The 57,671-nt window shown below is 35.8% G+C and carries 50 protein-coding genes and 1 riboswitch (2 of these 51 only partly in view); of the genes, 3 read left to right on the forward strand and 47 right to left on the reverse strand.

Annotated elements, in window-relative coordinates:
* The 18 genes from A9Q68_RS03640 to dnaG all read right to left on the reverse strand — a co-directional run.
* Nucleotides 1–988, reverse strand: the 5' portion of a protein-coding gene (locus A9Q68_RS03640) for an N-acetylmuramoyl-L-alanine amidase (RefSeq protein WP_071793326.1). It extends 881 nt beyond the left edge of the window; only the first 988 of its 1,869 coding nucleotides appear in the window; it begins with the start codon at nt 986–988; its stop codon lies off the left edge, out of view.
* A 21-nt stretch (nt 989–1,009) separates the two neighbouring features.
* A complete protein-coding gene (locus A9Q68_RS03645; protein WP_071793327.1) occupies nt 1,010–2,146 on the reverse strand; it encodes a glycosyltransferase family 4 protein in 1,137 nt (378 codons plus the stop codon).
* 40 nt (nt 2,147–2,186) lie between these two features.
* Nucleotides 2,187–3,590: an oligosaccharide flippase family protein gene (locus A9Q68_RS03650; protein ID WP_071793328.1), complete on the reverse strand. Its 1,404-nt coding sequence runs from the start codon at nt 3,588–3,590 to the stop codon at nt 2,187–2,189.
* A gap of 62 nt (nt 3,591–3,652) precedes the next feature.
* The gene (locus A9Q68_RS03655; protein ID WP_071793329.1) at nt 3,653–4,993 is read right to left on the reverse strand and encodes a DUF2142 domain-containing protein; all 1,341 of its coding nucleotides are present in this window, start codon (nt 4,991–4,993) and stop codon (nt 3,653–3,655) included.
* A gap of 51 nt (nt 4,994–5,044) precedes the next feature.
* Entirely contained in the window at nt 5,045–6,061 is a 1,017-nt protein-coding gene (locus A9Q68_RS03660; protein ID WP_071793330.1) for an NAD-dependent epimerase/dehydratase family protein, read from the reverse strand.
* Nucleotides 6,058–6,768, reverse strand: a complete 711-nt coding sequence (locus tag A9Q68_RS03665; RefSeq protein WP_071793331.1) for an IspD/TarI family cytidylyltransferase — start codon at nt 6,766–6,768, stop codon at nt 6,058–6,060. The genes A9Q68_RS03660 and A9Q68_RS03665 overlap by 4 nt, the downstream gene beginning before the upstream one ends.
* A 13-nt stretch (nt 6,769–6,781) precedes the next feature.
* Complete coding sequence (locus A9Q68_RS03670; RefSeq protein WP_071793332.1) at nt 6,782–7,723, reverse strand: glycosyltransferase; 942 nt, start codon at nt 7,721–7,723, stop codon at nt 6,782–6,784.
* Between the two features lie 20 nt (nt 7,724–7,743).
* The gene (locus A9Q68_RS03675; protein WP_071793333.1) at nt 7,744–8,562 is read right to left on the reverse strand and encodes a LicD family protein; all 819 of its coding nucleotides are present in this window, start codon (nt 8,560–8,562) and stop codon (nt 7,744–7,746) included.
* Nucleotides 8,563–8,567: 5 nt separating this feature from the next.
* Nucleotides 8,568–10,358 carry a hypothetical protein gene (locus tag A9Q68_RS03680; protein WP_071793334.1) on the reverse strand — a complete coding sequence of 597 codons (1,791 nt, stop codon included), beginning with the start codon at nt 10,356–10,358 and terminating at the stop codon, nt 8,568–8,570.
* A complete protein-coding gene (locus A9Q68_RS03685; protein WP_071793335.1) occupies nt 10,358–10,702 on the reverse strand; it encodes a DUF2304 domain-containing protein in 345 nt (114 codons plus the stop codon). Before A9Q68_RS03685 ends, A9Q68_RS03680 begins: the two co-directional genes overlap by 1 nt.
* Nucleotides 10,702–11,427 (reverse strand): glycosyltransferase family 2 protein, encoded by a 726-nt coding sequence (locus A9Q68_RS03690; RefSeq protein WP_071793336.1) that lies wholly within the window; start codon nt 11,425–11,427, stop codon nt 10,702–10,704. Before A9Q68_RS03690 ends, A9Q68_RS03685 begins: the two co-directional genes overlap by 1 nt.
* A gap of 2 nt (nt 11,428–11,429) precedes the next feature.
* Complete coding sequence (locus A9Q68_RS03695; RefSeq protein WP_071793337.1) at nt 11,430–12,371, reverse strand: glycosyltransferase family 2 protein; 942 nt, start codon at nt 12,369–12,371, stop codon at nt 11,430–11,432.
* Nucleotides 12,361–13,515: a beta 1-4 rhamnosyltransferase Cps2T gene (gene cps2T, locus A9Q68_RS03700; RefSeq protein ID WP_071793338.1), complete on the reverse strand. Its 1,155-nt coding sequence runs from the start codon at nt 13,513–13,515 to the stop codon at nt 12,361–12,363. The genes A9Q68_RS03695 and cps2T overlap by 11 nt, the downstream gene beginning before the upstream one ends.
* Nucleotides 13,516–13,621: 106 nt before the next feature.
* A complete protein-coding gene (rfbD, locus tag A9Q68_RS03705; RefSeq protein ID WP_071793339.1) occupies nt 13,622–14,488 on the reverse strand; it encodes a dTDP-4-dehydrorhamnose reductase in 867 nt (288 codons plus the stop codon).
* The gene (locus A9Q68_RS03710) at nt 14,485–15,426 is read right to left on the reverse strand and encodes a glycosyltransferase family 2 protein (protein ID WP_071793340.1); all 942 of its coding nucleotides are present in this window, start codon (nt 15,424–15,426) and stop codon (nt 14,485–14,487) included. Before A9Q68_RS03710 ends, rfbD begins: the two co-directional genes overlap by 4 nt.
* A 70-nt stretch (nt 15,427–15,496) precedes the next feature.
* Nucleotides 15,497–15,835, reverse strand: a complete 339-nt coding sequence (locus A9Q68_RS03715; RefSeq protein WP_071793341.1) for a metal-sulfur cluster assembly factor — start codon at nt 15,833–15,835, stop codon at nt 15,497–15,499.
* Between the two features lie 332 nt (nt 15,836–16,167).
* On the reverse strand, nt 16,168–17,277 hold the full coding sequence (gene rpoD / locus A9Q68_RS03720; protein WP_071793342.1) for an RNA polymerase sigma factor RpoD: 1,110 nt from the start codon (nt 17,275–17,277) through the stop codon (nt 16,168–16,170).
* A gap of 8 nt (nt 17,278–17,285) precedes the next feature.
* A complete protein-coding gene (gene dnaG, locus A9Q68_RS03725) occupies nt 17,286–19,097 on the reverse strand; it encodes a DNA primase (RefSeq protein WP_071793343.1) in 1,812 nt (603 codons plus the stop codon).
* 160 nt (nt 19,098–19,257) lie between these two features.
* Between dnaG and mscL the strand changes: the two genes are divergently transcribed.
* Nucleotides 19,258–19,632, forward strand: a complete 375-nt coding sequence (gene mscL / locus A9Q68_RS03730; RefSeq protein ID WP_071793344.1) for a large conductance mechanosensitive channel protein MscL — start codon at nt 19,258–19,260, stop codon at nt 19,630–19,632.
* A 116-nt stretch (nt 19,633–19,748) separates the two neighbouring features.
* Here the strand turns inward: mscL and rpsU are convergent, their stop codons facing one another.
* The 3 genes from rpsU to rexB all read right to left on the reverse strand — a co-directional run bounded on the left by rpsU (nt 19,749) and on the right by rexB (nt 27,038).
* Nucleotides 19,749–19,925 (reverse strand): 30S ribosomal protein S21, encoded by a 177-nt coding sequence (gene rpsU, locus A9Q68_RS03735; RefSeq protein WP_000048058.1) that lies wholly within the window; start codon nt 19,923–19,925, stop codon nt 19,749–19,751.
* 197 nt (nt 19,926–20,122) lie between these two features.
* The gene (gene addA, locus A9Q68_RS03740) at nt 20,123–23,779 is read right to left on the reverse strand and encodes a helicase-exonuclease AddAB subunit AddA (RefSeq protein WP_071793345.1); all 3,657 of its coding nucleotides are present in this window, start codon (nt 23,777–23,779) and stop codon (nt 20,123–20,125) included.
* A 1-nt stretch (nt 23,780) separates the two neighbouring features.
* A complete protein-coding gene (gene rexB / locus A9Q68_RS03745) occupies nt 23,781–27,038 on the reverse strand; it encodes an ATP-dependent nuclease subunit B (RefSeq protein WP_071793346.1) in 3,258 nt (1,085 codons plus the stop codon).
* 169 nt (nt 27,039–27,207) lie between these two features.
* On the opposite strand from rexB, the gene ypfJ reads away from it, so the two are divergent.
* Nucleotides 27,208–28,131, forward strand: coding sequence for a KPN_02809 family neutral zinc metallopeptidase (ypfJ, locus tag A9Q68_RS03750; protein ID WP_071793347.1), 924 nt, complete (start codon nt 27,208–27,210; stop codon nt 28,129–28,131).
* A gap of 29 nt (nt 28,132–28,160) precedes the next feature.
* Here the strand turns inward: ypfJ and A9Q68_RS03755 are convergent, their stop codons facing one another.
* The 25 genes from A9Q68_RS03755 to A9Q68_RS03875 all read right to left on the reverse strand — a co-directional run bounded on the left by A9Q68_RS03755 (nt 28,161) and on the right by A9Q68_RS03875 (nt 56,457).
* Entirely contained in the window at nt 28,161–28,529 is a 369-nt protein-coding gene (locus tag A9Q68_RS03755) for an OsmC family protein (RefSeq protein WP_071793348.1), read from the reverse strand.
* A gap of 93 nt (nt 28,530–28,622) precedes the next feature.
* Nucleotides 28,623–31,028 (reverse strand): phenylalanine--tRNA ligase subunit beta, encoded by a 2,406-nt coding sequence (gene pheT, locus A9Q68_RS03760; protein WP_071793349.1) that lies wholly within the window; start codon nt 31,026–31,028, stop codon nt 28,623–28,625.
* A 14-nt stretch (nt 31,029–31,042) separates the two neighbouring features.
* A complete protein-coding gene (locus A9Q68_RS03765) occupies nt 31,043–31,567 on the reverse strand; it encodes a GNAT family N-acetyltransferase (RefSeq protein ID WP_071793350.1) in 525 nt (174 codons plus the stop codon).
* Nucleotides 31,568–31,613: 46 nt separating this feature from the next.
* Nucleotides 31,614–32,657 (reverse strand): phenylalanine--tRNA ligase subunit alpha, encoded by a 1,044-nt coding sequence (gene pheS, locus A9Q68_RS03770; protein WP_071793351.1) that lies wholly within the window; start codon nt 32,655–32,657, stop codon nt 31,614–31,616.
* A gap of 287 nt (nt 32,658–32,944) precedes the next feature.
* Complete coding sequence (locus A9Q68_RS03775; RefSeq protein WP_071793352.1) at nt 32,945–33,829, reverse strand: DNA/RNA non-specific endonuclease; 885 nt, start codon at nt 33,827–33,829, stop codon at nt 32,945–32,947.
* 30 nt (nt 33,830–33,859) lie between these two features.
* A complete protein-coding gene (locus A9Q68_RS03780; protein WP_071793353.1) occupies nt 33,860–34,048 on the reverse strand; it encodes a DNA-directed RNA polymerase subunit beta in 189 nt (62 codons plus the stop codon).
* A 2-nt stretch (nt 34,049–34,050) separates the two neighbouring features.
* A complete protein-coding gene (murA, locus tag A9Q68_RS03785) occupies nt 34,051–35,322 on the reverse strand; it encodes a UDP-N-acetylglucosamine 1-carboxyvinyltransferase (RefSeq protein ID WP_071793354.1) in 1,272 nt (423 codons plus the stop codon).
* A 74-nt stretch (nt 35,323–35,396) separates the two neighbouring features.
* The gene (locus A9Q68_RS03790) at nt 35,397–35,621 is read right to left on the reverse strand and encodes a DUF1146 family protein (RefSeq protein ID WP_206281791.1); all 225 of its coding nucleotides are present in this window, start codon (nt 35,619–35,621) and stop codon (nt 35,397–35,399) included.
* A 134-nt stretch (nt 35,622–35,755) separates the two neighbouring features.
* The gene (locus A9Q68_RS03795; RefSeq protein WP_071793355.1) at nt 35,756–36,172 is read right to left on the reverse strand and encodes a F0F1 ATP synthase subunit epsilon; all 417 of its coding nucleotides are present in this window, start codon (nt 36,170–36,172) and stop codon (nt 35,756–35,758) included.
* A gap of 12 nt (nt 36,173–36,184) precedes the next feature.
* On the reverse strand, nt 36,185–37,591 hold the full coding sequence (gene atpD, locus A9Q68_RS03800; protein ID WP_071793356.1) for a F0F1 ATP synthase subunit beta: 1,407 nt from the start codon (nt 37,589–37,591) through the stop codon (nt 36,185–36,187).
* 110 nt (nt 37,592–37,701) lie between these two features.
* Complete coding sequence (locus A9Q68_RS03805) at nt 37,702–38,580, reverse strand: F0F1 ATP synthase subunit gamma (protein ID WP_071793357.1); 879 nt, start codon at nt 38,578–38,580, stop codon at nt 37,702–37,704.
* 18 nt (nt 38,581–38,598) lie between these two features.
* Nucleotides 38,599–40,104, reverse strand: a complete 1,506-nt coding sequence (atpA, locus tag A9Q68_RS03810; protein ID WP_071793358.1) for a F0F1 ATP synthase subunit alpha — start codon at nt 40,102–40,104, stop codon at nt 38,599–38,601.
* Between the two features lie 15 nt (nt 40,105–40,119).
* Nucleotides 40,120–40,656: a F0F1 ATP synthase subunit delta gene (locus A9Q68_RS03815; protein ID WP_071793359.1), complete on the reverse strand. Its 537-nt coding sequence runs from the start codon at nt 40,654–40,656 to the stop codon at nt 40,120–40,122.
* Nucleotides 40,656–41,150 (reverse strand): F0F1 ATP synthase subunit B, encoded by a 495-nt coding sequence (gene atpF, locus A9Q68_RS03820; protein ID WP_071793360.1) that lies wholly within the window; start codon nt 41,148–41,150, stop codon nt 40,656–40,658. The genes A9Q68_RS03815 and atpF overlap by 1 nt, the downstream gene beginning before the upstream one ends.
* Nucleotides 41,151–41,164: 14 nt before the next feature.
* Nucleotides 41,165–41,878 (reverse strand): F0F1 ATP synthase subunit A, encoded by a 714-nt coding sequence (gene atpB / locus A9Q68_RS03825; RefSeq protein ID WP_071793361.1) that lies wholly within the window; start codon nt 41,876–41,878, stop codon nt 41,165–41,167.
* Nucleotides 41,879–41,956: 78 nt separating this feature from the next.
* Entirely contained in the window at nt 41,957–42,154 is a 198-nt protein-coding gene (locus A9Q68_RS03830) for a F0F1 ATP synthase subunit C (RefSeq protein WP_071793362.1), read from the reverse strand.
* Nucleotides 42,155–42,419: 265 nt separating this feature from the next.
* Nucleotides 42,420–44,816 carry a glycogen/starch/alpha-glucan phosphorylase gene (locus tag A9Q68_RS03835; RefSeq protein WP_071793363.1) on the reverse strand — a complete coding sequence of 799 codons (2,397 nt, stop codon included), beginning with the start codon at nt 44,814–44,816 and terminating at the stop codon, nt 42,420–42,422.
* A 9-nt stretch (nt 44,817–44,825) separates the two neighbouring features.
* The gene (gene glgA, locus A9Q68_RS03840; RefSeq protein ID WP_071793364.1) at nt 44,826–46,265 is read right to left on the reverse strand and encodes a glycogen synthase GlgA; all 1,440 of its coding nucleotides are present in this window, start codon (nt 46,263–46,265) and stop codon (nt 44,826–44,828) included.
* Nucleotides 46,262–47,395 carry a glucose-1-phosphate adenylyltransferase subunit GlgD gene (gene glgD / locus A9Q68_RS03845; RefSeq protein ID WP_071793365.1) on the reverse strand — a complete coding sequence of 378 codons (1,134 nt, stop codon included), beginning with the start codon at nt 47,393–47,395 and terminating at the stop codon, nt 46,262–46,264. The genes glgA and glgD overlap by 4 nt, the downstream gene beginning before the upstream one ends.
* Nucleotides 47,385–48,524, reverse strand: coding sequence for a glucose-1-phosphate adenylyltransferase (locus A9Q68_RS03850; RefSeq protein ID WP_071793366.1), 1,140 nt, complete (start codon nt 48,522–48,524; stop codon nt 47,385–47,387). The genes glgD and A9Q68_RS03850 overlap by 11 nt, the downstream gene beginning before the upstream one ends.
* A 59-nt stretch (nt 48,525–48,583) precedes the next feature.
* A complete protein-coding gene (gene glgB / locus A9Q68_RS03855) occupies nt 48,584–50,461 on the reverse strand; it encodes a 1,4-alpha-glucan branching protein GlgB (RefSeq protein ID WP_071793367.1) in 1,878 nt (625 codons plus the stop codon).
* A 74-nt stretch (nt 50,462–50,535) separates the two neighbouring features.
* Complete coding sequence (pulA, locus tag A9Q68_RS03860; protein WP_071793368.1) at nt 50,536–52,836, reverse strand: type I pullulanase; 2,301 nt, start codon at nt 52,834–52,836, stop codon at nt 50,536–50,538.
* On the reverse strand, nt 52,836–53,867 hold the full coding sequence (locus tag A9Q68_RS03865) for a diacylglycerol kinase family lipid kinase (RefSeq protein WP_071793369.1): 1,032 nt from the start codon (nt 53,865–53,867) through the stop codon (nt 52,836–52,838). Before A9Q68_RS03865 ends, pulA begins: the two co-directional genes overlap by 1 nt.
* A 14-nt stretch (nt 53,868–53,881) precedes the next feature.
* Nucleotides 53,882–55,840 (reverse strand): NAD-dependent DNA ligase LigA, encoded by a 1,959-nt coding sequence (ligA, locus tag A9Q68_RS03870; protein WP_071793370.1) that lies wholly within the window; start codon nt 55,838–55,840, stop codon nt 53,882–53,884.
* A 107-nt stretch (nt 55,841–55,947) separates the two neighbouring features.
* Nucleotides 55,948–56,457 carry a QueT transporter family protein gene (locus A9Q68_RS03875; RefSeq protein WP_071793371.1) on the reverse strand — a complete coding sequence of 170 codons (510 nt, stop codon included), beginning with the start codon at nt 56,455–56,457 and terminating at the stop codon, nt 55,948–55,950.
* Nucleotides 56,455–56,566, reverse strand: a riboswitch (PreQ1 riboswitch). (Overlaps the previous gene by 3 nt.)
* 121 nt (nt 56,567–56,687) lie before the next feature.
* Here A9Q68_RS03875 and A9Q68_RS03880 point away from each other — a divergent pair.
* Nucleotides 56,688–57,266 (forward strand): TMEM175 family protein, encoded by a 579-nt coding sequence (locus A9Q68_RS03880; protein WP_071793372.1) that lies wholly within the window; start codon nt 56,688–56,690, stop codon nt 57,264–57,266.
* A gap of 179 nt (nt 57,267–57,445) precedes the next feature.
* Here A9Q68_RS03880 and eno read toward each other — a convergent pair whose 3' ends face one another.
* Nucleotides 57,446–57,671: the end of a surface-displayed alpha-enolase gene (gene eno / locus A9Q68_RS03885; RefSeq protein ID WP_071793373.1), read on the reverse strand. It continues 1,082 nt past the right edge of the window; the window shows 226 of its 1,308 coding nt (coding positions 1,083–1,308); the start codon falls outside the window, past its right edge; it ends in the stop codon at nt 57,446–57,448.

The raw sequence follows: 57,671 nt of genomic DNA on the forward strand, positions 1-57,671 counted from the left end.
CAATACCTTGAACATGACTTCGATATTGGAGATTACCAAATTCTTTAGATGATAAATTTACAACCAAACCTTCAATTCTCTTTGATTGACCAGTTGTTCCTGCTAACTGGCCTTCAGAAACCAAGGGTTGCCAACCAATATCTTGAACATGAGTTTTATAAGTTAAGCTAGGTTTCACAACTTGAATAAATGACTTACTAAGATCAAAGTTAACTGCCGCACCTTTAGCTATTAAAAAGACTTCATAGGCTTCCATTTGTTTGGATAAACCTATACTACCTGCAAAAGCACCATTCTTAGCCCAGCCAAGCCAACCATATGATGCAATATGCGTGCGGTAATAGATGTCATATTTAAGTGCTAAATCACCAGTCAGATTAATTTGAATCGCTTCTATTGCCTTAGCTTTACCAGTCGTCCCACTAATTTGCCCATTAGATACAGCTGTTTGCCAACCGATATTGATAACTGAACTGTTATAGGTTATTGAACCTGTGTAGGGAGTTGATATATTAATCTTGATAGCTTCGAGCCGTTTTGATTGACCAGTTGTACCACTGACTAAACCATCAGTTACTGGCACCTGCCAGCCAATATCCTGCACATGTCCTGAATAGGATAATACACTGTCTTGCACTACTGAAGTTTTTACCGCTGTCTGATGAACTTCCTTAACTAGAGTTATCGAATCTGCAGACGAAGCAGGCTCCGCTCCTTGATTAACAACTGATTCTTCTTGAAGTTCTTGAGTAGACACAATAACATTTGGATTCGTAGTCTGTGATTCTGTAACTGGAGTTGTTGATACTACTTGTTCACTAATAGCAGTTTGCATATTAGGCTGATTGATCGTAACCGAACTAACTACACTATCAGTGGCTATTGGTCTGCTAATATCGTTCGCATGGATTATTCCAGCATTCAAGAGATTAACTAAAGTAATGCCCGCTAGTAAATAAAACTTTTTTGAGCTATAGTTTTTTTTCATTTTCTATCTCCACTACTCCTTTTAATGACCAAATAAGACCGATTCAAGTTTTTTTGCAGTAACCGACCAAACAAAGGATGATTGAATTTGTTCTTGAATGTTTTTTTGTAGGTTAGCTCTTCTAGAATGATCTTCAACAAGCGATACCAAAGCAGTTCTTAAGGACTCTTCATTTTCTTCAATGATGATACCTAATCGGTCATTGGTAATGACTTCTGTCGTACCACCACGATCCGTTGCAATGACTGCCGTACCTAATAATCCTGCTTCTAAAATTGAAGTCGGCAAGCCTTCTGGGTACATAGATGGATAAACAAAAATATCAGACTGTGCCATCAATGACATGGTTTCTTGAAAATTCAACTTACCTAAAAAATGGATATTGGCATTTTGATTATTCGACATTAATTCCTCAAGCAAGGGGCCATCACCTGCAATTTGCAAGTGAATATTTGCCGGAAAATCTGCTTTCTCAAAAGCTTGAACCAGCATAGCGACACCCTTCTCCTTGAGAATTCGACCAGCATATGTTATATATAATTCTTGCTCTTTTTTAGGTAAATAGCTTGCGCCCTGAAACTGCTGAGCTAAATCATCCGGAACAGAATTATAGATAACCCCACTAGATTTAATGGAAAAATGCTTAAGCCAATTCGAACTCCGTTCGGACACTGCAAAAAATTGAGGATGATAAGATTTAACACGACCAGTCAAGAGATGCTCATAGATAGCACCAAAAACATCTAATATCTTGTTATTTACTGTAAAATGACTACTACCATGGTCAAGGACAATACTTGGAAGTCCTTTACTTTTAGCATACTTTAAACCCATTAAAGTTGTCAATTGAAAACGGGTATTACAGATGACATAGTCAGCTTGCTCAGATAAAAGTTTTTGATATAAATCCTCATACTCTTGGTTCTTATCTAAGAACGGATAACGCTGTTTAAATTGTTTTTTCGACGGGAAACGATAAATTTTACGACCATTATCTATCTCAAAATTTGGCAATTGATCATGATTGGTGGTTACAATAATAATATTGTAACCCAATTTAAGGAGTTCATTGGTTAATTTATCCGTGTAACGCTCAATTCCACCTAAGAAGGGGAGAAAATAACCAGAGAAAAATAATATTGTTTTTTTATCTGCCATTGCTATCAACTTTCATATTTTATTTCATTAATTCAAAATATTAACGCTTAATTATTTTTACAACTGGCGCTTTCAACACAACTAGAATTAGAATATAAGTAGATGAACCGATAATAGTTAAAATTCCATAATTAATAATATTATCAGCTAATTTCAAGTCTAAAAAATACATTAATGGAGTAGAAATCAATGCCGCAAGAAAATATTTTAGAATTCCTCCAAAAATTTCCGAAGGTGAAAATACATCTCTTAAAGAATACACTTGGTAAAATGAAACCATAAATTCTGTGAGCACTGAAGATAAAATAGCCCCCATCGCCCCCATTCCTGGAATTAATACAATATTTGCAATAATATTAACAATAAGGCCAAAAACAGCTGATAAAGTATATGATCTAGTCCTATGTGAAGCTAATAAATATTGACCTCCAAAAGCATTTCCATATGAAATAAGTAACACCATAATTGATTGAACCGCCATTAAAGGACCCACAGCACTAAAATCTTTGCCAAAAAAGAAAATAGCAAATGAGGAAGATACTGCTACAGTTCCAGAAATCATTAAAAATGAGATTGCATTGCTTATTTCTAATAGTTTCAATGTTAAAATTTTTGCCTCTTCAAATTTTTTTTCAGCGAACAGACTAGATAACCTTGGTAAAAATACTCCTCCAATAGCAGTTACTATAGTAAATAAAACTCTAATTAATTTATCTGACTGATCAAAATATCCAGCAGAATGAACAGAATCCATAAGACCTAACATACTTTTATTAAGAGATAAGTAAATTTGCATAGTAATTTGTGGTAGGAATAAATATAATGCTGGTTTCAAATGTCTAAAAACATTTAATTCTTTTATTGAAAGGTAGTTGATTTCATTTTTTAAGAATGGCCAAACTGTTAAATTACCAAGAAACATTGAAAATGCAATTAAAAAAATATATAATCCTAAGTCTGATTTATCTTTTATCAAAATAAATGTAAGGGCAACTGTAGTTAATTTAACAACTGCATTTCTTACAACAATTTTTTTGAAATCTTCGACACCAATAAAGTACCATGATATATCAATCATGGTAGCTATCAAATTAATTCCTTGTAATAAATATAATATTTGCCATTCCTTTACGAAGGAAATAAAAATCAGGTATACAAGCAAAGAAATTGTTGCTGAAAAGAATTTAAGATATACTAGCTCCCAAAATACTTTACTTCTTTTTTCCTTGTCTTTTTGAAATGATGCAATTTCCCTATTACCATACAAATTAATACCTAAAGCCCCTGCCAAAGTAAAGTAATTTGCAATAGATAAAGTAAAAGCATTAATACCCACTCCTTCAGGGGTAAGGACTCTGGAAATATATGGTATTGTTATTAAAGGCAATATTAATGATAATAATTGGAATGAAGTATTATAAATCATATTTTTGACTAATTTCAAAATTTCACCTCGTATTTTATAAAATACATTATTTTATCAAACTTCATTTAAACTCCTCTAAATTATCTTTTTAAATCAATAATAGTGTTGAAAATTACCATCAAGTTAGTAAGAATAGAAGAGATTACAACACTAAAAGTCAAATAGTAACTTTTTTTCAAAATAAGCTTGTTACCAATTCCAGCAACAAAAATTAACAATAGTAAAAGTGTTGGAGTGAAATATCTCCCTTGAACACCTTTAATATATGAAGTACCATCAGCCCCATAACTTAATTGAATGTAGTATACACCTAGCATTCCAATTATAAATAAAAACAAGGCGAAAATACTTAGTGATAAATTTATAACAAATTTTTCTTCACTAAGTAAAACAATTACTAATAATACTATCCATAAAGCTGTAACCCATGAAGGCATATTACTATACCCTGGGTATGGTTCTGCAAGCCATGAATTCAAAGTGAAACTATTTTTATAGTCAAAAACTATTGTCATAAAATACCTTTGTAACACAATTTTTATTCCTCCTTGTGGAATGCAAATTACGTAAAGAAATACTAAAAACAAGCTTAAACCACTTAATAAAAAAAATAGTTTACGACTTTTTATAAAATACAGAATATCAAGTATTATTTTTCTATACTTCAACGTGTATGTATTTTTCGATTCAAATAATGTGAAAAATAGAATTAAAATTATTATCCAATAATTTTGTTTAGATGCAATTATTAAGAAAATTATGGATGATATTAATGATTTAATAGGTAGTTCTTTATTTGGTTCTGCAAGAATATTAATGTTTAACATTAAAAAAACTGAAACTGCTAAAATACTAGCCGCATCATAAGATAAACTTGCAATTAAATTCATCACTACTGGACTTAAAAATATAGTTGCAAAGACTAATTTCCCGTATTTCAACTTCTTAATTACAAGAAACAAAGCTATTACATAAATGAATGAAGAAAAAATTCGCCCACAGGTTATCATAATACCTAATGAAGGATAGATTAGTCGTCCAATAAATATTCCTATAGCTGGCACAACATGTCCAAAAAAAACATAATTATGATATGAAAACCTAATATTTCTAGGAACAATGGATGAATTAATAATTTTAGCTTTATTCAAGTAATATTTTTCAAAATGTGTTCCATTTTGATAAGATTCTTTCTGATCACTCATACCCGTCACTACATGATCCACGCCGTATCTCGAAGTATCTACAGATGAATTTACTATTCTACTTGAAACTGCAAAATGATACTGTCCATCTGGCTCATTAAATAATGGCATAGATAAGCTTAAAGTAATTGTAATTAGTAACCCGAATATTAAAAAAAGATTTTCAATTTTATATTTATCAAATTCTATTTTTACTTTTTCAATTAATTGAAACATGAATTCTCCATTTTAAAAATTTCTTTTGTAAGTTAATTTGATAATACATTATCAAATTAAGATACTAAATAAATTATCAATCGCATTTTCCATATTAAATGATTCCGTCCATCCCAATTTTTTTAATTTTGAATTAGATAATAAAGAATTTACAATTTGTGAACCACCTTTGGTATCTGAAATATCAAATTGTAAATTCACACCAGCTTTATCTGCTAATATTTGTGCAAACTCTCTCAATTGTACATTTCCAAAGTCCGATGAAATATTATATGCTTCACCATTTTTTCCGTCAAGCATAACCTCAAGCATTGCAGTAACACAATCGAAAACATAGGTATAAGAGCGTTTTTGAACTCCTTCAGACCGTAATATTATATTTTCTTTTGATAAACAAGACTTAATGAATTCAACATCGGCTCTTGTATTTGATTCTGAAAACCTTGGACCAAAAATATAAGCCGGACGTACTATTACCGCATTTACTTTAAACTCTTTAATATATGAACATATTAAAGTTTCAGCTAATCTTTTACTTTCTGAATAACATGATCTAGGGGAGAGTATATCAATTTTTCCATAGTTCTCTTCTAAATGAGAATCAAAATTTCGGTCCAATTCTCCATATACTTCTGAACTAGAGACAAATAATAATCTAGCTCCAGTTTCATGAGATAATTTCAACACATTTTCAGTTCCTCTAACTGTAATCATTATTGTTTCAACAGGAAATTGATCATAAGCTTTAGGATGAGCATTGCTTGCAATATGGAAAATATAATCTAGGTCGCTATCAATACTTATTAAATCCTCAACGCTTTGATTTAATACAATTACATTAGAATTTGAAAAAAATTTTTGAGAAATAAACTTTGACCTGACTAAGGCATAAATTAAAATATTAGCGTTATATTTATCATTTAAAAATTGAAAAAAATCTAATAAAGTACCACCAATTAGTCCGTTTGCTCCTGTAATCAAAATCTTTTTATTGTAAAATTTATTGTATTGATTTTTATTAATTTTTTCTAAAGTATTAATATAATTTTTTTCATCAAAATCTCTCACCGGATAAAATCGTCCTTTCTAGTTGTAAGAAGTGCTTTAAAAATTAATAAATCATCAACAGTTGTAATTTTCAAATTTGTTTCAGCACCTTTAGAAAAATATACTTTTTTTCCAAGTTCATGCATTAAGGCACAAGTTGCTGCAGTATTACTGATACCTTTTTTTGAAGCTTCGAGATGTGCAGAAATAACATCTTTAACAGGATAAATATGAGGTGTTTGAGTTCGATATAAAATCTCTCTTGGCACAGAATCTTCTGCAATTAAGGCATCATGACTTGTAAATACTGCTTCTACGGTAGGTATTGCTGCTACAGCAGAACCATATTGATTAAAAGTTGCAACTGCACTTGAAATTATTTCTGATGTAACGAGTGGTCGGTTTCCATCATGAATCAAAACTGTAGAATCTTCAGAAGCAAACTTTACAATTGATTTGATCCCATTTGCTATTGATTCTTGACCAGTGCTTCCACCAACAACAATATCTTTCAGTTTGGTGATGTTAAATTGTTTAGCATATGCTCTAACAACTTCGACCCAAGATTCTAGTGTAACAATAACTATTCCATCAATATTTGGATCTTTCTCAAAAACTTCCATTGTGTAAATAATTATAGGTTTATTATTTACATGAAGAAATTGTTTAGGTATGTCTTGACCCATTCTAGTACCAGTACCGGCTGCTGTTAGTAGTGCTGTAATCATTTTTTTCTCCTTTTTATTTTTTAAATATGAAAATAATGTCTTTAAAATAATTTCCTACTCCATTATAAAGTTTAAAATTGAAAATCATCTGTATAACAGTTTTAACAATATTTCTATCTTCAGCATTTTTAATTCTCTCTTTATAGAAAGAAACAAACTTAGAAATCTTTTGTGTATCTGGATGATTTAATTCATTTAAGACATTGAAAATAACATCATAGTAAATGTACATATTATTAAGTACAGAAATATGTTCTGAATTAGAACTTTTTATGTTTAATAAATTTCCACTTGCATTGTTATCATGTCTAACATGCAATACAACTGGGACATTAAAATTATAGCCATTACCGATAATACCAGATAAACCTGAAAATAGATTATCATGTGTAGTTCCAATATTTTGTTTATAGTTTCTTGCAACTAAATCTAAGAAAGGCTTTCTGATGCACATAACAAGTCCTGGTCTATAACTAACATAGTTTAGTGAATATGGATATTTTGAAAGTTTATTTTTATCACTATCACTAAATTTAAAAACATTTGGCATAAACGCTTCATTAGAAATACTTTTCACTTCAATATCAGACGATAAAACATCAATATTTTCATTTTTTTCCATTATATCAGTTTGTATCTCATTTTTATTCAAAAACCACTCATCATCTTGATCTGAAATAAATACATAATCTACATCATAAGATGAAACGTCTAGCATTAGCTGTCTAAAGTTTAATCTCCAACCTAAATTTTTTTCATTTTTTTTAATAGTCCAACCTATTAACTGATATTTCTCAATATATTTTTTTACAATATCTACTGTGTTGTCAAAAGACCCATCGTCTCTAATTAATACAAAAGTAGGTTGTAATGTTTGTCTTCTTATTGAGTCAAGTTGAATTTCTATATTTTCCGAACCATTATATGTAGCCATTAATACTGCTGATTTTATCAAAATATCCTCCTATGATTTTATTATTTCCAGTACCATGTGTAATAACTGTGATTTTCCCGCTTATCTTCAGGAGGTAACTCCATATAGAATTTGCCATAAAGCTGATTCAAATAAGCATGATCATTTTTTATTTTTCTTACAGTTAAGTTTTCAAATGGCGTATCTTCATATTCTGAAAATAATTCGACAGGAAAATGTTCTTTTAATCGGTAGCGTGAATCTGTATATCCAATATATGGAACATTTTGTTCATTGTATGTTCTCATAATTTGATCCAATACTTGAGCTTGTTTTTTTGCTTGGCCATGATACTTTAGAAAACGAGGCAATCCTAAAACTAATCTAGCAAAAGCATATAACTTACGGGACCCACTAGCATAATTAGGATAAGTGGTACACATGAGATTTGCTGCCGCATTATGAACTTTTTTAAAGAACTTTTCTCGATCCTCAGCAGTCTCTGGTAATTTGTCCATAGGGAAAATATCAATAAAAATTCCAGTCCATGGGTGAATCCGGTCTGTTTTGCTTTGATACATTGATTTTGTATGATAGAGTTTGGCGAAAGGCCAAAGATTAGGCTCTACAGAGTGATGTAAGAGTTTATAATCAGCATCTTCTTGTCTAGCCAATAGCTTCATCAATTTTTCATACTCACTTCTTTTAAGCATTAAATCAATATCGTCATCCCAAGGGATAAAGCCTTGGTGACGGATTGAACCTAAGAGACTTCCGCCTGCTAACGAATAGTTGATATTATTTTCCTTTGCCAAAGTATCAATATAAGAAAGCATCTCTAATTGAACTTTCCTAATTTCTGCAACCGTCATTTTTTTCATATTTTTCACTTTTCATTTGATTTATTTTTAGGATTTATCAGTAAAAACACTGTAAATAAATAAATAAATAAAACTATTAACAATCCCAGTGCTAATAGTATGTAGGGATTGACTGGCGTATTTATTTTTTTATTTTTCTTGTTTAATGGTATCGCATTATATTCATTTTGGCCATATTCAAAATCTAAAATCTGTCCATTAATTTCATAGTTTAAATATTGTGCATAACTTTTACTATTTATATTAGCAATAAAATCAATTCGCTCACTTCTTAATTCATAACCTTTAGGAACTTTAGTTTGAAGCAAAAAATATTTATAATTGCTTGATAATCCTTCAATCGTAAATAAGGATTTTGATATTTTTCTTTGTTCCTTAATATTATAATCCCAAATTTTTTTATTAAGTTCAAATTTTTGAGTCAATCCATCCATCGTATACCTGGATCCACCCCTAATTTGAAAATAATTATTTCTATTTCTTAAATATTTTTTAATAAAATGTTTACTAAAATCATTTGTATTTTTAGTTGGACTCCATTTCGGCTTTCCATATTTTGAACCAGAATAGATACCTATTTGATTATTCTCATCAATACGACCTAAAATATAATTTCCACCATAATATAATTTATTACTATTAGAATTAAACATCGCAAAATTAACCTTATAACTAGTTAAATAAGGTGTAAAATAATATTTTTGTCCATCACTAACTAATATTCCTTGTTTATATCTTGAGTTTTCTATATTTAGTTTTTCTTGTGATTTATTCAAATTATTAGCATCTAAATTTCTCTGAGCCTTAATTTGGTAATTTGTATTAGAAACAACATGACCTTTAATAATCAGAAATTTTTTATCAATATTTTTAAAATCAAAATTATATCTATAAATTGACTGAAACTTACTTAACTCTTTTTCAATAACTTGCTTCTGTTCTTCGGCTGTATTTTCACTACTATTATAATAAATGATATTATTACTAAATTCTAATTCTGTATCATTTTCAAGCAACCCATTTTTTCCGATTTTGTACGGAGAAAAATTTAATTCTTTTTCGTAAGGTAAATTTACAGAATCAATAACAAAATTCGGAGAAATATCTACTCGTAATTTAGTTTTATTGCTAATTGGAATATGATATTCAACGGTTTCTCCATAATCAACAGATAATTTTTTTTTCGATTTTTTATCATTTGTTTTAATAAAAATTCCACTAGAAAAATCTGTATTTCCTAATGATATTTTTTGATTACTATTAATATTTTTAATCTCAAAGTCTTTAGTATCAATTGATGATACAAATAAAGTAAGGCCCCCTTCTATCTTTCCAATTGTATTTCCTTCTTTATTAGTAAATTTATACTTAGTGTTTTCAGGGTTTGACAAAGTTATTTGTGGACCAAAATCATTAATAAAATCCAAATAATCAAGATTCGTTTTGTAGAGTTCCGAAATAATATCCTTTGCTTCACTGTAACTTGTTTTGAGATTTTTTCCGAATTTTAATTTATTGTTTAAAAACACTTTCTCATTTTCAACTCTGTAATTACTCTTTAACTTTGAAACTGAAAAATGTTTAAAGTCAGACTCTTTAAAATCACCTTTCATCAACTTATTTTTTGCATTTTCATAATTCTTTGCAATAATTTGAATACTATAAATTGGATTGTTATTATAACTATAGTTTACTTCAATATCATATTGCTTTTTTTCATCAGCAAAGACACAATTTGACTCAATATTTGTAAAAACAAAGAATACTGATAACACAACTAATAAAACTCGTCTCATTAATCTTTATCCTCAATTTCTTTTTTTAACAAGGAAACTTCTTGTATCAGTTTTTTGATTTGCTCTTCTTTTCGAGTAGAACTTTGGGTATCAAAAATCTCCAAGACAAACAAGAAAAGGACAGCCATAAACAAAAGAAAGTTCATAGTTAAAGCAAATCCTGCTCGATGTGCTACGATGGAGACAACTTGTGGAAAAACACTGATAAAGACAAGTGAAAAACCAACAAATAGCCAAGGGGTAGCTCTTCTTACTGAAAAAGAATGTTTATTGACCATGCGAATAATAGCATATAAAATTATTAGGGCCAAAATAAACATTTCGATTTGTAGAAATAAACTCATTAATCTTGCTCCTTCATAAATCCAGCAATCAGAATTGAAATTAGCACATCAATCATATAAGTCACTGATTTGAAAGCTCTAATACTTGAGACGCCTTCTAAACGTTCAAACATGTTGGCTGGCATTTCTTTTACTCTAAGCCCTTTTTTCAAAAGTCGGACGATTGATTCCGGCTCAGGATAAGCCACTGGGTAGCGTTGAGCAAAATAAGCAATGACTTTCTTATTTCCTGCACGATAACCACTAGTGGTATCGTAAATTTTTTTGCCAGTTGTCAGTTTAATTGCTATGGAAATTAAATTAATTCCTAATCGACGCATAAAAGTTGATTGGAAATTCTCAATCGATTTATCAACAAAACGGGAGCCTATGACAAAATCAACCTCATCATCTAAAACCGGTTTTACGACCTCAGCGATACTATTAATATCATGTTGACCATCCCCATCAAATTGGACAGCGATGTCATAATTTTGTCTTAAGGCATAAATATAGCCTGTTTGAACACCACCACCAATTCCTAAATTTTGAATTAAGTCGATATGCTGTAGTTGCTTTTGATCCAAAATTTGAGCTGTTGAATCTGTTGAGCCATCATTAATAACAATATAGTCCAATTGAAATGAAAGATCGTGTTGCTCACGAAAAGCAACAATTTTTGCAACTGTCTTTTCGATACTACCCTCTTCATTATAGGCTGGAATAATTAATAGAACTTTTTTCATTTTTATCTCGCATTATATAGATTTGTAAGCAATAATAGTCTAAAAACAATAATATGTTTCCATTGATTCTTTGTGTACTTATATTTTATGATACGACGAAGTCGCTCAGGAAAAGCTTTTTGATCAATGTCAATATAGTGAAGTAGGACTTCTCTGTCTTTAGGAGCTAAATTATCACTTTCTGTTTCAAGAATTTTTTGGGCTTGCTGCTGTGATTCATGGATTAACTTCCAATAGCGTGTAAAAATATGACGAGGGCCTTCTCGCAAAATTTTAAAGCGTTTATCAAGTGTTCTAGCCCCCAAAACATTGTTACTGTGCTGACGATATAATTCACCTGGTATATCAATATAAATCAATTTTCCAAGACTTGAAGCTATCAAGGCTAAGTACCAGTCATGCATGATAATGCCATCAGGTGATTTCCATTTTTCTGCCAAGGCATGATTGATCAACATGACTCCACCCGTAACAGTGTTCTCAGAAAGTTCCTGAATCATTTTTGTATTGGCATGTCCTGACTGAGAACGAATCATGCTTTCATTGATGACATTCAAGTTTTGATCCACCACTTTTAGGTCCATATAAACAGCCAATGGTATTTCCTGATCATGCTTTTGACCCTCTTGCAATTGAATGGCCAACTTATCTGGTAACCATACGTCATCTTGATCACTAAATAAATAGTAGTCAGCTTCTTCATGTTTTAAGAGTGTGAAGAAATTTTTGATGACACCGAAATTAACACGATTATTAGCATTGATAAAACGAATCCGACTATCTTTAGCCACAAACTCTTGGATGATTTCCGGTGTGTGATCAGTCGAACCATCATCCCTGATTAAGAGTGTCCAGTCTGTAACTGTTTGTTTTTGAATGCTTTCAATCTGTTCTGCTAGGAACTTTTCACCGTTGTAGGTGGACATTAAAATGTTAATTTTCATTTAAAAATAAGGCCTCATATTCACTAACAATTTTGTCCCAAGTGTATTCTTTCTGGATAATCTCCTTGGCTTGCCGACCTAAATCATCATAGTTGTGGCGACCATCAACACTTTCAATTAACTGAGCCAGCACCTTATCATCTTTGGTCCAATACAAAGCGCCAGTTTTTGCCACCGACTTATTAAAATCAACATTGAAGACCAAATTTAGATTTGTATGGGCCAATGCTTCTAGTAGCCCAGGATTGGTTCCTCCGACCTCGTGTCCATGGATGTAGGCGAAGGCATTTTCACGAATGTAGGTTAATAACTGACGATCATACTGGGTACCTACAAACTTGACCCGTTGATCCTTTTCAAAGTGTGTAGTTGATTTCAAGGCCTCAAAGAATCCATTACCTTCATGGTTGCAAATCACGACCAAATCACGCTCTGTCTGTGAAGCCATAAATTCTTTGATAATAGTCTCATAGTTGTTCTCAGGAACAAAGCGACCAATGACTAAATAATAATTTTTCTCACTGATTTGAAACTGATTGAAATAGTCACGAACCTTGTCTTCTTCAAAAGTTAAAGTAGATGGTTCTGTATCAGTTCCATAAGCAATAAATTTAGTCTTAGCCCATGGATAGGCTTCCTTAATGTAGGTTTCAATTCCTAAATTATCTGAAATGACTAAATCAGCTTTTTTGGTCATTTGCTTTTCAGCATATTTCAAATACCATTGAACTGGCTTAGACCATTTACTGCGTTTCCATTCGAGGCCATCAGGATTGATGAAAAACTGACCGGTATGCTTTTTAATTTTTTTTGCAAAAGATCCGATAAAGGCACCAATAGTGTTACCAAGAATGTAAAAAATGGGATTTTTAATATTTTGACGATCACATAGTTTCAGAGCATAGTTAATGGCCATCATGTCATAAGCGATGACTCGTGCAGGGCCAATCTTTGGTGGATTAAGGTAAAAACAATCGATTCCTTTGAAATCAAAGTGTTCTTTATGTTTTGAATCACTGAGACAGGCAACGTGATAACGGATGTCTCCACTTTTTTGATGACTGATTAGCTCTTCGACAAAAGTTTCAAAGCCACCATATTTTGCCGGTAATCCTCGACTACCAATGATAAATACATCCTGCATTCACAATGCCCCATTCTAAAATATAATCAATAAATATTATAGCATAAATAGTGACTTTTTACGAGATTTTACCATGAAAAAATGAGCTCTGCCACTAGGGCAAAGCTCATTCTTCAGCTTGTTTTTTGATTTCTTGTTGATAAAATTCATGTAAAGCATCTTGCCACATTGGAATCTTAAATCCAGTTGCTTTTGCCTTATCTAAATTCATGGTTGAATTAAGTGGACGCTTAGCTTTTGCCGGAAAGGCAGAAGAATCAACAGGAACTACTTCCACGTCAGTATCTTTTAAGATTTCCTTGGCAAAATCATACCAGCTGGTATCTTCTTTGGAATCATTTGAGAGATGATAATAACCAAATTCCTTATTGTTTTCAGCTAAATAACACATAAATTCAGCAAGGGTACGAGTCCATGTCGGACGACCAAACTGGTCATTAACTACTGTAAGTTTGGGATGACTTTTTGCAAGATTTTGCATAGTGAAAACAAAGTTTTTGCCGTAATTACCAAATACCCATGCAGTTCTAATAATATAGAATTTTTCAGCATATTTTTCTACTGCTTCTTCACCAAGTCGTTTAGTGCGACCATATTCTGTTTTAGGATCTGGAACATCTGTTTCAAACCACTCTTGACCTACTGTTTTTGTCCCGTCAAAAACATAGTCAGTTGAAATATAAACTAATGTAGCATTATATTTTTGACAAGCTTTTGCGATATTTACTGTACCATCAACGTTGATTGCTTGGTTTAATTCTTTGCCTTCATCTTCTGCAGCATCAACTGCCGTATAGGCTGCGCAGTGGTAAACCAATGTCGGTTTCACTTGTGAAAAGACTTGGTCAACCATTTCAGCATTTGTAATATCCATTTCAACAACATCTACTGCTACATATTCTTCATTACGCTCATCTAATAAATAACGTAATTCTGTTCCAAGCTGTCCATTACTACCAGTAATTAATATCATATTTTCTCCTTATTCAGCAATTCTTGCAAGATATTCTTGGGCATTTTATATTTGAACAACAATAAAAAGTTTAATGCAATTGTCTCAATTAATGATTTTCGCCTAAGTTTTAGTTCCATCAATGTTTTTAATCTATTGAAAAAGTTCATTTTAGGAATACTTACAAAGCTTTTTAAAAAACCTTTATGGTATTTATCCATATATTTTTCATAGTCATCCAATACAAGTTGACTACGAACAAATGACATTTCCATCATTTTCCAAAAAGTTTCAATACCAAATCCTCTACCATAATTAGAAATTGACTCTGAAGACGATAATCTTCTCCAAAGGATCGTAGATTTAGGAATATAAATGACATTACCTATGGTATATGCTATTAGAGCAACAAATGAATCATGTGCACCCCATTTACGATAATTCCATATTTTAACCAATTTATCATTAAGCATCATTGACATTCCATTAATTTGATTAAATGAAATTTGTTCATTAATTGTTGTTTTTGGAAATACTTCTTTTAAAAGATTCAAGTTTTCATCAACTGTTGTCCAACCAGAATAAACAAGTTCAGGTTTTTCAGTTTCAAAATTTGTTTTTGATAAAAACAATTCAATTTTGTTTTTTTTCCAAATATCATCTTGATCACAAAAAAAATAATAATCAGCTTTTTTATATTTCACCAATTCAAAAAAAGATCTGTGACTACCTAAGTTTTCAATCTGCCCACAATTAATAAACTCAAATTTTGAATTTTTCTCGCAATAATCTTTAATCAGATCGATTGTTCCATCAGTTGAACCATCATCTCTAATTAAACACTCCCAATTTTGATAAGTCTGATATTTAATACTGTCTAACTGCTCAATTAAATACTTTGCTCCATTATAAGTTGCAATACAAATGTTAACTTTTGGATTTAAAGCATGTTCATTCATAAAAAATCCTTCCTATTTTCCTCATTATTTTACAACAAAAAAGGGAATATTTCATCCCTTTAGTTTGTTTTTATCGAATTCCTAAAGCAATTCGTGCATAACGACTCATTTTATCTACAGTCCAAGCTGGATACCAAACCAATTTCACTTCTGAACTTGTTACTTCTGGAACATCTTTTAAGACATCATAAATTTGATCAGTCAGTAAATCAGCTAAAGGACAACCCATTGTTGTTAAAGTCATATCGATTTCGGTATGACCAGAGTCCGAAAAACGGATTTCATAAATCAGACCTAGATTAACAATATCTATACCAAGCTCTGGGTCAATGACCATTTCGAGTGCTTCGAGAATACGGTCTTTAATTTTACCTACTTCTTCTTCACTATATTTTTGATTTTCTGACATCTAAACATCCTTCATTATTTATGGTAAAGCTCAAAGACCATTTGGCCTTTGAGCTTAAATCTCTTTTAATATTAACTACTTTTTCTATCAATTCTAATAACAGTCTTGAATTTAATCGACTGCATTATAAGTGGCTATTTCTCGTTTCTTTCTCGACCTTAAAAATGCCCACAAATTCCGTACACTTTCTAGTTTCAAGGTGTACCGCTGAGATGTGCCACTTGGAAACAGTCAGCTTTCCAATCTCTTGGCTGACCGCTAAAACCCTCAGCCTGGATTTTGGGCTCGTTTCCAATTTCAAGCTCGCCGTTAAAAATGCCCACTGGGCATTTTTAATCCTCTATAAAATCTCTTAATTGTTTGCTTCTGCTTGGGTGGCGGAGTTTGCGTAGGGCTTTAGCTTCAATTTGACGGATACGTTCTCTAGTGACATTAAATACTTTACCAACATCTTCTAAAGTACGCATTTTGCCATCATCAAGTCCAAAACGTAATCTTAAAACATTCTCTTCACGGTCTGTTAGGGTATCTAATACTTCATCAAGTTGTTCGCGAAGGACAACACGAGTTGTGTAATCAACTGGATTTTCAATCACTTCATCTTCGATGAAATCGCCTAGATGGCTATCATCTTCTTCACCAATTGGTGTTTCAAGTGACACAGGTTCTTGAGCAATTTTAAGAATTTCACGAACTTTCTCTGGTGTCATTTCCATACGTTCAGCGATTTGTTCTGGTGACGGGTCTTGTCCTAATTCCTGCAAAAGATTACGTTGTTCTCGGACAAGTTTATTAATCGTTTCAACCATGTGAACCGGAATCCTAATGGTACGGGCCTGGTCAGCGATAGCACGTGTGATAGCTTGACGTATCCACCATGTTGCGTAAGTTGAGAATTTGAATCCTTTCGAGTAGTCAAATTTGTCAACGGCTTTCATCAATCCCATATTACCTTCTTGAATCAAATCAAGGAACTGCATACCACGACCTACGTAACGTTTAGCAATAGATACAACTAATCGTAAGTTAGCTTCAGCAAGTCTTTGTTTAGCATCAACATCGCCTTCTGCTACTGCAATGGCTAGTTCTTTTTCTTCTTCACTTGTGAGAAGAGGAACGACACCAATTTCTTTCAAATACATCCGAACAGGATCGTTCACTTTAGCTGAATTGCTTCCGATTAATTGTTCGTCAGTTAGTTCTTCTGGTTTTGGTTCTTCAACAATATATTTTGAGGATGGATTTCCTTCTTTATCAGTAATTGAAATACCACCATCAGTTAAGCGTTCTAAAAGATCATCAATTTGATCTGCATCTAATACAAAAGGAATAACAAGTTTTTCTGTTACTTCATCATCAACTGCAGTACCTTCTTTTTTGTGGTTACGAATGAATTCTGCAACTTGAACATTAAAAGTTGTTATATCGTTTTCTTTAGCCATATTTTCCTCTATTCCATTTTCCTTTTTTGTGCAATTAGATTTTCTAAAACTTCTAAGGCTAGTTTGTGGTCTCCATTATTACTGGATTCTCTCACTTGTTTTCCTTGTTTATGAATATCTCTTTCATTGAGTAACTTGTTACGTTTGACTAAAATATCATCAATTTCACCTTCAGCAACTTCCTCAGGTAGATTTTCCTCTAAGATACGATAGTAGGCTTGATTAACTTCAGGACTTAATTGCGATAAATCAAGCGAGGTAATCTCACCAGTATTTTTCAGAATATTATATAGCTCCTGCAAACTTGGAGTATCAAAATAAAATTCTTCTTTTAAGCGAAATTCATTTAAAAGATAATCGTGGTGAAGCAAACGATGCAATAATTGATTTTCAGTCCTAACCAAGGCAGTCAGATTTTTAGTCACAGGTAAACTAACCAGTTCCGTTCTTGGAACTTGAGCCGATACCTGTCTTTCTTGCCGATCCTTGAGTCGATAAGAATTAACGGTTTGCTCAACTTGTAAGTAATCAAAATCTGGTAAAGCATCTGCCACTTTGTAAATATATGAATTCTGAGCTGTTATCGAAGGTGCTCCAGCTATAATTGGACCAATTTTTTCAACATAAGCAATCTGAGATTGGAGATTGTCCATATTCTCTGGTTTCAGGTAATCAATCAAAAACTCAACGTCACTTATGCGTGAGTGGTCTAAGAGATTAGCAAGCTCTTCAGCTGAATATTTTTGAACAAATTCATCGGGATCCATCTTATTAGGAATGCGTACGATGTCCACTTGAAAGTCTTTTAGAAGATCTAAAGACTTAGAGATTGCACTTTGACCTGCATCGTCACCATCATAAGTCAACACAACCTTTTTGGTTAGTGATTTCAGATGGTTGACATGCTCTTGTGTCAAGGCGGTCCCCATTGAGGCGACAGCGTTCTCACAGCCTGCTCGATAAGCAGCTATGACATCCATAAAACCTTCCATCAAAAAAACTTCATGTTTTTTGGCAATCACCGGCTTGGCTTTATCCAAATGATAAAGTTCATAAGACTTATTAAAGAGAACAGTTGCTCGGGAATTTTTGTATTTAGCTTGCTTTTTAGCAATATCTGCTTCTGTCCACACCCTACCCGAAAAAGCAATGGTGTTGCCGCGATCATCCGTTAAGGGAAACATAATCCGATTACGGAAAGCATCGTAGATTGTGTTAGACGACTCCGAAAGATTAAAGAGCCCTGATGCTGCTAAGGCTTCTTCTTGGTACTTTTGGGAAAGTGACCGATAAAGATAGTCATTTTCAGCTGGCGCCAAACCAATTTTAAAATGGTTTATCAAGTCATCATCTAAGCCCCGCTGGTATAAATAACTGAGTGCTTCTTGCCCCATCTTTGTGGTTTTAAGGACTGCCTGGTAAAACTTTTGCGCATCTTCATGCATAGCAATCAATTCCTGATGAGGATTTTTTCGATTTTGCTGAGTTTGGGTTTGTGGTGCAATATCTAGCGTAATCCCAGCTTTTTCAGCAATAATATTGACACTTTCCAGGAATGGAACCTGTCTGTAATCTTCAACAAACTTAAAAACATCGCCAGAACGCCCACATCCGAAACAATGGAAAAATTGACGATTTTCAATGACGTTAAACGATGGCGTTTTCTCTTTATGAAAGGGACAAAGCCCTAAGTAATGTCTACCGGTGCGGGTTAGACTGACAACTTCACCAATAACATCAACGATATTAACAGCATTTTTAATCTGGGAAATCATATCTTTGTCAATTGCCAAATCTTCACCTCCCCACAAAGTACCCATTCTACTTTTTTATAGTTAATTATAGCATTTTCAAGTATTTTTGTAAATTTATAAAAATAAGCATAATCACTTGTCAGAATAATTAAAATTATGTTATCATTAATAGAATCAAAATAATAATTGTTATATTGATATGAAATAAACATATGGGGAGATCAAAATGATCAAAGAATTAAAAGAATTTTTGTTTAAAGGTAATGTTTTAGATTTAGCGGTTGCCGTTGTTATTGGTGCTGCATTCAAAGCTATCATCGATTCATTAGTTGCTGACGTGGTTACACCACTTATCTTAAATCCAGTTCTTAAAGCTGCAGGTGTTTCAAACATCGCTGAACTAGCTTGGAACGGTGTTAAATACGGTAGCTTTATCGCTGCAGTTATCAACTTCCTAATTGTTGGTACAACTCTATTCTTCGTTGTTAAAGCTGCTAACAAAGCAATGTCTTATAGAAAACAAGAAGAGGAAGAAGTTATTGCTGGACCTACTCAAGAAGAACTTCTTGTTCAAATCCGCGACTTACTTGCTAACAAATAATAAAAAATATGAAGTTGCTCTGCAACTTCTTTTTTTTGTACATTTTCATAAACGTATCTCTATTTATAAGAGTCAAAAACAGCCTTCATAAGGAAGACTGTTTTTTTATCTAAAAATTAGAATTTTTTACGTTTGCGAGCTGCTTCTGATTTACGTTTACGTTTTACAGAAGGTTTTTCGTAGAATTCACGTTTACGTGATTCTTGAAGAGTTCCAGCTTTAGTAACAGAACGTTTGAAACGACGAAGAGCATCGTCTAATGATTCGTTTTTACGTACTACTGTTTTTGACATGTGATTCACCTCCTCAAGATATTGTAACATTTACACGTTCTTTAACATATTACATGACTTTTTCGAAAATGTCAATAAAATTTGCACTTTTTCAGCTCGGTTTTCAGAATTGATAAGAAACTGAAAAAATAGATTCTGACAGGTCCAGTCTGATATCTCCCTGAACTTGTTTTATGGCTTCAGCTAGTACTAATTTTCTAAACAGAGATAACTTCCAATTCTTCTCCCCCAAGCAATACCAGGTATTTTTCAACCAAAGGGATAGCATAGGCTTTAGTCAGGGCTTCAGCATATAAATTAAGTTGGCTTTGGTAGCGTTCTTTGATTTTCTGAGCATCCTTGTATTTATCTGTTTTGTAATCAAAAAGGATAATCCGGTCGTCAAAAAGGAGGTAGCCATCAATAATCCCACGAACGACAAAATCCTCTTGGCTTAAACTGTCTTTTTTCAACATGGCAAACGGTGCTTCACGATGCAGATGCTCACGTTTCTTAATGAGCAGTTGTCCCAATTCTGTATCTGTGAAGAAGGCTAAGATTTTTTCTTTATCCAGTTGTGCTTTTACCAAATCATTTGCATCTACTAAAGCTACTGCTGCTTCAATGGCTTCTTGATTAGGTGTCTGAGTTAAGTCAATTTTTTGCATTGTTTCATGCAAAGCAGATCCAATCTGGCTCGCTTCCACCTTGGCATTTGCCCAAAATTGTGGCAGGTCAAACGCTAACTTCCTTTGCCCATTATTCTTTTCAATAATCGCCACTCCTTCGGAGTCCATGACTGGTTGATAAAAGTTTTTAATCTGACTTGGAGTCTGAACAGTTGGCAAATGAATAGCCGCCTGAAAACCCTGATTAAGAAGATTGACTTTTTCCAACATATCCAGAGCACGCGCAATTTCTTTCGTTTGACGGTTATGGCTTAAATCATCAGGACGAAGGCGCTCAACTTGCTCCAATTGTCCAATTTTGTCATCCGTCAGGTCATCATCACCGACAAAACTGATATCAAAATGCAAATCTTCTTTAGTAAAGTTAGCTTGAATAGCCAGAATCCATTCTTGGAAGGACTGCAAATTTTCCCGCAGACTTTTTGCTAGATGATTGTCCTGTCGCTGATTTTCATACTTGTCCTCCAACTTCTCTTTTTGACCCTTACCAATCAAATAAAGCTTCTTCTCTGCTCTGGTCATAGCCACATACAGAAGACGCATCTGCTCCGACAAAGTCGCCCTCTTAATTGCTTTACGAATCACCTGATAAGGCAGGGTTTCAAGACTAACTTTGACACTTGAGAATTGCTGAGCTTCTAAGAAAGATTTAAAATCTGCTAGGTATTTAATGCCAATGCCTTGATATCGGTCCATGATGGCCGGCGCCTTCAAATCTTGGAAGCCAAATTTTTGATCACAATTGAGAATAAACACATATTTAAACTCAAGCCCTTTGGACTTGTGAATGGTCATTAAATTAACAGCATCTTTGGGTTTTGCCACGTCGACATCAGCCAAATCATTCTCAGTCTCAAGAATGCGATCAATCATGGTGATAAAACGAGATAAGCCTTTGTAACCAGCTTTTTCAAATTGACTTGCCCGTATCGCCAAAGCATAAAGATTAGCTTGAGCTTGTTCCCCTTTTGGTCCAGAAGCCACAAAATCGAAATAGAAACGTTTATTGTAGATGTGCCAAATCAAATCATAAAGTGATTTTTTTTGGGCAAATTGACGCCAATTCTTCAATTGACTGATAAAGAAATCAATTTTAATGCTTAAGTCATGAGTGATTAACTGGGCATTTTTCCCAGTTTTAGCTTGACTATTAAGCATTTTTTCATAAAAGGATTCCGTGTATTCTTCTGAAGAATCTTGAAGAGCAATCCTTGCCAATTGATCTTCATCAAAGGCAAACATAGGCGACTTAAGCAGAGCAACTAAAGCATAATCATTTAAAGGATTATTAATGGTCCTTAAGGTATCTAACATAACCATCATTTCAACTGATTGTAAGTAGTTTTCCTGACCTCCATCTGCAACTAAAGGAATACCAAATTGATTAAAGGCTCTGAAAATATTATCATTTCGTGTTCTTGAAGACACCAGAAGAGTGATATCAGAAAAAGCCACATTTTCAGACTCATGTAAACGAATAATCTCTTTGGCCACAATTCTAATCTGACCTGGTGATAATCGTGGGAAAAGACTTAAACCCTCACTTTGCTCAACTTCTTCTTCCAAATCCGAACTTAAGCTATCATCATATAAAATAAATTGAGCGCGATTTTCAGGATACTCTTCTTTCTGACGATCACTACCAGCAAGTAAGCGGTGACTGTCATCGTAAAGTATATCACCGATTTCTTCATCCATTAGATGGGTAAAAATACTATTAGTAGCATCCAAAACTTCTGATTGACTTCGGAAATTTTCTTTAAGGAGAATCAAGCGTCCAAGCTCTGGATTCTCTTGGTAATCTTTAAATTTCTGGTTAAAGATTAGAGGATCTGCCTGTCTAAAACGATAGATGGACTGTTTAATATCCCCTACCATAAAGCGATTGTGACCATTTGCTAAGAGTTCTAACATGCGCTCCTGCATATGGTTATTATCCTGGTATTCATCCACCATGACTTCATGGTATTTTTCTTGATAGGCTGCTTGAATATCCGGATATTTTTCAAGAATTTCAATAGCAAAATGGGCAATGTCGGAAAATTCAAAGGCATTCTCTTTCCTTTTTGCCTCAAGATAGGCATGACTAAAATCCATGACGAAAGCTTGGAGGAGTTTCATGAGGGGCTTGGTTTCCTTTTGGAAATGCAAAATGGTTTCCAAATGTTGCCATTCTTTTAATCGTGGTTGCAAATCCTTATAGATAGGATAAGCCCTCTTATTTACGGTGATACTATCCCCACTAGGTAGTAGGGCTAAGATATCCTTGGCTAAATGACTTAGTTTCTCTTTACCATAATAAGTTTCAAAATGAAGTGATTTTTCTTCCAGTTCCTGAATAATAAGCAAATGTTTTTGATACTTAGCACTAGGTTTTCCGGCTTTAGTCATTTTGCCGTATTCTTCTAATTCTGTCAGATCTCGCAAATCTTGTGCTGTTTTTTGCATGGTTTTGAGCAGGGCTTCCACTTCTGAATCCGCTATACTCTGGAAATCGACAAACATGTCACTCGCTCTGAGCAGATCATTTTCCAACCATAAAGCAGGCGACTGCGTCGATTGGCTAAAATAATAAACATTATATACAAGATTCCTAAAAGCAAGGGAATCCTTCCGTTTGCCTGAAAAATTCTTTACCAAAGCAAGAAAGGTCTCCCGCTTTTCTCCCTCTAGGTATTTGGAGAATAGTTCCTCATAAATAGCCTTTTTCAAAATATCTTGCTCAGACTTGTCCTGCATGATTCGAAACTTTGGCGACAGCCCTAAGAAATGACTATGTTCAGTCACCAATTTTTGCGTGAATGAATCCATTGTCCCAATATCTGCCTGATGTATCAGTTGCAGCTGTTGATTAAGATAAACTTTCCACTCTGGATCCTGACTCTCTTTGATGGCCGCCACTAATTTCTTTTCAAGACGCTCCTTCAATTCCGCAGCTGCTTTGACCGTAAAAGTTGAAATAAACATCCGGTCTATTGGAATGCCTCGCATGATTTTATCAATAATTCGTTCAACCATAACAAAGGTTTTTCCAGACCCTGCAGAGGCTGAAACCAGGATGTTATGGCCATTTAAATAGATAGCCTCAATTTGTTCCCTAGTACGTTTTTGTACTTTATCCGAAAGCAATTCCTCAGTTTGGAGGGTTTTGATTTGATCTTCATTTAAAAATTTTGGAAATTCCATCTTATTCCCCTCCTTTCAATTGATTAGTCATTAATGTCATAACTGCTTCCTTCTTTTGCCGCCCCGGAATTTTCAGTAAGGGTCTGGCTTGATCAAAATTGAGATCAGCTTCAAATCCAGTAATGGCTTTTAATTGATCTCCTTGAACCGTTTTTCCATCTTTAGTGTAAGGATTAATCAAGAAATGGCCCTTGCGAATAATGCGCTCCGCCTCTAAATAAAGCCATTTATTATAGGCTAAAATCAGCGTCAATTCCTGGTCACTATAGGTATTATTCTGAAGATGATAAGGACCAGAAGCGAGCTTATCCTTTTCTTCTTCCAAGAAAATACCTTGATACTTCATTTCTTTAAACTGCGTCTCCAAGAGACTAGAAGCAATGTCGGCCTTTTCCGTCATCATTATTTTGGGCTCCTGCATGTGTAAATACATAGCACCAAATAGCGGAAACTCCTGATTGTTAGATTGATTTATCCCTTCTTTTAATGCTGACAAATAGGTTGGCAACTGAGAATTTAAACCATTATAAAAGAGACTAATATCAAACACATTGGCACTTGATTTATAATCAACAATTCCTAAAGACTGATCATTCAGCTGGTCAATTCGGTCAATAACGCCTTTGATGATGACTCTGTCTTCAAGAGCTAACTTGAAAGGTTTTTCTTGAGCAATAATACTAATGTCACCATGGCTCTTGAAAATATCCGTTGTTGAACGAGCAATTTCTTCTAAAAGATTAAGACTAAATTGTCCCTGTGAATCAGCTAAATAAAAGTCCCAAAACTCATTTTCTTGATTAGTTTCCTGGATGGCCTGATTAACTTTGCTATCAAAATGGTCCTTGGAAGGATTTTTCATAACTTTTTCCAATACTTTGTGTAAGTAGGAACCATGGAGTCTAGAATCTGGATGAATGGAAGCTAATTCCTGTAAACCTAAAATATACTGCAAGAAATATTTGTACTGATTGTTATAAAAGACGGTCAGTGCAGAGTTAGACAAGGAAATTGGCTGATTAAGGGGATAACGAGCCTGAATAACCTCTGATGAAAGTGGTTTGCTTTCTCGACGATGAGATGCTAATTGCGGTATAGTAAACTGTTCACTTGCCAATCGTTTCCGTAAGTATCGGCTCATAACCGTCCAGAAATTTTCCTCATCATTTGATAAGTCGTACTCTTGATCAAGATTATTAATTTCAATGATGGATGATAAAAGGGATTTATAATTACCGATATCAGTATCCAAACTTGAAAAGCGATTTTTATCTTTTTCAATCATTGGAATACCTAAATCAATCAAAGTGTTAAGATAAGGTGACCTATTTTCTGAAACCTCATTTAAAACTAAGGGAACACTTAGGACTAATTTTTGATTAGCAGCATTAAGTAAGGAAAGAAATGAATAATGATTCTTTTTCGTTATTTCATGTGAAGAGACTTCAAATGACCTAAAAGCAGATAAACTTTCATTGGTTTTACTACGTTCCTGATCAGAAACTAGGGATTTGTTCTGAGCAATTTTTGGAAAATGACTTTGAGTCATCCCAATGGCATAAACAAACTCTTTACTATGAGGCTCAACTAAGTCATAGGATTTAATTGTTACTACATCCAAGGTGGCTGGAACGGCTCGATACTTTCCCATTTGCAAAGCAGTCTTTATGAGACTAAGCATTTCCTCCAAGGACATCACTTGGTCATTAAAAATCTGATAAGCTTTTTCCAAAATCGAAGTTACTTTTTTCCAAACTTCAAGATCTTTTTCCTGCTGATTTTCATTTTGGGAATTGCTGAGCTCTTCTAGATTAGCAGTAAAATCAATCTCATTTAAAAATGTCAATAACTTCTCAATCAGGCTAGAGCCACTATCTTTCTTACTAGTGAGAAAACGATTAAGTGGGTTATAAATAGCTCCCCTAACTTCATTAATTTTTTCAATATTAAAACTTTGCCGACCTTGATTATCTTTCAAATTGACCTTAAAAACTTTTGCAAATTTCGCAGGACCATTAATATCAGCGAACTGCAAGTAGCTCTCAAAACCATCCAATTCAAGACTCGAAAAACGACCAAAAAGGCCTGTTTTTAAAATGCTTAAGATATCTTCTTTGCGCCACTTATAGGTTTGAATTCTTTCCAATCCATCAAAAAATTGCAGAATAGGATGGTGAGCCATCTCCTCTGACCTACCAAAATAATAGGGAATTTCAAATTTTTCAAAAATCTGTCCCATTTGTAATTGATAAGCTTCAACATCGCCTAAAAGAACCAAGATATCCTTGTAGCGATGTCCCTCATATAACTTTTGACGAATGTCTTTAGCCAAATGCTCGATTTCTTCTTTTTGGTTAAGAGTTTGCCAAATCTCAATGACTTCTGCGTCAGCCTTATCCAGACTTTCTGCTTCTTCCGAAAAGTCATATAAAGACTCAATGACATTTGTTATGTTTTGGAAAGCTAATGGATAAGTTTCTTTGCTTGAACGATACTCAGCTTTTACCTGATATTGAGCTGATAATTGTCGGAAAAAATCGATACTAGCTTGATAAAGATTGCCTTCTGTAAAAGTTTTTTGATAAGCCTTTGGACTCATGTATGTACCGATAACAACTTGATGGCATTTTTCTTGTAGAAGAGAGATTAATAAGGCTTCTTCGGAAGAAAAGCGCGTAAACCCATCAATCACAACAACTGTTTCTTTTAATTGGTCTTCAATTTGACCACTAGCAAGTGCTTGTGAAAAATGGTCTAGGGAAGATTCCTGAATGAGATTCTTTTCCCGTAAGATATCTTCCAGTTCCATAAAAATAGTCACTAAATCGGCTTTTTTAAGAGGATCTTCAAAAGCAATATCCATAATCGAGATATTTGCTGCCTTCAGCTCCTTATATAAATCCATTAATTGCGCGTTAAAACTTAAGTCTTTCCGAATATGGTAATATAGTTTTAAGTCCTCTTCGCTTAAGCTATCTAAAGCACGATAGAGAAGCATGCTTAAAGCCGCATCATCTAGAGTTTCTTGGCTTTTAATTTTGTCAAGCGTAAAATATCGCGCCATTTGACCAAACCGAGTCACCGTAATCGAGAATGAGGCTTGCTCCGCTAAACGCTCAAGAACGCTTCTTTCCTTTTCAAAAGATAAGGAATTGGGGGCAATATAAAAAAGGCGATAACCTTCCTTGGCATAGCGATCAGCTTCTTCAACAAGTATATCTGTAATGGAATGATTGACATCCGTATAAAGTAATTTCATAGGCACCTTCAACTCTTGAATTCTTTCCTCTATTATAACAAATGAAAAAGTAAATATCATTTTGGAGGAAAAATAAGAGAAATTAGCGCTTTCAACTTAATATTCAAGCAATTCTCAGAAAAATAAATTATAATAGTAATAACAAATAAGCTAATGAGGAGAAAAAGATATGAAAACAGATGATCTTAGAGAAAGCTCCAATGTCGAAGACCGTCGTGGAGATAGTTCTGGTTCTTATAGCACTGGTGGTGGAGGCGGAGCCGGAATGTTACTGCAACTCCTCTTCTCACGGGGCTCTTGGAAAACGAAACTAATCCTTCTTATCATCATGCTAGTCATGGGAGGAGGGGGGCTATCTGGCATTTTCCCCGGTGGTCAACAATCCAGTACAGGTAATAACCCCTATCAATCAACTGAGGTCACTCGAACAAGTGGTGACAAGGCCAGTGATCAACAAGTTGAATTTGTCAGCAAAGTTTTTGCATCAACAGAAGACTTCTGGACCAAAGAATTTGAAAAACAAGGTAAAACCTATAAAAAACCAACATTGGTTCTCTACACTGGCTCAATCACAACAGCCTGTGGCCAAGGCCAAGCTGCTTCTGGACCTTTCTACTGTTCCGGTGATAATAAGGTTTATTTAGACATCTCATTCTACAATGACTTGTCTGAAAAATATGGAGCTGCCGGTGACTTCGCTATGGCCTATGTTATTGCCCACGAAGTTGGCCATCATATTCAAAACGAACTTGGTACAATGGATGAGTATGGACAAGCTAGACAAGGTAAGAGCGAAGCTGACGCTAACAAACTCAATGTTCAGTTAGAATTACAAGCAGACTACTATGCCGGAGCTTGGGCAAATTATGTTCAAGATGAAGGACTCTTAGAAAAAGGCGACTTTGAAGAAGCCATGAATGCTGCAAATGCCGTTGGTGATGATACATTACAAAAAGAAACATATGGTAAAACTGTCCCAGATAGTTTCACTCACGGAACCTCTGAACAACGCCAACGTTGGTTTAACAAAGGCTTCGAATATGGAGATATCGAACACGGTGATACTTTTAGCGTTGCCTACAATGACTTATAAAAACAAAGAACTGCCAAAAAGCAGTTCTTTTAAAGTGGTAAAAAGTTTATCTTAATCTGTACATCTTCTGCCAATACTTGACTGACACGACATTTACTTTTAACGAATTTCAGTACTTTTTCTTCTTCATCAGTTGCAAGCTCATTTTCTAGAAAACAATTAAGCGTAAAAGCACGATTTTCATAAGTAGCATCGACTTTTAGAGGCATCTCACTGATCTTATGGTAAAGATTGAAATAGGATTGAATACACATGGAGACACATGAAGCCAAGGCAATATTAAGCAGACTCATCGGTGTCTCACCATCTTCAGTGACACCAAAAAGTTCCACCGATGCCCCATAGCCCTTTGACCTTGTGTGGTATAAATAATCTCCAGAAATTTCTGTTTGATACATGCTTTTCCCCCTTATGATGACTCTATTATAGCAAAAAAAGAACCTAGCTCTTTACCATTTAGCTTGATGGCAAAGACTAGGCTCTTTATTAAATTATCTAATTTGGGCTCCAGCTTTTTCAACTAAAGCATTGCTAATTTTTTCCATATATTTAGCAACTTCCTCATCACGCAAGCTTTCTTGTGGATTTTGGAAAGTTAAACTGTAAGCCATTGATTTCTTACCAGGCTCGATGTTGGCACCAGCATAGACGTCAAAGAGTTTAATAGCTTCTAAATATTTAAGACCTAGGTCTTCAATAATAGCAACAATTTCTTGGTGGCTTAAACTGTCATCAACTAAGAGGGCAATATCGCGAGAAACGGCTGGTTGCTTACTAATTTCAGTAAAGATTTGAGCAGATGTCATATTCGACTCTAATGCTTTAAGATTCAATTCTGCTACATAAGTTTCCGGAATATCATAGTCATTAGCCACTTGAGGATGAACCTGACCTAAGAAACCAATTGTCTCTTCACCAAGAAGTATTCTAGCTGTACGACCAGGGTGCATACTTACCATATCTTTTTCAGCCACAAAAGTAACCTTAAGGTTTAATTTGGCAAATAAACTTTCTAAAATACCTTTAGCATAATAGAAATCAACTGCTGTCGCTTGTGTTTGGAAATCTTTCTCAGCAATTAAACCAGTCAAAGCAAAGGCAAAAGTATCAATTTCATTTGGAAGCTCCACTTTAGGATCAGCCTTTTGTTCAAAAACCTTACCAATTTCATAGATGGCTAAATTCTTTTGCTTACGAGCAACATTATAGGCAATAGTATCCAACATACCAGAAACAATATTTTGACGCAAGGCCGAACGTTCAATGGTCATCGGCCACATTAATTCCGTCAAGTTACTGCTTTCGATGGCAAAAGCTTGAGCTTTTTCAGGAGTGGTTAAAGCATAAGAAATAATTTCTGTTAGCCCTGCTCCTTCGGCTATAGCGCGAACACGTCTCCGTAAAACCTGACTTGCGGTTAATTCACCAGCTGTCCCACCAGCTTCCGGCAAAGTCGTTGGAAGATTGTCATAGCCGTAGATTCGCGCAATTTCTTCGACCAAATCAGCCTGAATACTAATATCCCAACGACGACGTGGTACAGAGACAGTGAAGGCTGACGCATCTCCAGACAAGCCAAAACCTAGCTTGGCAAAAACATCTTCAATGTCAGAATAAGCTAAGTCGGTGCCCAAACGCACATTAACATAGTCTAAAGTCGTTAAAACTTGAACCGCATCCGTCGGTAGGCTACCAGCCTGAGGACGACCAGCAAGAACTTGACCACCAGCCAATTCTTCTAACATAGCTGCCGCAAAATCAAGGGCTTCGATGACTGTATCGTAGTTAACACCTTTTTCAAAACGAGAAGATGACTCTGAACGAAGGTTGAGACGGCCACTTGTTTTACGAATCGATTTACCATCAAACACGGCTGCTTCTAAAACGACATTTTTTGAATTAGCATCAATTTCAGTTGCTTTACCGCCCATAACACCAGCTAAAGCAACAGGTTTGTCATTTACAGTAATAACAATATCTTGATCAATCAAGTCACGTTCTTCACCATCTAAAGTGACCAAGTTTTCACCATTGCGGGCTTGACGAGCAACAATATCACCTGATTCAAATTTATTCAAATCAAAAGCATGCATTGGTTGACCAAAATAGAGGAGAACATAGTTGGTAACGTCAACAACATTGTTGATTGGACGGATACCTGCATTCATCAAAATATTTTGTAACCATTGTGGACTTGATTGAATGGTAACATTTTCGACGATACGGCTAGCATAAGTCAAAACTTTGTCAGACTCAATTGCAACTGAAAGCAAGTCAGAAGCTGCTTTAGAGCTTTCGTGTACTTCTTTTACTGGGAAGTGTACTTCTTTTCCATAAATAGCCGCTACTTCATGGGCAACCCCACGCATTGAAAGGGCATCCGCACGGTTTGGAGTGATCGATAATTCAATGATTTCATCATCTAAATCGAGGTAAGGGAAGATAGAGTCCCCTGGTTTTGCATCTTCAGGTAGAATTTGAATACCTTCGGAAAATTCTTTTGGAATAATAGAATCTGGAAGACCCAATTCTTGGAGAGAACAAATCATCCCAAGAGATTCCATCCCTCTGATTTTCCCTTTTTTAATTTTGTAATTGTTCGCAATACGAGCGCCTGGAATGGCTACAATAACATTAATACCTGCTTGGACATTTGGAGCTCCACAAACAATTTGTCTTGGCTCATCATCACCAGTGTCTACCTGACAAAGATGTAAATGGGTTTCAGGAACATCTTCACAAGATAAAACATGACCAACAACTAACTTTGACAGACCCTCAGCAGGGACTTCAACGCCTTCAACTTCGATACCAGTTGTTGACATTTTTTCAGCCAGTTCAGCTGAAGAAACATCGATGTCAACTAACTCTTTTAACCATTTATAAGATACTAACATACTTCACTTTCTTTCTATTTTAAGGCTTTTTTCATTAACCAGTCAGTGTCGACTAGATCACCAACTGCAAAGGAATGTTCAGAGAATTTTTCGAAACCATACTTGCGATAAAGAGCTTGAGCTTTAAAATTATACTCCCAAACACCTAACCAGGCCCAAGTTTTCCCAGAGGCATAGGCTCTTTCCAAAGCAAACTCAAAAAGAACTTTACCTAAGCCAAGACCTTGGTATTTATTCAACAGATAAATGCGTTGAATCTCAAAAGCATCATCTAACTCATGCTCAGTCTGATCCTGACCCCAATTAACTTTCAGGTGGCCAACAATCTCGCCATTCATTCTTAAAAAGTAAACTTCATTTTCTTTACTTTTTAATTCTTTACCGAGTACCTCTAAGGTGTAATCTTGCTCAAAAAATTCCTGCAATTGTTGGTCAGTGTTATGACCCCCGAATGTTTCGGTAAAGGTCTGAATGGCTAAGTCTCTTAATATTGCGACTTCTTCATCTTTTACCAGGTCAATGGATAGTTCTTTCTGCATGGCAATTCCCCCAAAAATTCATCAATTACTTTGAACAAGACCCTTTTTATTTGAATTGTTCTGAAAAACGCATGTCTCCCTGATAGAATCCACGAATATCATTGATTCCATAACGGAGCATGGCGATCCGTTCTTGTCCTAGGCCAAAGGCAAAACCAGAATATTCTTCGGAATTTACGCCTGACATTTCAAGGACACTTGGGTGAACCATACCGGCACCGAGGATTTCAATCCAACCGGTCCCTTTACATACGTTACAGCCTTTACCACCACATTTGAAACATGAAACGTCAACCTCTACGGATGGCTCAGTAAATGGGAAGTATGATGGACGAAGACGAATCTTACGTTCTTCACCAAACATTTTTTTGATAATCATTTCCAAGGTTCCTTTTAAGTCACCCATAGAAATATTTTTACCAACCACTAATCCTTCAATTTGGTGGAATTGGTGTGAGTGAGTCGCATCATCCGTATCACGACGGAAAACACGACCAGGAGAAACCATTTTAAGTGGGCCTTTAGAAAAATCGTGTTGATCTAAAGTACGGGCTTGAACTGGACTAGTATGGGTACGCAATAAAATTTCTTCCGTAATATAGAAGGTGTCTTGCATATCACGGGCTGGGTGATCTTTTGGAAGATTCATACGTTCAAAGTTATAGTAATCTTTTTCAACTTCAAAACCGTCAACAATTTGGAAGCCCATGCCCAGGAAGATGTCTTCAATTTCTTCATTTGTTTGTGTTAAGACATGACGATTACCGAGTGTCATTTGACGACCTGGTAAAGTGACATCAATTGATTCAGCATCAAGCTGAGCCTTAATTTTAGCAGCTTCGACCACTTTTGCCTGTTGGTCAAATGCTGTTGTTAAGACATCACGTAATTCATTCACTTGTTTTCCAACTAGAGGACGCATGTCTGCAGACAAATCTTTAAGACCTTTTAACAATTCTGTTAGTGACCCTTTTTTCCCTAAGACCGCCACTTTCAAATCTTGCAGTTCTTTAGTATGATTACCATTAAACGCTTTTAATTGGTCTAAGGTTTGATTGCGTAGTGCTTGTAATTGCTCTTGTAAATCCATGATTTTCCCTTCTATTAACGGACAAAAAAAGCGTGTCAAAACTCCATTTATGCGGAGCGTTGACACGCGGTACCATCCGAATTCATCTGCAAATGCAGACCTTAATTTAACATCATATGTGAGTGAATTCCTTACATTTTCATTAAGAAGGCTTCCAGTCTATGGCCTTCAGTCCCTGGTAACTTCCCTGTAATTACTAGTCTCACTGATTTCTATTCAATTATTATTAGTGTATCAAAATTGCTGAAAAAAGACAATAAGATTTATCAGAATCTTGTAAGACTGCTTTAACTGGCTTTCTTCTGATAAGCTTCTTTGTAGACTTGGCCTGTTTGATAGTTCATTTTCAATCCTTTTTGAACATTCGGAATAAAGACATTAAATTCCAGGCTGTCATCATCTGATTTGGCTTCCAAATGACTACCACTTGCAATCAAGTTGTTGCCCTCATATATTAGAGTAACACGATAACGGACACGCTTATTATTATCCAAAGCCCGTCTGATTTGTGTCTCATAATAATTCTGCCCAGTTGAATCCTCTAGATATGCCTGATTAGCCCAAGACATTTGAACCGCAATATTTTTGGGGTTACTGGTTGAAGCATCAAAGCCCTTAAGTCCACCAACAAGCGCATATCCCAAAAGGTGTCCACGGTCGACAGCATGCTCATATTCTCCAGAAAGCCCATGAATTTGGTGCCAACCAACAGGCTTCCAATAAGTATAGCCATTACCAGTCTCGTTTCGATCTCGATATTGACGGGTAGAACGAGCTAAAAGTGCATTAGCTCTAGTCGGAACCAACTTACCTTGAACCATTTTGGTTTCAGTATTAGCATAAGGGGCACTAACAACCTTGGCATTGAGATCTGTTTTATTATGATTAATTTCAAAAGCACCAGCTCCATTCCAATCAATAGATGACCCTAACTGTTGCTTGACCTCCCGACTTAAAACTGAAGAAGCCAGCTGATAGGATGGCGTGTCAGGATTGTTTGATTCCCTACGACTAACTTGACTACTACTCGTTTCTGAGATGCTTCGCAATACACTTTGAAAAGCGTTATTGTTAACTAATTGATCTCCTTGAGATAAGGCAGTTACAGCAGCTATTAGCAGAGCTAGCAGAATTGAATTGCGTTTTTTTCCATTAAAAGTCTTTTTTGACATTATTCCTCACAGTTAAAAAGTAGGCAAAGCCTACTTTCCAGTAAATTTATTCATTAATTCAGTCCACTTGTCCATGGATAAAATGGAAGATGCGTGTTGACCATCACCAAAAACGCTATAGCCAAGCATCAAACCAATTGCTAAGAAGATACAGGCAAGTAGGGCAATGACTAAGAGCAAACCAACTTGCTTAAGTACATATTTCCATCCGCTTGTCATTTTTAGTCCTCACTTATACGTTCGATTTTTGCTCCCAATTTTGCTAATTTTTCATGGAATTTATAATAGCCACGATCCAAATGCGTTAATTTGGTAACAGTTGTTTTACCTTGAGCAACCATGCCACTTAAAATAAGGGCCGAACTAGCACGTAAATCTGTCGACATAACTGGAGCACCTTGTAGTGGGTGACCGCCATGAATCATTGCAGTGTCACGTAAGATTTCAGAATGAAGGCCCATACGACGCATTTCTTCTAAATGTTGGAAACGATTTTCAAAGACCGTTTCAATCATGGTTGATTCACCATTAACAACAGCCATTAAAGAAGTAAATTGGGCTTGCATATCTGTTGGGAAACCTGGGTGTGGTAAGGTTTTAACAGTAACTGGTTTTAAGTTACTTGTATCTGATTTAACACGGATACCTTCTGCTTCCTCAGTCACTTCAACACCCATTTCTTTTAATTTTGAAATAAGTGGACGATTGTGTTCCCAAACAGCATCTTTAACCAAGACATTACCAGATGTCATGGCAGCTGCTACCATAAAGGTGCCGGCTTCGATACGGTCTTGAACAACATCATGCTCAACACCGTGCAATTGGTCAACCCCTTTAATGGTTAAAGTTTCCGTTCCGGCACCTTTGACCTTGGCACCCATTTTATTAAGTAATTGGGCCAAGTCAACAATTTCAGGTTCGCGGGCAGCATTTTCGATGACAGTTGTCCCTTCAGCCAAGGTGGCCGCCATCATCAAGTTTTGTGTAGCACCAACTGATGGAAAGTCCATATAAATAGTAGCACCTTTAAGACGTTCTGCACTAGCAGTGATATCACCATTGCTTTGTTTGATCTCAGCACCCATTGCTTCCAAACCTTTTAAATGCAGGTCTATCGGACGGCTACCAATTGTGCAGCCTCCTGGCATTGACACTTTAGCATGACCATTTCGAGCTAAAATTGGGCCTAAAACAACAATTGAAGCGCGCATTTGACTAACGTATTCATAAGGAGCTTCGTCAAGAATTGGGCCTGAAGCATCGACTGTTATTTCGTTTGCTTCTTCTTTAAATTCCACAGGGATATTAAGGCCACGAACCACATTGTTCATGGTAAAAACATCGGAAAGGATTGGGACATTTCGTAAAATGGTTTTTCCTTCTGATGGTAGGATTGTCGCTGCTAACAAAGGAAGCACTGCATTTTTAGCTCCTTCAATAACAACTTCACCTTCTAACCTGGTGTTCCCACCTTCAATAATAATTTTATCCACAATTTTCTCCATTTCATTTGTCTATATAATATAAAATTATATCACATTTCTCATTTACTATCTGAAAACGAGCACTAAAAGAGTGTTTGACTCATTGCAATTAATTCTAACATAAAGTGGCTAACCAAGTAACCCATGATGATTGCAAGAAAGAAAACAAAGAGCTTTAATTTACCAATATTTTCAGGCGTCATTTTTATGATTTTTGACCAATCAAAAAGGCTTAATAAGAGTTGAAAGCTGATGCCGATAAAAAGCAAATGACTGATCAGTTTTAATAAATTATTGATATATTCCATAGGCATATTATACCAAAAGTCTTGCTGCAAAAATAGGATAATGGCTAAATAAAAAAACAAGTCGAATTTAGTCCAACTTGTTTTAAATGTAAAAGATGAAAATCAAAATCGCCATAAAATGACGATTGCTGATTTTATTTATTTCCAACGCTAATCCGGTTAAGGGCACGTTGAAGAGCAATTTCTGCACGACGGGCTTCATTGATATCCTTACTTGATTTAGCTTCTTCAATTTGGCGTTCTGCTCGTTGCTTAGCACGTTCAGCACGACTAATATCAATGTCACGAGAGCGTTCAGCAGAGTCTGCTACAATAGTGACAACATTATCTTTTACTTCAATAATCCCACCATTAATGGCAATCCAATCGACATGATTATCATCATCAGTCCGACGAATCTTCATTTCATGGATGACTAAAGGTGCAATAATGTTGATATGTTTCGATAAGATACCCATTTCACCTTCAGCTGTTTTTACTGAAATAAATTTTGCTTGATGGTCATATTTGACCCCATCTGGTGTCACGACTTGAACAGTCATATGTGTCATAGTGGAACCTCACTAATATCCCATTTTTTTAGCTTTTTCAAGGACATCTTCAATTGGTCCAACCGAACGGAAAGCATCTTCAGGAATATGGTCATATTTACCATCGAGAATTTCTTTAAAGCTACGAACCGTATCTTCAACTGGAACATAAGAACCAGGTTGACCAGTAAATTGTTCTGCAACGTTAAAGTTCTGTGATAAGAAGAACTGAATGCGACGGGCACGTCCTACTAAAGTTTTCTCATCATCTGATAACTCATCCATACCTAAGATTGCAATAATATCTTGCAATTCACGGTAACGTTGTAACACACGTTGAACTTCAGTAGCAACGGCATAATGCTCTTCACCAACAATTTCAGGTGAAAGGGCACGTGAGCTAGAAGCTAATGGGTCCACGGCTGGGTAGATACCCATTTGTGTTAATTTACGTTCCAAGTTGGTTGTTGAATCCAAATGGGCGAAAGCTGTTGCTGGCGCTGGATCGGTATAGTCATCGGCAGGCACGTAAATTGCCTGAATAGAGGTAACTGATCCTTTTTTCGTAGAGGTAATCCGTTCTTGTAATTGACCCATCTCAGTTGCAAGCGTTGGTTGGTAACCAACGGCTGATGGCATCCGACCTAGTAAGGCAGATACTTCAGAACCGGCTTGAGTGAAACGGAAGATATTGTCAATGAATAAAAGCACGTCTTGGCCTTCTACATCACGGAAATATTCTGCGATTGTAAGACCAGTCAAGGCAACACGCATCCGTGCTCCCGGTGGTTCATTCATCTGACCAAATACCATGGCTGTTTTCTCAATAACGCCAGATTCTTTCATTTCCCAATAGAGGTCATTTCCTTCACGAGTTCTTTCACCAACTCCGGTAAATACAGAAATACCACCATGTTCTTGGGCGATGTTATGGATTAATTCTTGAATAAGAACGGTTTTACCAACTCCGGCACCACCGAAAAGTCCAACTTTACCACCTTTTAAGTAAGGGGCAAGGAGGTCAATAACTTTGATCCCTGTTTCAAGAATTTCTGATGACGTTGATAATTCATCAAAAGCTGGTGCTTTTTTATGAATTGGTTCACGTTCAGCATCTTCAGCAAAAGGTGCTTCCAAGTCAATGGTTTCACCAAGTACGTTAAAGACACGACCTAAAGTTTCTTTACCAACCGGTACACTAATTGCCCGACCAGTATCTAAAACTTCCAATCCACGAGTAAGCCCATCAGTTGATTCCATAGCGATTGTTCGAACCATTCCATCCCCTAATTCTAGGGCAACTTCAAGGACGATTTTTTCTTTTTTATCGCTATCTTTATAAACTACCAATGCATTATTAATCTCTGGAAGTTTTTCCCCATTTGCAAACACAACGTCTACAACGGGTCCAACAACCTGAGCAATTTTGCCTGAGCTCATTAATTTCTCCTTATGTCAATTTGTAAACAAGTGACTCTTTGGAGCCAATGTTTATGTGTGTTTTTAAAAATGACATGCCTAAATAGTATAAGAATTGCCTTAAAAACTATTTATTCTAATGCATTTGCTCCTGCGACAATTTCCGTAATTTCTTGGGTAATTGCAGCTTGACGAGCGCGATTATATTGAATGGTTAAATCACTGATAACATTTTTGGCATTATCCGTTGCCGTTTGCATGGCGGTCATTCCCGCAGCGTGCTCGGCTGTTTTTGCATCAATAATAGCTCCGTAAATTAAACTTTCTGTAAACTGTGGGAGTAATTGATTTAAAATGGTATCACGATCAGGTTCTAGTTCAAATCCTAGTACCCCTTCATCAGTTGCTTCTTCAGCAACCAAATCAGAAATAGGAAGCATTTGTTGAACACGGACCTGACTTGTTAAGCTGTTGACATGGTGATTGTAACAAACATATAATTCATCAAAAATTTCATTTTGGTACATATCAACGGATTGTGAAATGATTTTAGCAACTTCCTCAAAAGTTGGTTGATCTGCCAACCCTCTTAATTCAAAAGCGACATTCATTCCTCTGGCTTTGAAAAAGTCTGTTCCGACACTACCAATTGAAATAATGGCATAATCACCGTCTTGGTGATATTCTTCAACCATTTCCATAATTGATTTCAAGATTTTTGAGTTATAGCCACCGACTAAACCTTTGTCAGATGTAATTACAATATAACCTGTTTTTTTAACGGGTCTTGAAACCAACATAGGATTACTTGAAGTTCCACCAGATAATTCGGCTTTCAAAAAGTCCGTTGTTATTTGACGAATTTTAGAGGCATAAATTTGAAAATCACGCGCAGCTTGTTCAGATTTAACAAGTTTTGCTGAAGAAACCATCCGCATGGCACTTGTAATTTTACTTGTTTTCTCAGTTGAAACAATTTTTGCTTTAATTTCACTTAGAGAGCCTGCCATACTGAAATCCCTCCCTTATTATTCAAAATGTGTTTGAGCCTTAAATGCTTTTATGGCATCATTTAATTCATTCTCATCAGGAAGGTCTTTTGTTGTACGTATTGTTTCAAAAAGGCCACTATGATGCATATCAAAGTAATCATACAAGGCTTCTTCGAAGGCAAGAATATCATTTACAGGAACATCATCCAAGAAACCATGAGTCAAAGCATAAAGAATAACGACTTGTTTTTCAACAGGAAGTGGTTTATGCAATGGTTGTTTCAAGATTTCAACAGTACGACGACCACGGTTTAATTTAGCCTGTGTTGCCGCATCTAAATCAGAACCAAACTGAGTAAAGGCTTCTAACTCACGGTATGACGCTAAATCCAGACGCAAGGTACCAGCTACTTTTTTCATAGCTTTAATTTGTGCTGAACCACCAACCCGAGATACCGAAGACCCCGCATCAATAGCCGGACGGATACCTGAGTTAAAGAGGTCTTCTTGTAAGAAAATTTGGCCATCTGTAATAGAGATAACATTGGTTGCAATATATGCTGAGATATCGCCTGCTTGTGTTTCAATAAATGGTAATGCTGTAATTGAACCACCACCTAATGCATCGGAAACCTTTGCTGAACGTTCTAACAAACGACTATGTAAGTAGAAAACATCCCCTGGATAAGCTTCACGACCTGGAGGACGACGTAATAGCAATGATAGCTCACGATAAGCAACGGCTTGTTTTGATAAATCATCATAAACGATTAAGACGTGTTTACCTTGATACATAAATTCTTCTGCCATTGCAACACCCGCATAAGGGGCAATGAATAGTAATGGAGAAGGTTGAGAAGCTGATGCTGTTACAACAATTGTGTAATCTAGAGCACCATATTTTCTCAAAGTTTCAACTTGCGTACGAACAGTTGATTCTTTTTGTCCAATTGCTACATAAATACAGATCATATCTTGACCTTTTTGGTTCAAGATAGCATCAATAGCAACTGCTGTTTTACCAGTTTGACGGTCACCGATAATCAACTCACGCTGACCACGACCAATTGGTACTAAAGCATCAATGGCTTTAAGACCAGTTTGAAGGGGTTCAGAAACGGATTTACGTTGCATAACACCTGGTGCAACAGCTTCTACTGGTCTAAAACCAGTTGTAGCAATGTCACCTAAACCATCGACAGGTTGGCCAAGTGGGTTTACAACACGTCCAATAAGAGCTTCACCTACTGGGACTTCCATGATTTTACCGGTACGTTTAACAAGGTCACCCTCACGAATGCTTGAAAAATCACCCAAGATGATAATACCAATATCGTTGGTTTCCAAGTTTTGGGCCATCCCAAAAGCACCATTTGAAAATTCAAGAAGTTCTCCACTCATGGCATTATCTAAGCCACGGGCACGAGCAATACCATCACCGATATAGGTAACGGTTCCAGTTTCTGTGACATCGAAATTTGGCTGGAAGTTCTCAATTTGCTTTTTAATTAAAGCGCTAATTTCTTGTGCATTAATTGCCAAAAGTCACACCACTTTCTATTTTAATTTCATTTTAAATTCACGTAATTGTTGACGAACGCTAGTATCAATAATTTTATTATTAACTTGAATAATAAAGCCACCAATAATATTTTCATCAATAACTTCGACTAATCGACTTGTTTTCATCCCTAATTTTTGGGCAACAAGGGACTGGATACGTGATTTCTGTTCCTCAGTAAGAGGAACTGCAGATATAACTTTTACATCATATTCATTTGTTACTTGCTCTATTTTTCGAACAGCTTCTTTCAAGATTTCGTATAAGAAAGCTTCACGCTGATTGACTAAAATAATTTCAAGTAAATTGTTAACATATACTGAACTAGTATTTTTCAGTAACCCAATTAATTGTGCTTTTTCAGCTTGCGAAACAGCTAAACTTGATAATGACTGATCAAGATCTGTTGTTTTAAAAATATCCAATAATGTTAAAAGTTCACTTTTAACAGATTCAAGGCTATCATGTTCAACAGCAACCTCAACAAGGCTTTTAGCATATTGTGCAACAAGCGCCTGTTCTTTTTTGGTCATTAGGCTTCTCCTAATTCATCAAGATAGGTATCAATAAGTTTGCTTTGTGCTTCCTTATCAAGTTTAGAACCCATAATCTTTTCTGCTAAAAGTACTGATAAATCAGACATTTCAGCTTTAACACTTGAAAGTGCATCTGATTTACTTTGTTGAATATCGGCTTCTGCTTGTAATTTTAAGCGTTTAGCTTCTTCAGAAGCTTCAGCAACAATTTGATCACCCTTAACTTGACCTAATTCTTTTGCATCAGTAATAATTTGACCTGCTTCTTGTTTAGCACCACTTAATTCAATTTCTCTCTTTTGGGCTAATTCTTCTGCTTCTTTTCGAGCAGTTTCAGCAGTATCAATATCATTTGCAATTTTATTAGCTCTTTCGTCAAGGATATTAGTAATAGCATCCCATGCGAATTTCTTTAGTAAAAGGTATAAAACAAGAATTGACCCTGTTACTAAGATAAAATTCCCAATAAGTTCACCTACTGTTAATTCCATTTAGGTCTCCTTTCTTATTCTTCTTCCTCATTTACTTTTTTACCAATATACATAGAAGATAATTTTGTGAAAACATATGCTTGGATACATGAAATGAATATTGAGAAAATTGTCCAAACAATATTTAATACTAATGTGACTGGGAACCAGGCAACATTTGATTCTAACATTTTCAAAATTAGTCCCATAACGATTTCACCGGCAAAAATATTACCGTATAAACGCAGAGCTAACGAGAGAACATTAGTCACTTCTTCCAACAGATTCATTGGTGCCATTATAGCTGGTGTAACAAAACGTTTTAGATAAGCTTTGACACCACGCTGACGGATACCTTCAACTTGGCAAATGATTGAAATCAAAAATGAAAGTGAAAGGTCAAAGCCAACATTGGCAGTTGGTGATGTCCATAAATTCATTCGATCTGGTGTTTCAATCTTAGTCATCAATCCCAAGTTATTGGCAACCATGACAAATAGAAAAAGACAGAAAAAGAAGAGCGAGTATTGCTTTCTGAACGGTTTTTCAACATGTTCATCAGTGACACTCGAAACAAAACTCAAAAGGAATTCCAATACAGTTTGTTTTCCCTTTGGTCGTAATGTCATATTACGACTAGTTGAATAAACAAACAAGAAAACAATTGCAATTACAATTATGCACATAGCAAGCAGGGTTAAATTAAAGGTTACTGGACCTAGTGTCAGCGTTGGAGTATGTTCTTCCAACCTTTTCCCTCCTTCCTTCATAACAGGCGAATTCGCCTTAACTAATCATTTTGACTAGTAGATTTTTGGCTTATGCTTTTATTTCAATACAAATGCCATTGCAAGTGTTACGAAGAAAGTACCCTCGATAAAGGCAATACCTAAGATTAACAATGAACGAAGTTGTCCAATGATTTCAGGTTGACGTGCTGCAGATTTAAATAATGATCCCAAAATATAACCTTCTGCTAGGGTAACACCAATACATGCGAAAACTAAAGCGAAAAACGGATTCATAACGAATTCTCCTTAAAAAATTTTTTACTTTGCTATTCTATTCCTTAAAATTAAGAATGTCAACTAATTTCTGAAAACTGTTTACGCTTTCTTAAACCTTTACTAACCTTTATCTAACAAGGTTTTTCAAGTTTGTGCATTCTTGAAAAATCGGATAGCTTAACAATTCTATTATACCAATAAAAAAGGAATATTACAAAGTTTGTGAAAAATAAGAGAGAGCAAGTCATCTTGCTCTCTCTATTGGTTAAAAGTTTCAAAATATTTAGCTTTCCAAGTTCCAAATTTCTTTGGCATATTCGCGAATGGTATCATCTGACGTGAATTTATCAGATGTCGCAATATTGATTAAACTCATCTGCATCCATTTTTGACGATTGCGATAGAGGTCATCAATTTTACCTTGCGCTTCAATATATGATTCTAAGTCTTCTAATAAGAAGTAATCATCATTATGGGTAATCAAAGCTTCATAAATTTCCATACCTTCACTTTGGCAATTTGGTATCGTACCATTAACAAAGCTATCGACAATTCGTCGAATCATTGGATTAGATTCATATAATCCGCGTGAGAAATAGTCATGTTTAGCATAATGATCGTAGACTTGATCCTTATCCATACCAAAAATGACAATATTATCATCACCGACTTCATCTTTGATTTCAATGTTAGCACCATCTAAGGTTGCCAAAGTAATGGCACCAGTCATCATGAATTTCATGTTTGAAGTACCAGAGGCCTCTTTAGAAGCAAGTGAAATCTGTTCTGACACATCAGCTGCAGGAATAATTAATTCTGCCAGACTAACATTGTAATTCTCAAGGAATATGACTTTGAGTTTACCTTTTAGGGTAGCATCCTTGTTTATCAGGTTGGCAAGTTCATTAATCACTTTAATGACTGACTTGGCAAAATGATATCCCGGCGCAGCTTTTGCCCCAAAAATGAAAACCCGCGGTACAACATCTAAGTCAGGATTTTCTTTTAAATCAAGGTAACGTTTGATAATATGAAGAACATTTAACAATTGCCGTTTATAAGCGTGTAGTCGTTTAACTTGAACATCAAAAATGGCATCTGTGGAAACTTCTTGATTAGTGGTTTGATAGATGTATTTTGCTAAGCGCTCTTTAGCCACTTGTTTGACTTGATAGAAATCTTCAAGAACTTGGTCATCACCGACAAAATCTTGTAACTTACGTAGTTCATGGATATCCTTGCGCCAACCTGCTCCAATAACTTGATCAATGGTTTTTGATAATTCAGGTGCTGCAATTTGAGTCCAGCGTCTTTGAACAATACCATTGGTCTTATTATTGAATTTTTCCGGGTAAAGATAGTAAAAATCTTTAAGCGTATCTTCTTTTAAGAGTTCTGTATGGAGTTTAGCAACCCCATTGACTGAATGACCTCCGATAATGGCTAAGTGAGCCATATGAATCATATTATCTTTAACGATACGGGTATTTTCAATGATTTCAGGAGCTACACCTTTTTGAGCCAGTTCTGCCACAAAACGGTTATCAATCTCTAGAATGATTTGGTAGACACGTGGTAATACTGTTTTGAAAAGCTCAGCATCCCATTTTTCCAAGGCTTCAGATAAAATCGTATGATTGGTATAAGACATGGTTTTAATGGTTGCTTGCCAAGCATCTAGCCATTCTAAATTATAGTCATCAATCAAGAGCCGCATAAATTCAGCGGGTGCTACTGCCGGATGCGTATCATTAATATGGACAGAAACTTTTTTATAGATTTCTTCCAACGGTAAACCTTGTTTCAAATAGGACTTGATAATGGTTTGTAGTCCAGCACTGGTCATGAAGTACTCTTGAATTAATCTGAGTCGTTTGCCCTCATAACTACTATCATCCGGATAAAGGACAGCCGTAATATCTTGAATAGCACGTCTTGACTCGATTGTTGGATAATCTAATTCATTTTCTTGGGGAATTTCCACATCCCAAAGGCGAAGATTATTGATAACTTCATTTTCAAAGCCAATCTGAGGGACATCGTAAGGCACTGCCTTAAGAATTTGTGCTCCTTCATAAACAGGGACTAATTTGCCTTCTGCATTTGATTTTAAATAGACATTACCATATAACTTAACATCAACAATGTCATGGTCTTTACGGACTTCCCAGACATTACCGGTTGATCCGAACCAGGAATCAGGTAATTCTACCTGGTAGCCATCAACGATGCGCTGCTTAAATAAACCATATTGGTAGCGTAAGCCATTACCAAAACCTGGGTAACCGGTCGTCGCTAGCGAGTCCATAAAGGCCGCAGCAAGACGACCAAGGCCACCATTTCCCAAAGCCATATCATGCTCAGCAGACTTAACTGCATCAAAATCCACACCTAATTCCGCAAAAGCTTCTTTGGCTGTATCTAAGATACCTAAATTTAAGAGGTTGGTTTCAAGCATTCGACCTGGCAAAAATTCGATTGAAAAATAGTAAGCAACCTTGGCTTTTTCTTCGGTTAATGCTTTATTTCGATTAATCCAAGTGTTAGTGTAATATTTTCTAATCAATTTAGCTAAGGCAACAAAGAGTTCGGTGTCTGTTGCTGCAGGCACTTTGATTAGTTGTTCTTCGTGTAAAGTATCCTTAAAATCACGAATAAATTGTTCTTTTGTGACTTTCATTTTTGCCTCTCAATAATGATTCATCAGATGCTCATAAAGAGTCAGGTAAGCTAAACTTGCTGTGTCCCAAGAAAAATCTCGAGTCATCGCATTTTTTTGAAGCATTTGCCAGTCGCTTTGATTATGATAGTAAATATCCAAGGCTGACAAAATGGTTTGTGTCATCCAGTAACCTGAAAAATGATTAAAGGTAAAGCCAGTCCCTGTTTTTTCAAAGGTATTGTATGCTTGTACAGTATCTTTAAGACCGCCTATTTCATGAACAATTGGCAAAGTACCATAACGCATTGCCATCATTTGCGATAAGCCACATGGTTCGAAAGCACTTGGCATTAAGAAAAGATCACCGGCTCCATAAATCATCTGAGCCAATCCTAGGTCGAATGTAATATTTGCTGATAACTTTTCAGGATATTGTTGGGCAAACCATGAGAAGGCTTCTTCATATTGTTGGTAGCCTGTTCCTAGAACAACCATTTGAATATCTAATTGCATCAAGTTTTCAAGTTCTGATACAACCAAATCAAAGCCTTTCTGATCTGTCAATCGGGAAACAATACCAATTAAAGGAACATCTTCCTTAACAGGTAAGCCTAATCTTTCTTGCAAGGCTCTTTTGTTAATCGCTTTCCCTTCTAAATCATCAACAGAAAATGGATGAGGTAGGAAAGGATCATTTTCAGGGTTGAACAAATCAGTATCAATCCCATTGACCACACCACTTAATTTTCCAGCTTCCATCCGCATCACATGATCTAAACCTTTACCAAATGCAGGGGTTTGAATCTCATGAGCATAGGACGGTGAAACGGTTGTCACTTTGTCAGAATACAAAACGGCCGCTTTCATCCAGTTTAAACAATTATTCCAACGCAATGTGCCATCTTCGTATCGTTCACTTCCCACACCGAAGAGGTCTCCTAACATATCTGGGGCAAACTGACCTTGGAATTCAATATTATGAATAGTAAAGATTGTTTTAATATTGCGATAAGCATTTACCCAAGCATATTTTTCCCTTACTAGATAAGGAATCATAGCTGTATGATAATCATGAACATGAAGGACATCAGGAATAAAATCAATTTTTTCCATAGCTTCAAGAGCTGCTAATTGGAAAAATGCAAAACGCTCACCATCATCCCAATCACCATAAACATGACCTCTAAAGAAATAATCTCTGTTATCAATAAAGTAAAAACTAACTTGATCTTTGACAATCTTTTTGATACCTACATATTGACGTCTCCATCCTACTTGCGTGTAAAAATATAAAACATTTTCAACTTGATCACCAAACTTGTGATCAATCATATCGTAATAAGGCAGAATGACAGCAACTTGATTGCCGTGTTTAACAAGAGATTTAGGCAGTGCCCCAATGACATCACCTAAGCCTCCTGTCTTTGCAAAAGGTGCTCCCTCTGCTGCGACAAATAATATTTTCATTTAATCATATCCTCTACTACATGACTACCTTTAGGAACAACAATCGGATCTTCTTTTGTTCCTCGGATAACAACACCTGGAGCAACTTTAACTGATTTATCAACAATTGCATATTCAACAACTGCTCCCTCACCAATAGTTACTTTTGGTGAGACAATAGAATGGCTAATTTTTGAATCAAGCTCTAAATGACAGTTACGTGAAATAATGGAATGATTCACAGTTCCTTTTACGACACTACCAGAGGCGAATTGTGAATTATTAACTTCTGACTCCTCAGCAAAGTAAGTAGCTTCCTCATTTTTTACGCGTGTGTATACTTTTTGGTTAGAGTAAAGTAATGAATAGAATTTAAGCGGATCTAACATATCCATATTAGCATCATAATAAGATTTAATAGAATGGATATTAGCCATATAACCAGTATATTCAAAGGCCAAGGCACCTTCATTAACTGTTAAATCACGAAGCAAGAAACGCAATTTTTGAGGATGTTCTTTTTGAGCTTCGATTTCCATCTTAGAAATCAGCCAGTCTGTATTGACAATGTAAATACCAGCAGACATTTTTTCAATGCCTTCTTTTTCACTAACATGACTCCGTCCAACAACAGTGTCTGACTCATCAATTTCTAAAATATCATTCTCTGGAGAAATAGATTCAACTGGTGTCTTTTTATAGACTACAGTAATGTTTCGTTTATTAGCATTGTGTAGGTGAATGACCTGGTCAAGTTCAATATTACATAAAATATCACAACTCATATAGATGGTTTGGTCTGAGCCAGACCGTCTGAGGTATGTTAGAATTTGCTCGTAATAGTCAGCATCAGTCTCTTTGGAATTTTCTTTCGTATCATAAAAGCCAAGGAAATAATGACTTAAAAGAGAGTTGAGTCCCCATTCACGTCCACTACGAACATGGTCAAAGACTGAACGAATATTTTCAGCACGGAAAATACCATAAATGCTTTTAACACCTGCATTAGCAAGATTTGAAAGGTGAAAGTCAATGAGACGGTATTTACCGTCAAATGGTAAATTGGCTAGTGGACGTTTATCTGTAAGACCACCCATTTCTGGAAAACCAATTGCACTCCCTAAAATTGCTGAATATTTATCACTCTTCATTTGAAACCCCCACTACTTCCTTATAACCAATTACTTGAATTTCATCTGTACCATCAATGACAACATCATTTCCAATAACAGCACCTTCACCAATAATAGCACGATTAATTTTGGCACGTTCACCAATAATGGCACCTGACATGATAAATGAATCTTTAACTTCTGCACCTTGTTTCATGTGGACGTTAGCTGAAAGAATAGAATGTTCAACTTTACCAGTCACAAAACAACCATCAACAATAAGGGAATCTTTGACTTCTGAATGCTCAGAAATAAAGTTTGGTGGTGCAATATGGTTTTTAGAATAAATTTTCCAAGAACGATTACGACTATCGAGAGCGTTGTTTTCAGCAATATACTCCATGTTTGCTTCCCAAAGTGATTCAATCGTACCAACGTCTTTCCAATAGCCTTGGAAGTTGTATGTATAGACACGCTCACCAGCTTCTAGGTAAGCAGGGATGACATTTGACCCAAAGTCTGACATATCAATATTGTTTTTCTCAGCATCAATCAACATACTTCTTAGTCTTTGCCAATTGAAGATGTAAATACCCATTGATGCTTTAGTTGATTTTGGATTTTTTGGTTTTTCTTCAAATTCAACGATGCGATCATTTGTATCAGTATTCATAATACCAAAACGACTAGCTTCTTTTAAAGGAACATCCAAGACAGCTACTGTTAAACTAGCTAGATTATCTTTATGGGTTTGAAGCATTTCATCATAGTCCATTTTATAAATATGGTCACCTGATAAGATGAGAACATATTCTGGATTGATGCTATCAATGTAATCAATATTTTGATAAATAGCATGACTGGTTCCTTGGAACCAACGATTACCTTCTGTAGCCGAGTAAGGTTGCAGAATTGTTGCGCCCCTGTCAATTCCTTCTAATCCCCAAGAAGAACCATTTCCAATATGATTGTTTAAAGCAAGAGGCTCATACTGCGTAATAACTCCCACATTATCAATACCTGAATTGGCACAATTTGAGAGAGCAAAATCGATAATCCGATATCTTCCTCCAAATTGAACTGCTGGTTTGGCAATTGTTTGCGTTAATTTCCCCAAACGCGTACCTTGACCACCAGCAAGAATGAGTGCTAACATTTCATTTTTCATAAACTTTCCTTTCTTGGCCATAATGACCAAAACTAACTAAATCATAACTACCATGCTACTTATTTTTTTCTTCTTTTTACTTTCCAGATACTTGCTCCTAAAGCAGGTAAGGTAAAAGTAAGGGTATTTTGATAGTCTTTCCAGACTTCTTTTTGACTCTCAGTAATTGGATTATGTTCTTTCCAAACACCTCCAAAACTCTCCATTTCAGTGTTCCAAATTTCTTGATAGATACCAGCCTGAGGTACCCCAATCGTAAAGTTTTGTCTCTCAACCGGTGTCATGTTAAAGACACAAAGTAAGAGATCACCTTTATGATTTTTACGGGTAAAGGTCAAGACAGTTTCCAAAGAATTATCAGCATCAATAATTTCAATGCCATCATAATTATGATCATTTTGCCATAACATGTTATGGTCCTGATAAAAGGCATTCAGTTCCGAAGTAAAGGATTGCATCTTCTGATTGTAGCTATCTTCAAGATTCTCCCATACCAATTGGTCATCGAATTTCCATTCCAAGAATTGACCAAACTCTGAGCCCATAAAAAGTAACTTTTTACCAGGATGACAGATTTGATAGGTTAAGAGGGTTCTTAAACCAGCAAATTGATTGTAGCGATCCCCCCACATTTTATGCATTAAACTCTTCTTACCATGCACTACTTCATCATGTGAGAATGGAAGAATAAAGTTTTCGTTGAAACAGTACATAAAACTAAAGGTTAAGAGGTTAAAATGGAACTTGCGATCATAAGGATCCATCTCGTAAAATTTCAAAATATCATTCATCCAACCCATATTCCACTTGTAGTCAAAACCTAGACCACCTTTGGAAATTGGTTTGGTAATTGGAATATCAGAGCTTGCTTCTTCAGCAATCATCATCACATCTGGGTGATCTTTTTTAATCACTTGATTGAGTTTCTGCAAGAAAGCAAAGGCCTCTAAATTATGGTTGCCACCTAGATGATTAGGTTTCCAAGGTCCTTGATCGTAATCAAGGTAAAGCATATTACTAACTGCGTCAACTCTAATACCATCAATATGAAAGGCTTCAATCCAGTACATGGCACTTGAAATTAAATATGACTGTACTTGATTTTTTCCCAAATCAAAGTTAAGTGCCCCCCAACCAAAATTGCGAGCCCTATCTGGGTCTTGATATTCATAAGTTGGTGTCCCATCATAATAGGCTAAAGCATCATCATTTTGAGTGTAATGACCAGGTACCCAGTCCACCAAAACGCCAATGTTATTAAGATGACATTCTTCAACAAAATCTCGAAAATCTTCGGGACTACCATAAGTCGTTTCGAACCCAAAATAAGCCATTAATTGATAGCCCCAGCTCATTCCTAGAGGATGAGACATCAAGGGCATAAACTCAACATGGGTATAGTTCATTTGTTTCAAATATGGAATCAAATGTTCCTTTAGTTCATTAAATTGATATGGCCTTCCATCATCATCTTTTTTCCAAGAATTGGCATGCATTTCGTAGATTGAAACAGGTCGCTCTTTAAATCCAAAGCGTTTCCGCCTTGCCATCCATAAAGCATCCTTCCATTTCTTATCCGCTAGTGGCTGGACGATAGCGCCAGTTCCAGGTCTATTCTCAAAACGTATAGCAACCGGGTCTAACTTCTCAATTTCTTGTCCACCTTGACGTCTAATGAGGTATTTATAGATTTGACCAATTTGAGGTAAATCTGTAAAAATCTCCCAAACACCAGCTTCATTTCTCTCCATGGCAAGTTTATTATGAGACCAATCTGTGAAATCTCCAATTAAAAAAACTGCCTCTGCATTTGGTGCCCAAACTCTAAATACAAACCCCTTATGACCATCCATTACCGTTTCATGTACACCAAAATAATCTTGAATGCGGTAATTTTCTCCTAGACCAAATGTATATAAAGCTAATTCCTTATCCATCACTTCCCCTTCTCTAATTTTCTAAATAATAAGTTAGAAATTTAATAAAACAAAAAGTAACCTGAAATTTCAGGTTACTTTGTGATATCAAGGATCAATGCTGCCAACTGATCAATGTTTTCTTTCTCAATTTGAAAGCACTTATCATTTGTTACAATTATAGCACTTTGAGGGTCTATTTGCAAACGTTTACTGAAACAAGTGAAAATAATTTGGTATTTCCGCAAATCATCTACAGTATAGCTAATATAGCCCGTATCTTTTTGGGCAGATTCAATATAAACATGTTTGCGAATGTCTTCAAATGTTTCGTAGGAAAAATAATTTGTTTTCGTCTTTAAAGCAATCAACTGACGGACAAAATCTACTGTTTCTGCTTCTTTGGTAGCTAAATTCCAATCAACCTGGTTTACAGAATCAGGTGCATTATAGGAATTCATAGCTCTTTCCAAGTCTTCTTGAGTGTATGTCCCATTTTCACCACTAGCTACCCGCTTTGTTCGTAAAAATTCCTGCCCAATTTGCATGAAAGAAAGACCTTGAGTCAAAATATTCATAGCTGTTGCTAATTGAACACGTTTCCTATGAACTTCTATTGAATCATTAGGATTCAAAGCCCAAAATAAGTCATTAAGATTGTAATTATCATGAGCTTCTACATAATTAACTACTTGATCAGGACTCAAATAAGGGACAATCTCATCACTACCTAAAAAAGCTTTGGCGACAATATCTTCACTTCCAGCGCCTGAAGCAAAGCCACTTTCAAGACTTCCATAGACTTCCGCACCTTTAATAGCATTCCGTTGGTCATCATTAAAGAAGCCAATCCTTGGCATTTTTGAAGCGTTGGCTTTCTTGGCTTTATCTTCAGGCATCAAACCTGTGCCCATATCCCAGCCCTCACCATAAATCAAAATTCTTGGATCAATCGCATCAAGTTCCTTACGAATTTGATTCATCGTTTCAACATCATGTAAGCCCATTAAATCAAAGCGGAAACCATCGATATTATAGTCATTAACCCAATAAAGTAGTGAATCAATCATATATTTGCGGAACATTTCTTTTTCACTAGCTGTTTCGTTGCCACAGCCAGAGCCGTCTTGGAAGGAACCATCCGAATTCATTCGATAATAATAGTCTGGAACACTCAATTGGAAGGACGAATCACGTGATGAATACGTATGATTGTAAACCACATCCATAATGACATTAATACCGGCATCATGGTATGCTTGGATTACTTTTTTTAATTCATGTATTCTCCGAGTTGGATTATGGGGATTGGAGCTAAAACTAGCTTCGGGAACATTGTAATTCTCCGGGTCATAGCCCCAATTATAAGCATAATCACCGTCCTCAGTAAAGGTTTGATGATGGTCAAAAAGGGGTTGTAATTGAATATGTGTCACACCTAGCTTTTTGACATAATCAAATCCAGTTGCATCTCCGTAAGCATTTTTGGTCCCAGACTCAATTAATCCTAGATATTTTCCACGATTTTCTGGAGCCACACCTGACGATTCTGACATGGAAAAATCACGAACATGCATTTCATATATAAGAGCTTGATTGGGATTATCCAATCGCCAGGTCGCTTCTTTTCTTTGCTTAACTTGGAAGTCACTAGGCCTTAAGTCCTGATCAGCAATGACGATAGAGCGCTTCCCTTTAGCAGTCGTCGCAATAGTATAGGGATCGCGCGTATCCCGGAAAGTCCGCTTTCGATAGTGAACCCGATAATGATAAGCTTGAAAATTGAAATCACCTTCCAAAGCAATTTCCCAAAGACCATGAGTATTTTTACTATGGTCATGCTCATTAACTTGCTTACCTCTAGTCATTGGGTAAACTGCTGTAACACTGGCATTTTCATCCGTTGAAGAAAATAAGATCAAATCAACCGATAAAGCAGTCGGTGCCCACAGACGAAAAGTGGTTTCTTCTTTTTGATAGGAATAGCCAAGCCATCCAGAAAATCCCCACTTTTTATCAAAGGCCTTACTATTAACAGCCATATCAAAAGCATGCGCTTTACGGTTTTTGTAGAAATGACTACTGGTTGCGGCCTGACGAGAATAATAGACGGTATCATCTCCATCCACTAGCCAGACTTCTGTCTTTGGAAGACCAAAAGCTCGCTCAATGCGGAAATCTTTTGTCTTATACTGCCATTGCTGTTTTTTAATAATCACATAAGCATGACTAAGGAAATAAGGAGCCTCATATTCTAGATTGGCAACAATGCCAAAACTATCAAAGCGATCAAAACTAGCTTCCTTACCTAATTTTCCATCCCGCCATTGCCACAAACTAAAGTCAAAATAATTACCCTGTTTTGAATGAAAGTGCACTGTTACTGCATTTTTCATCAGTCTGGAATTCCTCCATTCTTTTCTTCCAAATCTTCTACCTCATGGGCGAATTTTTGAGCAATTTCTTCAATTTCTGGTTCATCGTCATCCATACTGTAAGCATCATCTGAAATTAAATCAGTATTAGCAAAGAAAGTAATATGGTTTTTAAGATTTTCAATTACAATTGGAGCATCTCCACCATACTCACCGTCCAAGTTAATCATCATTTTACTTGAAGATTTTGGTTCAATTTCAATTCTGCTTGTTTTGATGTATTCAATTCGACGGTCATTAACATGTTTACCACCGTCTAGAACAAGTCTTAACAGGTGAACAATTTCAAAAAGGTTAGCTGTTTTAACCAAAATTAGGGTAAACATACCGTCATCCAATTTGGCATCTGGAGCAATCATTTCGAAGCCACCAACTGAATTGGTGATTGCCGCGAAAATCATGGATACTTTACCTTCAAATACACCTTCGTCGTGGGTAATTTTTACCGGTACGTTTTTAACACGTGGCAATAACTCAACCCCTTTAGCTAGATAAGCTAAATAGCCGAACATGGTTTTCAACTGACTTGGGACACTATAAGTTAATTCGGTCAGAGAACCCGCAGCTGCTATATTGATAAAGTAAGCATCTTCACGCGCCTTACCAATGTCCATATTAATGGTTTGATTTTTCCCAATTAATTGAGCTGCCTTAATAGGATTGCCACGAGGGATTTTCAAGGCTCTGGCAAAATCATTAGTAGTTCCCGTTGGAATAATAGCCATTTTAGGACGCTTCTTCAAAGGTGCAATTCCTGAAACGACTTCGTTGATAGTTCCATCACCACCAGCTGCAATAATCAAATCAACCCCAGTTTCAGCGACTCTTCTAGCTTCATTATGGGCTGATTTTGGTTCAGCTGTCGTCTGAAAAGCTGACGTTTCATAACCATAGCCTTCCAAAATATCCAAGACATCAGCGACATTTTTTTTCATGATTTCCTGACCCGATGTGGGATTGTAAATCAATCTCGCTCTTTTCACTTTTTTCATTCCTTACCTCATCATTACAAATCAAGCAACCATTGCTCGTCTTCAACACGGACTCCCAACTGCCTTGCCTTATCCAATTTTGAACCAGCATCTGAGCCAGCAATCACCAAATCTGTTTTCTTAGAAACACTAGAGGTCACTTTTGCACCTAGAGTCTCCAATTTCGCCTTAGCCTCATTACGACCAAGTGTCTCAAGCTTACCAGTCAAAACAACTGTCATACCATATAAGGCAGCTGACTGATCAACTTTTTGACCAAGATAAGTCAAATTCACACCCTGTGCCTTCAACTCTGACAATAAGATACTAGCTTCTGGCTTAGCAAAATACTGGGCCAATGAATTGGCAATCACATGACCCAACCCATCAATAGTCGCAATCTCTTCTTCATCAGCACCTGCTAAAGCCTCAATATCACCAAATCTTTCTAAAAGAAGTCGTGAAGCTTTTGCCCCAACGTGGCGAATACCTAGTCCAAAGAGTAACTTATCTGCCGAATTTTCTTTGGAAATAGCAATGGCATTCAGCAATTTCTCAGCTGATTTTTCTTTGACACCTTCTAAAGACAAGAGATCCTCAAGACTAAGTCGGTAAATAGCAGCAACGTCCTTAATCAAGTTAGCCGCAAAAAGTTTCTCGACAACAGCTGGCCCTAAGCCTGCAATGTTCATAGCATTACGACTAGCAAAGTGTTCTAAGCTACGTTGGATTAAGCTTGGACAAAGTGGATTGATACAACGCAAAGCCACTTCTTCTTCCAAATGCGTCAGTGGACTTTGACAAGAAGGACAAAGACATGGAATTTCCATTGGAACTTGGTCTTTTCGTTTATCAGTGACAACACGTAGAACAGCCGGAATAATGTCCCCAGCTTTATAAACGATGACCGTATCACCGACACGTATATCCTTTTGAGCGATATAATCAACATTATGGAGGGTTGCACGACTGACAGTTGTTCCAGCCAATTGAACAGGTGTTAGATTAGCTGTTGGTGTGACAACGCCTGTCCGACCAATAGTCCAGTCAACAGAAAGAATTTCAGCTTCCTTTTCTTCTGCTGGAAACTTATAAGCAATGGCCCAACGAGGTGCTTTTATAGTAAAACCAAGTTCCTCTTGCATGGCCAGGTCAGCAACTTTAATAACAATACCATCAATATCATAAGCTAACTGATCTCGTTCAGCTTCAATTTCTTGAATAAAATCCCAAATCTCATCCATTGACGATGATAACAAACGTCGTTGGTTTACCGCAAACCCTAGGTCAGCAAGTTTATCAAGCACTCCTACTTGGCTGGCTTCTTGACTAGGGCTAGCTTCTTGGTAAAGAAAACTTGCAAGATTACGTTTAGCTACAATAGATGTATCTAATTGACGTAAGGTACCCGCAGCTGCATTACGCGGATTAGCAAATTCCGTCTCACCATTTTCTTGTCTTTCTTGGTTGATGGCCATAAAAGATTGACGTGACATATAAGCTTCGCCACGAACTGTAATATCAATAGCTTGCTTCAGCTTGTGAGGAATGTCTTTTATTTTCTTGATGTTTTCAGTAATATTTTCACCAACAATACCGTCTCCTCGTGTTGCCCCTGTTACCAGTTGCCCTGCTTCATAGCTTAAAGAAATGGATAAACCATCAATCTTTAATTCAGCAACATATTGAGCTTGAGGAAATTCCGCCTTTACACGACGGTCAAACGCCAATAATTCATCATGCGAGAAGGCATCTTGCAAACTATAAAGGGGATAGGGATGTTGGTGTTTTTCAAAACCAGACAAAATAAGCCCGCCAACACCTTGTGTCGGGCTATCTTTTTGAATTAATTCTGGATAAGCTTTTTCTAAGTCTAAGAGCTCATGATACAATTTATCATACTCTTGATCAGATACTGAGGGTGCATCATTGGTATAATATTCTTGTCGGTACTGATTTAAGAGCTTAGTTAGCTCGATTATTCTTTTTTCCATACTTTTATTTTATCACATTTCCTTCAAATTGCATGTTTAGGTCTTTTACTTTGCACGAAAAAAACCTTCAAATCGTAATTCGAAGATTTAAGACAATTTTTATGATATTAAAGACTTAAATCCATACTTTTTGACAGCTTATCTATTATAATTGAACCGATAAGTAAAGAAGTAAATTCTCCAACTCCTGTAGTGAACCATGTCATTAATAATGGTAATTTTGCTACAAAGAATAATTCAATAGCAACTGTAATCATTGATGCCGCAAAAAAGAGCGAAAAGTAAAAGAAGGCTTTATTGATTTGACCATTAAACACATATTCATTTTTATATTTGCTAAATAGATAAACACCTAGACTAACAAAGATAAGGGTTGAAGCTCCGCCAACAAAGACATCAATGATTCCGAAACTATAAAAGTTTGCGATCATACAACCGATGGTCACGGCAGTAATGTATTTCTTGTTATAAAAAGCAAGAAAGTTTAACATCTCAGATACTCTAAACTGGTACATTCCATAAGAGATAGCATTAAGGGGAGGTGTAATAGTTAGGACCACATAAAGAGCAGCCACTAAAGCAATGTGAACATAGTCACGGACAGTATAAGATTTCATATTTTCTCCTTTGACGCTCAAGTCATCTCATCTTCGAGCGTTTGTAATATGCTTGGCGAAAGGGAACTAAGCACCAAGGGTTGCATGGCAACTTTAATATTGTAGCACAATTAGCATGAGAAAAAAAGGACTTTCGCTTCAAAAAAAGCAAGTAACTAGGCTGACTAGACAGGTTATGGTAAAATAAATCAAAAAGAAAAGTCCCTAACGATTTTGGGCAGAAGGAAAAAATGAAAAGTTCACGATTAGAAGCCTTTAGTGATGGTGTCTTAGCCATTATTATCACCATCATGATTTTGGAACTCAAAGTACCTGAATCCTATCAACTGGCAAGTTTACTTGCAGTTCTACCAAAGCTTTTAGCCTATCTCTTAAGCTATGCCTATGTAGCTATCTATTGGAACAACCACCACCATTTATTATCAAGCATAACTAAAACCAACGCCAAAGTCCTATGGGGAAATATGATGTGGCTCTTCTTTATGTCCCTAATCCCATTCTCAACAGCTTGGCTCAGCCATTTTTATAAAGAACAATTACCAGCCATGGTTTATGGGATTGTCTTTCTTTTAACAGCCTTTGCCTACATTTACCTGCAAAAGCAAGTTGTTAATATCAGTGATGCCAAAGAAGAATTACAAGAAGTAATTGGAAAAGATAAAAAAGGTAAAATATCAGCCATCTTTTACACCATTTCCATTATCCTCAGCTTCGTCTCCTCTTACTTATCAATCGCCTGTTTCATCATCGTAGCTATTATGTGGTTCGTCCCTGATAAACGCTTCTCAAAAGTCCTAAACGGCAACTAAAACTAGATATAAGAAAAAAGCTTGGGATTTTCCCAAGGTTTTTTGGTTAAAGTTACTAAAGATATTAGGTTTCTGTCTTACCACTAAAAGAAAAGACTTGGATAACATCCAAGTCTTCTTCAATAACTTTACTTCGCTAATAGATATTAGCTCAGGATAATTTAGTCTACTAGACTAAATTATTTTTTCAAGTTATAGAATGATTTGATTCCTTTGTATTGTGCTACTTCACCAAGTTGATCTTCGATACGAAGTAATTGGTTGTATTTAGCAATACGGTCTGTACGTGATAATGAACCAGTTTTGATTTGTCCAGCGTTTGTTGCAACTGCGATGTCAGCGATTGTTGAATCTTCAGTTTCACCTGAACGGTGTGATACAACTGCAGTGTATCCAGCTTCTTTA

Origin of the sequence: Streptococcus bovimastitidis, assembly GCF_001885095.1 — a bacterium.
Lineage (GTDB): Bacteria > Bacillota > Bacilli > Lactobacillales > Streptococcaceae > Streptococcus > Streptococcus bovimastitidis.

What these genes read in the sequence shown, in the direction of transcription:
- A9Q68_RS03880 (WP_071793372.1), top strand. Translation starts at nt 56,688, where the DNA reads ATGAAAAGTTCACGATTAGAAGCCTTTAGTGATGGTGTCTTAGCCATT.
- dnaG (WP_071793343.1), bottom strand. Translation starts at nt 19,097, where the DNA reads ATGGGTACTTTGTGGGGAGGTGAAGATTTGGCAATTGACAAAGATATG.
- A9Q68_RS03715 (WP_071793341.1), bottom strand. Translation starts at nt 15,835, where the DNA reads ATGTCAGAAAATCAAAAATATAGTGAAGAAGAAGTAGGTAAAATTAAA.
- atpD (WP_071793356.1), bottom strand. Translation starts at nt 37,591, where the DNA reads ATGAGCTCAGGCAAAATTGCTCAGGTTGTTGGACCCGTTGTAGACGTT.
- cps2T (WP_071793338.1), bottom strand. Translation starts at nt 13,515, where the DNA reads ATGCAGGATGTATTTATCATTGGTAGTCGAGGATTACCGGCAAAATAT.
- rexB (WP_071793346.1), bottom strand. Translation starts at nt 27,038, where the DNA reads ATGAAATTACTTTATACGGATGTCAATCATTCCATTACAGATATACTT.
- glgB (WP_071793367.1), bottom strand. Translation starts at nt 50,461, where the DNA reads ATGGATAAGGAATTAGCTTTATATACATTTGGTCTAGGAGAAAATTAC.
- A9Q68_RS03865 (WP_071793369.1), bottom strand. Translation starts at nt 53,867, where the DNA reads ATGAAAAAAGTGAAAAGAGCGAGATTGATTTACAATCCCACATCGGGT.
- pulA (WP_071793368.1), bottom strand. Translation starts at nt 52,836, where the DNA reads ATGAAAAATGCAGTAACAGTGCACTTTCATTCAAAACAGGGTAATTAT.
- A9Q68_RS03805 (WP_071793357.1), bottom strand. Translation starts at nt 38,580, where the DNA reads ATGGCAGGCTCTCTAAGTGAAATTAAAGCAAAAATTGTTTCAACTGAG.
- A9Q68_RS03755 (WP_071793348.1), bottom strand. Translation starts at nt 28,529, where the DNA reads ATGTATCAAACAGAAATTTCTGGAGATTATTTATACCACACAAGGTCA.
- A9Q68_RS03645 (WP_071793327.1), bottom strand. Translation starts at nt 2,146, where the DNA reads ATGGCAGATAAAAAAACAATATTATTTTTCTCTGGTTATTTTCTCCCC.
- A9Q68_RS03710 (WP_071793340.1), bottom strand. Translation starts at nt 15,426, where the DNA reads ATGAATGAACATGCTTTAAATCCAAAAGTTAACATTTGTATTGCAACT.
- A9Q68_RS03780 (WP_071793353.1), bottom strand. Translation starts at nt 34,048, where the DNA reads ATGACAAGCGGATGGAAATATGTACTTAAGCAAGTTGGTTTGCTCTTA.
- A9Q68_RS03690 (WP_071793336.1), bottom strand. Translation starts at nt 11,427, where the DNA reads ATGAAAAAAGTTCTATTAATTATTCCAGCCTATAATGAAGAGGGTAGT.
- A9Q68_RS03830 (WP_071793362.1), bottom strand. Translation starts at nt 42,154, where the DNA reads ATGAATCCGTTTTTCGCTTTAGTTTTCGCATGTATTGGTGTTACCCTA.
- rpsU (WP_000048058.1), bottom strand. Translation starts at nt 19,925, where the DNA reads ATGTCAAAAACAGTAGTACGTAAAAACGAATCATTAGACGATGCTCTT.
- A9Q68_RS03875 (WP_071793371.1), bottom strand. Translation starts at nt 56,457, where the DNA reads ATGAAATCTTATACTGTCCGTGACTATGTTCACATTGCTTTAGTGGCT.
- A9Q68_RS03765 (WP_071793350.1), bottom strand. Translation starts at nt 31,567, where the DNA reads ATGCAGAAAGAACTATCCATTGACCTGGTAAAAGATGAAGAAGTCGCA.
- A9Q68_RS03850 (WP_071793366.1), bottom strand. Translation starts at nt 48,524, where the DNA reads ATGAAAAATGAAATGTTAGCACTCATTCTTGCTGGTGGTCAAGGTACG.
- rfbD (WP_071793339.1), bottom strand. Translation starts at nt 14,488, where the DNA reads ATGATATTAATTACTGGTAGTAATGGACAGCTTGGAACAGAATTACGT.
- rpoD (WP_071793342.1), bottom strand. Translation starts at nt 17,277, where the DNA reads ATGGCTAAAGAAAACGATATAACAACTTTTAATGTTCAAGTTGCAGAA.
- A9Q68_RS03775 (WP_071793352.1), bottom strand. Translation starts at nt 33,829, where the DNA reads ATGTCAAAAAAGACTTTTAATGGAAAAAAACGCAATTCAATTCTGCTA.
- pheT (WP_071793349.1), bottom strand. Translation starts at nt 31,028, where the DNA reads ATGTTAGTATCTTATAAATGGTTAAAAGAGTTAGTTGACATCGATGTT.
- A9Q68_RS03685 (WP_071793335.1), bottom strand. Translation starts at nt 10,702, where the DNA reads ATGAGTTTATTTCTACAAATCGAAATGTTTATTTTGGCCCTAATAATT.
- A9Q68_RS03655 (WP_071793329.1), bottom strand. Translation starts at nt 4,993, where the DNA reads ATGTTTCAATTAATTGAAAAAGTAAAAATAGAATTTGATAAATATAAA.
- mscL (WP_071793344.1), top strand. Translation starts at nt 19,258, where the DNA reads ATGATCAAAGAATTAAAAGAATTTTTGTTTAAAGGTAATGTTTTAGAT.
- A9Q68_RS03680 (WP_071793334.1), bottom strand. Translation starts at nt 10,358, where the DNA reads ATGAGACGAGTTTTATTAGTTGTGTTATCAGTATTCTTTGTTTTTACA.
- A9Q68_RS03835 (WP_071793363.1), bottom strand. Translation starts at nt 44,816, where the DNA reads ATGAAAGTCACAAAAGAACAATTTATTCGTGATTTTAAGGATACTTTA.
- addA (WP_071793345.1), bottom strand. Translation starts at nt 23,779, where the DNA reads ATGGAATTTCCAAAATTTTTAAATGAAGATCAAATCAAAACCCTCCAA.
- atpF (WP_071793360.1), bottom strand. Translation starts at nt 41,150, where the DNA reads ATGGAATTAACAGTAGGTGAACTTATTGGGAATTTTATCTTAGTAACA.
- A9Q68_RS03675 (WP_071793333.1), bottom strand. Translation starts at nt 8,562, where the DNA reads ATGAAAAAAATGACGGTTGCAGAAATTAGGAAAGTTCAATTAGAGATG.
- glgD (WP_071793365.1), bottom strand. Translation starts at nt 47,395, where the DNA reads ATGAAGAGTGATAAATATTCAGCAATTTTAGGGAGTGCAATTGGTTTT.
- pheS (WP_071793351.1), bottom strand. Translation starts at nt 32,657, where the DNA reads ATGGATTTACAAGAGCAATTACAAGCACTACGCAATCAAACCTTAGAC.
- A9Q68_RS03790 (WP_206281791.1), bottom strand. Translation starts at nt 35,621, where the DNA reads ATGGAATATATCAATAATTTATTAAAACTGATCAGTCATTTGCTTTTT.
- A9Q68_RS03795 (WP_071793355.1), bottom strand. Translation starts at nt 36,172, where the DNA reads ATGACACATATGACTGTTCAAGTCGTGACACCAGATGGGGTCAAATAT.
- A9Q68_RS03695 (WP_071793337.1), bottom strand. Translation starts at nt 12,371, where the DNA reads ATGAAAATTAACATTTTAATGTCCACCTACAACGGTGAAAAGTTCCTA.
- A9Q68_RS03665 (WP_071793331.1), bottom strand. Translation starts at nt 6,768, where the DNA reads ATGATTACAGCACTACTAACAGCAGCCGGTACTGGTACTAGAATGGGT.
- ypfJ (WP_071793347.1), top strand. Translation starts at nt 27,208, where the DNA reads ATGAAAACAGATGATCTTAGAGAAAGCTCCAATGTCGAAGACCGTCGT.
- ligA (WP_071793370.1), bottom strand. Translation starts at nt 55,840, where the DNA reads ATGGAAAAAAGAATAATCGAGCTAACTAAGCTCTTAAATCAGTACCGA.
- glgA (WP_071793364.1), bottom strand. Translation starts at nt 46,265, where the DNA reads ATGAAAATATTATTTGTCGCAGCAGAGGGAGCACCTTTTGCAAAGACA.
- A9Q68_RS03815 (WP_071793359.1), bottom strand. Translation starts at nt 40,656, where the DNA reads ATGACCAAAAAAGAACAGGCGCTTGTTGCACAATATGCTAAAAGCCTT.